This window comes from Bradyrhizobium sp. cf659 (assembly GCF_900113725.1).
Lineage (GTDB): Bacteria > Pseudomonadota > Alphaproteobacteria > Rhizobiales > Xanthobacteraceae > Bradyrhizobium.
In genome coordinates, this window is sequence record NZ_FOQJ01000010.1 from 225195 (window position 1) to 272958 (window position 47764).

At 61.0% G+C, this 47764-nt stretch carries 54 protein-coding genes, 1 tRNA gene and 1 pseudogene (1 of these 56 running past the window's edge); 27 read left to right on the forward strand and 29 right to left on the reverse strand.

Features of this window, described 5'->3' with window-relative positions:
• From BM118_RS31495 to BM118_RS31525, 8 genes are all read left to right on the forward strand, one after another.
• A protein-coding gene (locus tag BM118_RS31495) for a hypothetical protein (protein ID WP_027542110.1) crosses the window boundary here: on the forward strand, positions 1 to 75 show its end. It extends 135 nt beyond the left edge of the window; the window shows 75 of its 210 coding nt (coding positions 136–210); its start codon lies off the left edge, out of view; the stop codon is at positions 73 to 75.
• A gap of 227 nt (positions 76 to 302) precedes the next feature.
• Positions 303 to 1571 carry a tyrosine-type recombinase/integrase gene (locus tag BM118_RS31500; RefSeq protein WP_092190590.1) on the forward strand — a complete coding sequence of 423 codons (1269 nt, stop codon included), beginning with the start codon at positions 303 to 305 and terminating at the stop codon, positions 1569 to 1571.
• 343 nt (positions 1572 to 1914) lie between these two features.
• Positions 1915 to 2613 (forward strand): hypothetical protein, encoded by a 699-nt coding sequence (locus BM118_RS31505; protein ID WP_092190592.1) that lies wholly within the window; start codon positions 1915 to 1917, stop codon positions 2611 to 2613.
• Between the two features lie 140 nt (positions 2614 to 2753).
• A complete protein-coding gene (locus BM118_RS31510) occupies positions 2754 to 3005 on the forward strand; it encodes a hypothetical protein (RefSeq protein ID WP_092190594.1) in 252 nt (83 codons plus the stop codon).
• Positions 3006 to 3097: 92 nt separating this feature from the next.
• The gene (locus BM118_RS40830; RefSeq protein WP_143099546.1) at positions 3098 to 3289 is read left to right on the forward strand and encodes a hypothetical protein; all 192 of its coding nucleotides are present in this window, start codon (positions 3098 to 3100) and stop codon (positions 3287 to 3289) included.
• Positions 3286 to 3558 (forward strand): winged helix domain-containing protein, encoded by a 273-nt coding sequence (locus BM118_RS31515; RefSeq protein ID WP_092190596.1) that lies wholly within the window; start codon positions 3286 to 3288, stop codon positions 3556 to 3558. The genes BM118_RS40830 and BM118_RS31515 overlap by 4 nt, the downstream gene beginning before the upstream one ends.
• Positions 3558 to 5174, forward strand: a complete 1617-nt coding sequence (locus BM118_RS31520; RefSeq protein WP_092190598.1) for an AAA family ATPase — start codon at positions 3558 to 3560, stop codon at positions 5172 to 5174. Before BM118_RS31515 ends, BM118_RS31520 begins: the two co-directional genes overlap by 1 nt.
• On the forward strand, positions 5171 to 5479 hold the full coding sequence (locus tag BM118_RS31525) for a TSCPD domain-containing protein (protein WP_210189070.1): 309 nt from the start codon (positions 5171 to 5173) through the stop codon (positions 5477 to 5479). The genes BM118_RS31520 and BM118_RS31525 overlap by 4 nt, the downstream gene beginning before the upstream one ends.
• A 396-nt stretch (positions 5480 to 5875) precedes the next feature.
• Here BM118_RS31525 and BM118_RS31535 read toward each other — a convergent pair whose 3' ends face one another.
• The gene (locus BM118_RS31535; protein ID WP_092190600.1) at positions 5876 to 6379 is read right to left on the reverse strand and encodes a pilus assembly protein N-terminal domain-containing protein; all 504 of its coding nucleotides are present in this window, start codon (positions 6377 to 6379) and stop codon (positions 5876 to 5878) included.
• 220 nt (positions 6380 to 6599) lie between these two features.
• Here BM118_RS31535 and BM118_RS31540 point away from each other — a divergent pair, with 220 nt between their 5' ends.
• The 7 genes from BM118_RS31540 (at position 6600) to BM118_RS40840 (ending at position 9752) form a co-directional block, all read left to right on the forward strand.
• Complete coding sequence (locus BM118_RS31540; RefSeq protein ID WP_244550280.1) at positions 6600 to 6824, forward strand: hypothetical protein; 225 nt, start codon at positions 6600 to 6602, stop codon at positions 6822 to 6824.
• 275 nt (positions 6825 to 7099) lie between these two features.
• Complete coding sequence (locus BM118_RS31545) at positions 7100 to 7282, forward strand: hypothetical protein (RefSeq protein WP_092190603.1); 183 nt, start codon at positions 7100 to 7102, stop codon at positions 7280 to 7282.
• Complete coding sequence (locus BM118_RS41845) at positions 7283 to 8314, forward strand: hypothetical protein (RefSeq protein ID WP_092190605.1); 1032 nt, start codon at positions 7283 to 7285, stop codon at positions 8312 to 8314.
• A gap of 6 nt (positions 8315 to 8320) precedes the next feature.
• Positions 8321 to 8524 carry a hypothetical protein gene (locus BM118_RS31555; protein WP_092190607.1) on the forward strand — a complete coding sequence of 68 codons (204 nt, stop codon included), beginning with the start codon at positions 8321 to 8323 and terminating at the stop codon, positions 8522 to 8524.
• Entirely contained in the window at positions 8511 to 8957 is a 447-nt protein-coding gene (locus BM118_RS31560; RefSeq protein WP_092190609.1) for a DUF5681 domain-containing protein, read from the forward strand. Before BM118_RS31555 ends, BM118_RS31560 begins: the two co-directional genes overlap by 14 nt.
• 235 nt (positions 8958 to 9192) lie before the next feature.
• Positions 9193 to 9564, forward strand: a complete 372-nt coding sequence (locus tag BM118_RS31565) for a hypothetical protein (RefSeq protein WP_143099547.1) — start codon at positions 9193 to 9195, stop codon at positions 9562 to 9564.
• Positions 9561 to 9752, forward strand: a complete 192-nt coding sequence (locus BM118_RS40840; protein WP_143099548.1) for a hypothetical protein — start codon at positions 9561 to 9563, stop codon at positions 9750 to 9752. Before BM118_RS31565 ends, BM118_RS40840 begins: the two co-directional genes overlap by 4 nt.
• A 6-nt stretch (positions 9753 to 9758) precedes the next feature.
• Here the strand turns inward: BM118_RS40840 and BM118_RS31570 are convergent, their stop codons facing one another.
• Positions 9759 to 9941 carry a hypothetical protein gene (locus tag BM118_RS31570; protein WP_092190613.1) on the reverse strand — a complete coding sequence of 61 codons (183 nt, stop codon included), beginning with the start codon at positions 9939 to 9941 and terminating at the stop codon, positions 9759 to 9761.
• An 88-nt stretch (positions 9942 to 10029) separates the two neighbouring features.
• On the opposite strand from BM118_RS31570, the gene BM118_RS31575 reads away from it, so the two are divergent.
• Together BM118_RS31575 and BM118_RS31580 are read left to right on the forward strand one after the other, a co-directional pair.
• Positions 10030 to 10596 carry a hypothetical protein gene (locus BM118_RS31575; protein WP_092190614.1) on the forward strand — a complete coding sequence of 189 codons (567 nt, stop codon included), beginning with the start codon at positions 10030 to 10032 and terminating at the stop codon, positions 10594 to 10596.
• A gap of 95 nt (positions 10597 to 10691) precedes the next feature.
• A complete protein-coding gene (locus tag BM118_RS31580; RefSeq protein WP_092190616.1) occupies positions 10692 to 11585 on the forward strand; it encodes a DUF4238 domain-containing protein in 894 nt (297 codons plus the stop codon).
• Between the two features lie 85 nt (positions 11586 to 11670).
• Here the strand turns inward: BM118_RS31580 and BM118_RS31585 are convergent, their stop codons facing one another.
• The gene (locus BM118_RS31585) at positions 11671 to 12330 is read right to left on the reverse strand and encodes a hypothetical protein (RefSeq protein ID WP_092190618.1); all 660 of its coding nucleotides are present in this window, start codon (positions 12328 to 12330) and stop codon (positions 11671 to 11673) included.
• A gap of 394 nt (positions 12331 to 12724) precedes the next feature.
• Here BM118_RS31585 and BM118_RS31590 point away from each other — a divergent pair, with 394 nt between their 5' ends.
• Together BM118_RS31590 and BM118_RS40845 are read left to right on the forward strand one after the other, a co-directional pair.
• Positions 12725 to 13288, forward strand: a complete 564-nt coding sequence (locus BM118_RS31590) for a hypothetical protein (protein ID WP_092190620.1) — start codon at positions 12725 to 12727, stop codon at positions 13286 to 13288.
• 129 nt (positions 13289 to 13417) lie between these two features.
• The gene (locus BM118_RS40845; RefSeq protein WP_143099549.1) at positions 13418 to 14119 is read left to right on the forward strand and encodes a hypothetical protein; all 702 of its coding nucleotides are present in this window, start codon (positions 13418 to 13420) and stop codon (positions 14117 to 14119) included.
• Between the two features lie 234 nt (positions 14120 to 14353).
• On the opposite strand, the gene BM118_RS31595 is transcribed toward BM118_RS40845, so the two are convergent.
• Positions 14354 to 14599 (reverse strand): helix-turn-helix domain-containing protein, encoded by a 246-nt coding sequence (locus BM118_RS31595; protein ID WP_092190622.1) that lies wholly within the window; start codon positions 14597 to 14599, stop codon positions 14354 to 14356.
• Between the two features lie 78 nt (positions 14600 to 14677).
• Between BM118_RS31595 and BM118_RS31600 the strand changes: the two genes are divergently transcribed.
• The 4 genes from BM118_RS31600 to BM118_RS31615 all read left to right on the forward strand — a co-directional run bounded on the left by BM118_RS31600 (position 14678) and on the right by BM118_RS31615 (position 16685).
• On the forward strand, positions 14678 to 15031 hold the full coding sequence (locus BM118_RS31600) for a hypothetical protein (RefSeq protein WP_143099550.1): 354 nt from the start codon (positions 14678 to 14680) through the stop codon (positions 15029 to 15031).
• 12 nt (positions 15032 to 15043) lie between these two features.
• Positions 15044 to 15649, forward strand: coding sequence for a hypothetical protein (locus tag BM118_RS31605; protein WP_092190625.1), 606 nt, complete (start codon positions 15044 to 15046; stop codon positions 15647 to 15649).
• 244 nt (positions 15650 to 15893) lie between these two features.
• On the forward strand, positions 15894 to 16361 hold the full coding sequence (locus BM118_RS31610; protein WP_092190627.1) for a hypothetical protein: 468 nt from the start codon (positions 15894 to 15896) through the stop codon (positions 16359 to 16361).
• Between the two features lie 15 nt (positions 16362 to 16376).
• Positions 16377 to 16685, forward strand: a complete 309-nt coding sequence (locus BM118_RS31615; protein ID WP_092190629.1) for a hypothetical protein — start codon at positions 16377 to 16379, stop codon at positions 16683 to 16685.
• Between the two features lie 316 nt (positions 16686 to 17001).
• Here BM118_RS31615 and BM118_RS31620 read toward each other — a convergent pair whose 3' ends face one another.
• The 3 genes from BM118_RS31620 to BM118_RS42610 all read right to left on the reverse strand — a co-directional run bounded on the left by BM118_RS31620 (position 17002) and on the right by BM118_RS42610 (position 18253).
• The gene (locus BM118_RS31620) at positions 17002 to 17214 is read right to left on the reverse strand and encodes a hypothetical protein (RefSeq protein ID WP_092190631.1); all 213 of its coding nucleotides are present in this window, start codon (positions 17212 to 17214) and stop codon (positions 17002 to 17004) included.
• Positions 17215 to 17608: 394 nt separating this feature from the next.
• The gene (locus tag BM118_RS31625) at positions 17609 to 17803 is read right to left on the reverse strand and encodes a hypothetical protein (RefSeq protein ID WP_092190632.1); all 195 of its coding nucleotides are present in this window, start codon (positions 17801 to 17803) and stop codon (positions 17609 to 17611) included.
• A gap of 324 nt (positions 17804 to 18127) precedes the next feature.
• The gene (locus BM118_RS42610) at positions 18128 to 18253 is read right to left on the reverse strand and encodes a hypothetical protein (protein ID WP_283806385.1); all 126 of its coding nucleotides are present in this window, start codon (positions 18251 to 18253) and stop codon (positions 18128 to 18130) included.
• Positions 18254 to 18446: 193 nt separating this feature from the next.
• Here BM118_RS42610 and BM118_RS31635 point away from each other — a divergent pair, with 193 nt between their 5' ends.
• The gene (locus tag BM118_RS31635) at positions 18447 to 18650 is read left to right on the forward strand and encodes a cold-shock protein (protein WP_092190636.1); all 204 of its coding nucleotides are present in this window, start codon (positions 18447 to 18449) and stop codon (positions 18648 to 18650) included.
• A 510-nt stretch (positions 18651 to 19160) separates the two neighbouring features.
• Here the strand turns inward: BM118_RS31635 and BM118_RS40850 are convergent.
• From BM118_RS40850 to BM118_RS31665, 5 genes are all read right to left on the reverse strand, one after another.
• On the reverse strand, positions 19161 to 19970 hold the full coding sequence (locus tag BM118_RS40850) for a hypothetical protein (protein ID WP_143099551.1): 810 nt from the start codon (positions 19968 to 19970) through the stop codon (positions 19161 to 19163).
• 99 nt (positions 19971 to 20069) lie between these two features.
• Positions 20070 to 20573, reverse strand: a complete 504-nt coding sequence (locus BM118_RS31650; RefSeq protein WP_143099552.1) for a hypothetical protein — start codon at positions 20571 to 20573, stop codon at positions 20070 to 20072.
• 102 nt (positions 20574 to 20675) lie between these two features.
• A complete protein-coding gene (locus BM118_RS31655) occupies positions 20676 to 21152 on the reverse strand; it encodes a hypothetical protein (RefSeq protein ID WP_092190642.1) in 477 nt (158 codons plus the stop codon).
• Positions 21153 to 21193: 41 nt separating this feature from the next.
• Positions 21194 to 21868 carry a hypothetical protein gene (locus tag BM118_RS31660; protein WP_092190644.1) on the reverse strand — a complete coding sequence of 225 codons (675 nt, stop codon included), beginning with the start codon at positions 21866 to 21868 and terminating at the stop codon, positions 21194 to 21196.
• 61 nt (positions 21869 to 21929) lie between these two features.
• Positions 21930 to 22355, reverse strand: coding sequence for a hypothetical protein (locus tag BM118_RS31665; protein WP_092190646.1), 426 nt, complete (start codon positions 22353 to 22355; stop codon positions 21930 to 21932).
• Between the two features lie 518 nt (positions 22356 to 22873).
• Here BM118_RS31665 and BM118_RS31670 point away from each other — a divergent pair.
• A complete protein-coding gene (locus BM118_RS31670) occupies positions 22874 to 23155 on the forward strand; it encodes a hypothetical protein (RefSeq protein ID WP_092190648.1) in 282 nt (93 codons plus the stop codon).
• Positions 23103 to 24527, forward strand: coding sequence for a hypothetical protein (locus BM118_RS31675; protein ID WP_143099553.1), 1425 nt, complete (start codon positions 23103 to 23105; stop codon positions 24525 to 24527). The genes BM118_RS31670 and BM118_RS31675 overlap by 53 nt, the downstream gene beginning before the upstream one ends.
• Before the next feature lie 16 nt (positions 24528 to 24543).
• Here BM118_RS31675 and BM118_RS31680 read toward each other — a convergent pair whose 3' ends face one another.
• The 14 genes from BM118_RS31680 to BM118_RS31745 all read right to left on the reverse strand — a co-directional run bounded on the left by BM118_RS31680 (position 24544) and on the right by BM118_RS31745 (position 42681).
• The gene (locus BM118_RS31680; RefSeq protein ID WP_349529557.1) at positions 24544 to 24822 is read right to left on the reverse strand and encodes a DUF5334 family protein; all 279 of its coding nucleotides are present in this window, start codon (positions 24820 to 24822) and stop codon (positions 24544 to 24546) included.
• An 81-nt stretch (positions 24823 to 24903) separates the two neighbouring features.
• Positions 24904 to 24980, reverse strand: a tRNA-Arg gene (locus tag BM118_RS31685).
• A 58-nt stretch (positions 24981 to 25038) separates the two neighbouring features.
• Entirely contained in the window at positions 25039 to 26088 is a 1050-nt protein-coding gene (locus tag BM118_RS31690; protein WP_092190652.1) for a sensor domain-containing diguanylate cyclase, read from the reverse strand.
• Between the two features lies 1 nt (position 26089).
• Positions 26090 to 29200 carry a bifunctional diguanylate cyclase/phosphodiesterase gene (locus BM118_RS31695; RefSeq protein WP_177234872.1) on the reverse strand — a complete coding sequence of 1037 codons (3111 nt, stop codon included), beginning with the start codon at positions 29198 to 29200 and terminating at the stop codon, positions 26090 to 26092.
• A gap of 124 nt (positions 29201 to 29324) precedes the next feature.
• Positions 29325 to 30410 (reverse strand): branched-chain amino acid ABC transporter permease, encoded by a 1086-nt coding sequence (locus tag BM118_RS31700; protein WP_177234873.1) that lies wholly within the window; start codon positions 30408 to 30410, stop codon positions 29325 to 29327.
• The gene (locus BM118_RS31705) at positions 30407 to 31417 is read right to left on the reverse strand and encodes a branched-chain amino acid ABC transporter permease (protein WP_092190656.1); all 1011 of its coding nucleotides are present in this window, start codon (positions 31415 to 31417) and stop codon (positions 30407 to 30409) included. Before BM118_RS31705 ends, BM118_RS31700 begins: the two co-directional genes overlap by 4 nt.
• A complete protein-coding gene (locus BM118_RS31710; RefSeq protein ID WP_092190658.1) occupies positions 31414 to 32136 on the reverse strand; it encodes a branched-chain amino acid ABC transporter ATP-binding protein in 723 nt (240 codons plus the stop codon). The genes BM118_RS31705 and BM118_RS31710 overlap by 4 nt, the downstream gene beginning before the upstream one ends.
• Positions 32133 to 32897 carry an ABC transporter ATP-binding protein gene (locus BM118_RS31715; protein ID WP_092190660.1) on the reverse strand — a complete coding sequence of 255 codons (765 nt, stop codon included), beginning with the start codon at positions 32895 to 32897 and terminating at the stop codon, positions 32133 to 32135. The genes BM118_RS31710 and BM118_RS31715 overlap by 4 nt, the downstream gene beginning before the upstream one ends.
• A gap of 208 nt (positions 32898 to 33105) precedes the next feature.
• Complete coding sequence (locus tag BM118_RS31720; protein ID WP_177234874.1) at positions 33106 to 34290, reverse strand: substrate-binding domain-containing protein; 1185 nt, start codon at positions 34288 to 34290, stop codon at positions 33106 to 33108.
• Between the two features lie 105 nt (positions 34291 to 34395).
• Positions 34396 to 36450 (reverse strand): acyl CoA:acetate/3-ketoacid CoA transferase, encoded by a 2055-nt coding sequence (locus tag BM118_RS31725; protein ID WP_092190664.1) that lies wholly within the window; start codon positions 36448 to 36450, stop codon positions 34396 to 34398.
• 110 nt (positions 36451 to 36560) lie between these two features.
• Entirely contained in the window at positions 36561 to 37871 is a 1311-nt protein-coding gene (locus BM118_RS31730) for an MFS transporter (protein ID WP_244550281.1), read from the reverse strand.
• Positions 37872 to 38066: 195 nt separating this feature from the next.
• The gene (locus tag BM118_RS31735; protein WP_092190668.1) at positions 38067 to 39509 is read right to left on the reverse strand and encodes a sigma-54 interaction domain-containing protein; all 1443 of its coding nucleotides are present in this window, start codon (positions 39507 to 39509) and stop codon (positions 38067 to 38069) included.
• A 259-nt stretch (positions 39510 to 39768) separates the two neighbouring features.
• The gene (locus tag BM118_RS31740; protein WP_177234875.1) at positions 39769 to 41505 is read right to left on the reverse strand and encodes a putative bifunctional diguanylate cyclase/phosphodiesterase; all 1737 of its coding nucleotides are present in this window, start codon (positions 41503 to 41505) and stop codon (positions 39769 to 39771) included.
• A 210-nt stretch (positions 41506 to 41715) separates the two neighbouring features.
• Positions 41716 to 42681: a sensor histidine kinase gene (locus BM118_RS31745; protein ID WP_092190672.1), complete on the reverse strand. Its 966-nt coding sequence runs from the start codon at positions 42679 to 42681 to the stop codon at positions 41716 to 41718.
• A 179-nt stretch (positions 42682 to 42860) separates the two neighbouring features.
• Here BM118_RS31745 and BM118_RS31750 point away from each other — a divergent pair.
• Positions 42861 to 43701 (forward strand): annotated as a pseudogene (locus tag BM118_RS31750) (SDR family NAD(P)-dependent oxidoreductase).
• A 343-nt stretch (positions 43702 to 44044) separates the two neighbouring features.
• On the opposite strand, the gene BM118_RS31755 reads toward BM118_RS31750, so the two are convergent.
• The 3 genes from BM118_RS31755 to BM118_RS31770 all read right to left on the reverse strand — a co-directional run.
• Positions 44045 to 45421, reverse strand: a complete 1377-nt coding sequence (locus tag BM118_RS31755) for a cytochrome P450 (RefSeq protein ID WP_092190707.1) — start codon at positions 45419 to 45421, stop codon at positions 44045 to 44047.
• Between the two features lie 226 nt (positions 45422 to 45647).
• Positions 45648 to 46883, reverse strand: a complete 1236-nt coding sequence (locus BM118_RS31760) for an LLM class flavin-dependent oxidoreductase (protein ID WP_092190674.1) — start codon at positions 46881 to 46883, stop codon at positions 45648 to 45650.
• Positions 46884 to 47449: 566 nt separating this feature from the next.
• Positions 47450 to 47764: transposase (locus BM118_RS31770; protein WP_143099554.1), on the reverse strand; the 315-nt coding region annotated here is incomplete at its 5' end.

Consider the following 47764-nt stretch of genomic DNA (forward strand, 5'->3'; position numbering starts at 1 on the left):
GGCCAGACGTCCTACGACGGGCTCGTCACGTCCGCCTCCGACCAGATCCAGACGATGATCTCGATGCTCAGCTAGGCGCGTAAAGACGGCTACAAGGCTGGCGCACCCGACACGATTCGAACGTGTGACCTTTGCCTTCGGAGGGCAAAGGTGGGGAAATTACCCCTGCTTACCCGAAATCACTTGGAATTGATGGCCCCCAGATATAGGCTAAAACCAGCCTGATTTGGGGGCTACGGTCGTTGCTCCGAATTTCCCTCGTTTTCCGGCGCCTGCTTACCCGGTGCTTACCTGAGGGAAAATTGCCGAAACTCACTAAACGCACGGTCGATAGCGCCGAAACCACCGGAGCCGACGTCTTTGTATGGGACGACGAGCTGCCTGGCTTTGGCCTGCGGGTAAAGAAGAGCGGCGCGAAGTCCTTCATCGTCCAGTACCGGAATGCCAATGGTCGGAGCCGCCGGCTCACGCTAGGTCGGTATGGCGTTCTGACGCCAGAAGAGGCCCGCAAGGACGCTAAACTCGCCCTGGCGGATGTCGTGAGGGGCTCAGATCCCGTCGAGAGCAAGAAGCTCGCCCGAGGCGCAATGACCGTTGCGGAACTATGCAGGGAGTACTTGGACAAGGCCGAGCGCGGCCTGATCCTGACGCGCCGGGGCGAAACTAAGAGCCAGACGACCCTGTACAGCGACAAAGGGCGTATCGAGCGGCACATCATCAAGCTTGTTGGCAAGAAGACTGTGAAAGGATTCACCTCCACTGATGCCAAGGGCCTTCAGCGCGACATCATCGCCGGCAAGTCCGCCGCTGACGTGAAGACTAGGAAGCGGGGCCGCGCGATTGTGACGGGCGGGAAGGGGACCGCGTCCCGTACAATGGGTCTCCTGGGTGGGATTTTTAGCTACGCTGTCGATGAAGGCTACCGGCCAGACAACCCCATAAGCGGTATCAGACGGCCAAAGGACCAAACGCTCGAGTGGCGCCTGGACGATGCGGGCTATCGTCGCCTAGGCAAATGCCTCGCCAGCGCAGAGGCGAACGGCGAGCATTGGCAGCCTATCCTTGCGAGCAGGACCGCTGCGATGACGGGCTGCCGTCTGGATGAGGTTGAAGGCCTGCTCAAGACCGAAGTCGACCCTATCGGAATGGCGCTCCGGCTCGGCGACAGCAAGACCGGCAAAAGCATCCGGCCTGTGGGGCCGGCCGTTATTGCCGTTCTGAAGACGGCAATGGCCAAGTCGAAATCCAAGTTCGTCTTCCCCGCCGTCACGACCGACGCGAAGCACCACACCGGCCTGACCCGCTGGCTGAAGAAGGTCTCTGCCAAAGATGTGCCGGGGATTACCTGCCACGGGCTGCGGCACTCGTTCAGCTCGACGGCCGAGGATATCGGCTATTCGATCCCGACCATCAAGGCGCTGATTGGGCATTCCAGGGCAAGCGTCACTGAAGGATATATTCACAAGATCGATTCGGCGCTCCTCGCAGCGGCCGATCGGATCGCTAGACATATCGACGATGCCATGACTGGAAAGAAACAAAGCAAGGTCGTCCAACTTCGGAAGGCCTGATCAATCGGCGCGGCTAGGGTAGCTCCCGAAAAGCTGGTCCGCACCAGCCTGCCGCGTCGTCACATTGCGGATGCTCCATGCGGAGGGGCTTTTGGCAAAGAAACCGACCGGAAATCTTCCGGAGAGTTGGGCGCGATCCGAATCTCTCCGACGCCTGCTCCGATCATCAAAAACCGCCCGTGAGGCGGCGCCAAGTCGTGAGGTTGGGAAAACGCGTTCAAAGAAGAAGGGGAGACCATCGTTAGCCAAGTTTGATCATCGACGCAGCCAGAGCGAACACGCGGAGAGCGGGAGCATTACATTTTACGAGACGCGGGGTGTTCGCGATTCAAGCGAGACGTTCTTGTTTTCGGATTTCGAAGAGACACTTTCTTTAGCAAACCATACTGGGTATGCCGAAGCTGAAACCTACGCATCTCTCTTTGAAGTCGCCAATCAATGGCTAAGGGAGACCGGGGAGAAAGACTTTTTCGGCGTGGCTGATGATGCTGACGAAGCAACGGCCTCGGCGAAAACGTGGAAGCAAAAGCATAAGATCGACCGGCTTACCTTCCAGCGTTGGTGGTTCGAAACTGGAATGAAGAACGGTTTTCTCTCGCCACCGGCTGCTGCGGCAAAGTTTCTTGCTGCTTCAGACTTCGTCCACCGGCTCACTAAGGGAAACCAGCAACTCCAACGTGCGATCTACCAATTCGCAGATGCTTGGCATTGGATGCGGTTTGAAGGGTCGGACGAGCACGAGTTGGCGGCCGTTGGCCTGAAAAGCATTCAAGGGCGAGCGCAAGGGCCAGCCGTCAAGCAGGAACGAGCTGAGCTGAAAAAGAAACTGCTCAACGAACTCTACGATGGATTTGCCTCCGATGAGAGAAACGGCGCCGCCAGGAAGAGCGCGAAAGGGGCCGCAGGTGCAATGTTCTCTCAAGTGAACAAGAAGCTCAAAGAGCTTGGCCTTAATGCTTTTGCCGAGAAGACGCTCGCTGACGAGTTGCGGCCTTTGGTCAAAGCTCGCTTCCCCAGGCCCAAAAAGCAGCGAGCAACTTAGTCCGAACTGGCCAGTTCGGGAAATTTGCCGTTCCGAATTGGCCAGTTCAGGAATTTCATAAGTATCGGATTTCCTGCGTTTTTTGCAATTTGCATCCAGTTGCAGCGGGTGGATTGGCCACCTTCTCAAGTGGAGCGCAAATGACAGAACCTGAGGAAAGCAAATCGGAACGCCTCCTGCGGCGCGCGCAGGCGGCGAAGTACGTGGTCGATACGTACAACGTGCCCTGCTCACCCAAAACTTTGGCGAAGCTGGCCTGCGTCAGCTCGGAGGGACCGCCGTTTCACGCCGGCAGATTTCCCCTCTATCCGGTCTCAGGACTGGATGCCTGGGCAAAGAAAAAGATCGGGCCGCTGGTCAGATCGACGTCTGAAGTCGACCGCGCTGCCTAATCAATCGTCCCCCTCAAAACGAAGACCCGGCTGCACGATCCTCATCTTGGCGGATCAGATCGTGCGCACCGGGCTCTCTAGGAGTCTCGAACTTGAAAACCTGTATCAAACGACATCCCAAAGCACAATCGGTTTCCGATCTCCCCCTCTTCAGCTGGCGCATGGTCGTTGTTTGCCCGAACACCCGGGCCGGCAGCTACGTCGCGCGGCGGTACCGCGTCCACCCCGCCGTGGCAGATCTGATCGCAAACCTCGCCGGCATCGGATCGGGGGTGGAGCAATGAGCAGCATCACCATCCGTATGCCGAGCGGGTCCCGCCTGACCTTCGCGGGACGCGAGGCCTGGACGTTGCAGCGGCTGATCGATGCCGGGCCGCGAGGCGTGACCACGATCGATCATCCGGCGCCGCGCTGGTCGCACTACATCTTCAAGCTCCGCCGCGCCGGGCTGACCATCACCACCGAGTATGAGCCGCACCGCGGTTCATTTCCGGGGACGCATGGCCGCTACCGGCTCGAAACCCCCGTCATCGTTGTTGCAGAGGCCGCGTAATGAACTTTCATCAATCACGCGCGCCCCTGACCGCAGACGAGTTGAAGCGCCGCGCTGAAGCTCTGTCCGCGAACGCCCAGGCCTTTGACCACCCGCAGAGCGGTCCCGGAGACGAAGCAGCCGACACGGCCCACAGTGATGAGCGGCAATACGGACCCACGGCCGCAAAGATATTGCGCGAGGTAAAGCGCAGCGTGGCATTGGCGTCTCAGGACGCCAAGCTCGCTGTTTTCACGGAAGCCGCAGCGACGCTCGCGGATGCCGTGGCGAGCCAGTGGGTGCCCAAAAATGTGATGGTCGATCGCCTGTTTGAAATCGCCATGGCTCACGGGTGCTTCGGCCGCGATCGAAAAGACATCGAGGATTTGATCGGAAAGCATGCGGAGAGGGCTGCCGACCAAAAGCAAAAGCCGGAACAGGCGTCGTCAGGCTCGAAACCCCTGAAGCGACGGTTGATCGCGCATCGCGCCAGCGACCTCGAGCCCGAGAAGTTGGTGTGGGTCTGGCCGGGCCGCCTCCCCGAGGGCAAGCTCGTTTTGCTCGGCGGACCGCCCGGGCTCGGCAAGAGTCAGCTCACCGCGTTCATGTCGGCCACCGTCTCGAACGGTGGTCACTGGCCGTGCGGTGAAGGCTCAACGCTCCCGGGAGACGTCATCTTCATGTCCGCGGAGGATGGCGTGCAAGACACCATCATCCCGCGCCTCATGGCGGCGGGAGCTGACCGCGAGCGCGTTCACATCGTGTCGTCCGCCACCAAGCCGGACGGGACCGGCCGAAAGACGTTCAGCCTGAAGACGGATGTCGATCTGCTCGAAGACATGGCGAGGAAAATCGGCACGGTGAAGCTGATCATCGTCGATCCGATCTCGGCGTACATGGGCGGTAGCGATGGCAACGGGAACGTGGAGACCCGAGAGGTCCTGGAGCCGCTGGCTGACATGGCCAACCGCCTCCGGATCGCCGTGGTGGCCGTAACCCACCTCAACAAGGGAGGAGGGGGCGGCAACCAGAGCGCACTCAACCGGTTTGCCGGCTCGATCGCATTCGTGGCTGCGGCTCGCGCCGCGTTCGCCGTGATCGAGGACCCGGAAGACGACGAGCGGCGGTTCCTGCTCCAGGCCAAGAACAACCTCGGCAAGAAGTGCAAGGGGCTGGCTTTCCGGCTCGAGCAGCGCTTGGTCGGGGACGACGTGATGTCATCGAACGTCATGTTCGAGGGCGACCATGTCAGTGAGTCGATCGATGAAGCGCTGAGCGCCTCTGAGAACCGCGGGACCAAGAAGGGCCAGTCTGGTGGCGGCAAGGAAGATGTCATCCAGTTCCTGAAGGACATCTTGTCGGGTGGACCGGTGGACGTTTTGGAGGTCGAGCGCCAGGCCCGGGCGGCGGCGCTGCTGGAGGAAGACAAGCGGCTGAGCAAGAGCAAGGCCTTCCGTGATGCTCGAACCGAGCTCGGGATCAGGTCGATCCGAGAGGGCTTCGGCCCCGGTTCCCGCTACGTGCTGGAGTTGTCGGACGCATCATGGGCGCCCGAAAAGCCCATGGGCGCCCCCTTCCAAACAGGGGCGCCTATGGATGATTTGGGCGCCCATGGAGAGGTAGGAGGTCGGCAATGACGGGCCTCCGAACCCGCCTGAAGGACCGGCGAGCCCATTGGCTCTTCCGGTTCGAATGTGATGGTCAGTCCTATACCGGCGGCATCGGCCGGTTCGAGGATGGCCGGATTGCCGAGGTCTTCATCAACGGGACGAAGGTAGGCACGGCAGCCGAAACCAACGCTCAGGACGCGGCAATCGTCGCGTCCTTGGCTCTCCAGCATGGCTGCCCGGTGGAGACCATTCAGCATGCTTTAGCCAGATCGGGTGGGTCGGCGGGACCGTTGGCAACGCTACTCAGGACGGTCGAGCGTGAAAGTGCCTGAGGCTGCTCATCTGAAGGTGCTCACGCCATATGACCCTCGGGAAGGGATCAGTCTAGCTGCGGCAGCTAAGAGGGCTGGGAAGTCGGAGACAACGATCCGGAACTGGTGCCCTCAGCATGGTCTCGGGCGTCGTGTCGGAGGCGGCGTTTGGGTTGTCAGCCAAGTCGCGCTTGCGATGTTCCTGGATGGCGATGTCACGGCTCTCGAGGCTTATCATGCAGGCGATTTGTTCAGTTCGCGCGTGCGGCAGTACTTTGAGCGCTTCGGTCTGCCCGGCCCAAGACAGTCCGCATGTCGAGGCGGACCGGACAAGCCCCGGCAGCGTCACGATGACCGCATGTGACCCATAGCTGACTTCGACGACTGGGATCAGGTGCCCTGTCCCCGAGGGAGCCGCTACCGCCCATATTGCTTGGTTGTCGACACCGTGCCGCCGTCCTGCGTGGGCCTTGTCACTGTGACAGATTCAGCAGATGGTTCATCCGGGTCGCGCCCGCCATTCGCCAGCTTCTTGTCGAGGTCCGCGCGCCCGCACCCGGTTTCACTGCAATACCAGCCGATGTAATCCTTGCCGCCCGTCCCGTAGAACTTGATGAGATGTCCGCTGGACGGCGTGACGTTGATGGCCGCCATATACGGCTCCTCGCCGGGCTGGTTGACAATCAACAGGGTGCGACCAGGGGCGAGTCCGGATACGGTAAGTTTCCGGTCGGTCTGCGGTATCAGTTCTGCCGTGCCATGGGTAACGACCGTGGGGTCTTTGAACGGCTTTTCAAATACCAGCGTTCTGGATTCCCCGACCGCCAGATCGATCGTGTCCTTTGGTTCAAGGATTTCTGGCGGCTGGGCCAGTGCGGGTCCGGCCATGAGCAGGCCAAAAGCGATAATCACCAGACGCATAATGATGCCCCCCTACCCGTGTAGAGGGCCGGAGGGTATGCTTTGCCAGGCGGTCAGCCAATGGCGCTAACGGGGTACTCCCGGCAACTCTTTAGCCGGGCTTTTTTGTTAGATCAGGGGCTCGGCAGGGATCATTCGGGAAGCGTATCCTTAACTTTAGGAAGCGTTCTAAACTCGGGCCGCGAGTCCACGGGGGTACTTAATGCAGATTAGGCTTCCTATGACCGATCTCAAGGCAGCACAAAGCATCGACAATGTTGCGCTCAAGGACGAAGACGGGAGAGATGTAGGCCAATACTTCTTCGGAAAGGGCCATGGACGAACCGTCTTTCTGATGGGGAAGTACAAGGGCACTTTCAAGACCCACGCGGAGTGCCAAGCGTTCGTTGATGGAGCACTTGCGGTGATCAATCGTCTTTCTGATGACTCCGCACCTCTATTGTAGGCCAGTGTGCGTTCGCGCCGACGCACAAGCTCGACTTTCGGCCCGCTACAGCGAACGTAGCCGACACCTAGCGATGATTGATCCAATTTCAGCTAGTGGCCCTTCGCGGACGTGCCGGCAGTCGCCGAGGTACGTCAGCTTTCCTAGTTAGCGGACCAATCGCGCTGCAAGATCCGCAACCTCCACCAAACTCGCAACACCCGCAGCGTTGGTATGGCAGGGCCTCACCCATCTCGCCTACTGACAATCCCATGCAGATTGCATGAGGAAAAGAGATGGACGTTTCCTTTAAGTTCGAGCAGTTGGTGCAGTTTCGTGCGCCAATCGGCTTGTCTGAAGCGATCGACGCCGCTGCCCGACGCAAGTGTCAATCGAAATCCGAATACCTTCGCCAGTCGGTAATCGTGCGACTGGAGGCGGACGGCATCGATCCGCGGCAATTCGCTGGAGCCGCCTAAATGGCGCGCTTCATTAAAGCAATCTCAACAGCACTGCTGGGCTTCTCGATTTTCACGGGTTCTACTTTTGCCGCCGGTACTATCCCCGGCATCAGCATGACGCAGCAGCTTGACGAATTTGCCAAGCCTCTCAGTGGCGGGAAGCTCTTCCTCATTCAGGCTGGCACCCCTTCGGCACCGCAGAACTGCTACCAAGATAGCGGACTGACCCTTCCGTGGCCGAATCCGATCACGTTGGATGCCGCCGGTCGCATACCGCAGCTCTTTTGCGCTGACGGCTCGATCAAAATCCGCCTCACCGATAAGAACGGCAATCAGAAGCTCGTTCAGGACAATCTACTGATCGTCGGTCCTTCGGGCGGCGGGGGCGGCGGTGGAACGGTCGACCCGACGACAATCTTCCAGACCGGCGCGTTCATGCAGTTTTACGGCACAGGTATATTGTCCGGCTGGGTTCGCTGCAACGGCAGAAGCATTGGCAATGCCACTTCTGGTGCTACAGAGCGGGCCAATTCCGACACCCAAGCGCTGTTTGCTTTTCTTTGGGGCGCTGATAGCAATCTAGCAGTCTCCGGCGGTCGGGGCCCCTCTGCGGCGGCCGACTTTTCCGCTAACAAGACGTTGGCTCTCCCAGATTGCCGAGGCCGCGTTGTCGCCAGTCTCGACGACATGGGCAACAGCGCAGCGGGACGGCTTACGTCATCTTATTTCGGTGCGTTGGGCACGACATTGGGCGCTACGGGCGGCAGCGAAAATGTGACGCTGATTGCGGCTCAATTGCCCTCTCTGAGCATTACAGGCTCGACCAGCGGGACTATGAGCGTCAGTGGCACTGGTTCGAATGGCTTCACTGGAGGCAACGTCGGCTCCGGTGTCGGTGGAGGCGGCGCTTTTGGTGGCAACACGACCGTTAGCGTGTCTGGCACTGCCTCCGGCACGCTGAGTGTCTCGGGCTCTGTTTCCGGGACGGGCGGCCAGGCACACAGAACTGTGCAGCCGACCATCCTCGCCACAACCTACATCAAAATGTGAGGCCACATGATCACCTTGACCATTACGTCGGGCAACGATGAGCACTTCGCCGTGCGCTTCCAAACCAAGGCGGGAAACAATGCTGACGGTTCGGTGATCTGGGCCGACAGTGAGGTAACCCATGAAGTTGGACAGTCTCAGCGCTACGGACTGGATGAGAACTTCCGCTTGATCGTTGAAGCTGCGCCGGCTCCCGATGCCCGAAGCTGATAAAACAGTTGAAAAACAGCGTGGGCGCCCGTTTCAGAAAGGGCAATCCGGAAACCCCAGTGGGCGCCCTAAGGGAGCTCGTAATGCCACAACGTTGGCGCTGGAAGTTCTCTTGGACGGGCAGGCCACCGCCTTGACACAAAAGGCGATCGACCTCGCCTTAGGCGGCGATATGACCGCACTGCGCCTCTGCCTGGATCGCATCCTGCCCCCTCGGAAGGATAGGCCGGTGACGTTCACCCTGCCCGAGATCAAGAGCGCCCAAGATGCCGCGGCCGTCGTATCCGCTGTTCTCGCTGCGGTCGCGTCGGGCGAACTCACCCCTTCCGACGCTGCAGAAATCGGCAAACTGATCGACAGCTATGTGAAGGCATTCGAGACGGCCGAACTTTCCGAGCGGTTGGAGAGGCTTGAAAGAATGACTAGCCAATGATGGGGCGAAATCTGAAATCTCGCGTGGCCAGATTGGAAGAGAGGCGGAGCGCAAAGGACAGGCCCCCATATGTCTATCATGTAAGTAAACCGCCCAAGCCAGACGAGCTGGCTGCGATTGAAGGAGCCAAGTCCGCCGGGCACTCCTTCATAGTCGCCCCCTGGCCATGTGCAACGGTTGAGGAGTGGCTGATGGTCCATGGTCGTCCTGCGGTGCTGCAATGATGGGACGCGGCTTGGAATCGCGCATCGTGAAGCTCGAGGTGCGCACGGCTAGACCTCACGAAATGCTGGTGGTGTGGCGTCGACCTGAGGCGGATGTTGCCGGGGCGCTGAGAGGCGCGACTTTTGCTCCTGGCGATAAGGTGGTCTGCGCCGAGTGGTTCGAGGATGGCCCCCTGCCGGGGCCGCGCTGGTACGGTGAACGGCTCAATCAAGCCATGCCGGCGGCGGAATATGAACAACTGTACCGCTCGATAGATAGCATTGCCGGACGCCCGGCGGGCAGAACGGCAAGCTTTCAACCCGTCCCAAGCCTCACCGGAGAGCGCATGAGGCAGATGAGCGATGCAGAGTTGATCCACGCGGTGCTTGGGGTGCAGACATGATGACAAGCCTCGCCCGTCGTCTGGAATTGCTGGAATCCCGCCAAGGCCGAACCGCGAGGCGGATGCATTTCATCACCGCTATCGACCAGGCCGACGCGGACCGGCAAATAGCTGGTCTTGTCGCAACGGGCGCGGTTCTCGATCGTGACGGGTTTCTTTGCCTCACCGGCAAGCCATCAGGAAGCTGAAATCCGTCAGAAGAATGAAATTATCTCGATTCCAGCGGTACGCGCCTCGTGGATAAACTCCTTGGCATCGGTAGTGGGTACGGCGAATTCGGGGCCTTCAAGGTATTCCTCACCTTTCGGAGTGTTCGCGCGAAAGATGACTTGGTCGCCCTCTACGGTGTAGTCGATATCGCCTTTTAGCTCTGCCATTTCTCTTCCCCAAGCATCCTACACAGGCATCTTGCCTCCCCCCGAGGCTGTGAGACAATAAGTTTCTACTACTTGGATTCGCGCAAACATGCCTGATCAACCGCAAGAGCCGCCCTTCGAGCAGGTCAAATGGGCTCATGAGCAGCAAATTGAGGAGCGGAAGTGGACCCATGAGCTGAAGCGGGATGACGCTAAACGAGCTCACGACGCCAATCAGGATTTCAGGACTGAGATAAACAAAGAGACCGTTTCGGCGTCGAACCTCACGCTCCGCACGCTCGTGCTCATAAACGGCGGTGCAGCGATTGGGGTGCTCACTTTTCTTGGCGGGGTAGCGTCAAAAACTTCCGTTGACTTCGCCCGGGTCGGCGATGTCGCTTCAACGATCAAGTGGTTTGCGTTCGGTGTCGCCTTGGCAGTTGCTGGGATGGCGCTTGCCTATCTGACGCACTATGCCAACGGTGAGAACGCTGGCTCAATGAAGCGCACCTGGGAGCATCCATACCTTATAGACACCCCGAAATCGAGAATCTGGCGCCGCGTGAATCTCATTTTTCACTCCGCTGCAATCTTGGCTGCAATCACTTCTTTGGTCCTGTTTCTTATTGGAATGTTCAGCACGAGTGATGCAGTAACTCATATGTTTCTAAGGTAAATGGATAAACCAACAGGGCCGGCTTTGGCGTCTGAAAGCGCAGGCGGGCCCAAGTCCAACTTCGTCGTTAATGGGAACGGCGGCAACATAGCAATATGGGACTGCCAAGAGACCATCATTTCATTCCTGTCTTCTACCTTCGGCAGTGGCACGACGAGGTGGGGCAGCTCTATGAACATAAGAAGGTTTACGGTGATCGAATAGTTCAAAAGCCGGTCAGCGCCATAGCGACTGGGTTTCAACGTGATCTTTATGCCTTTCCTGAGTTGGGGTCCGAGGGCTTCGATCAGCACTTAGAGAGCAAATTCTTTCAGATCGTCGACGATGAAGGGGCTAAGGCGCTTCATCGATTTCTGATGCGAGATCCCTCACCTTGGACCGCCGAGGCTCGAAGCGGATGGTCTCGTTTCATTCTTAGCTTGAGGGTTCGGCACCCGGACGCCATGGAAGAGCTTCGGCGCGCAATCCCGCGGCTATGGGGTCGGAGCTATGCTCCGTCACAGGCCGAATACGAGAAGCTGCGCAAGCCCGGTGATCCAGAGAAATTTGAAGCGTTTTTGGCGCGCCGCGATCCAAACATTGTGCATAAGATCACAGTCAACATGATCATGCGGGCCATTGAGGTCGTTGAGGTCGGCACGCATATCAATGGCATGAAGTGGAAGGTTTTCGACCTACCAAAAGCAAGGCACGAGTTTCTTACATCAGATCGCCCAGCTCACTATTGGAGAATCAAGGATCGTGACGGCTTCATTTCTCTTCCTATCGGCCCAAGAAAGCTCTTCATAGCTGCGAATAGCAATCATGTATTCCAGGGGCTGATGTCGACCGATCAGACGAGGGTCGTCGCGGAGGTAAACAAGAAGGTCGTTAGCCAGGCGAGGCGCTTCGCGTACACTAGATCCAGGTCGGAAAACCAGCCGTTGATCGAACGCTTTTTCGGGGCTGCGCAAGAGCCGCGCCCACTATTTCCTTTTGAGGATGTGTAGCGCAAGCCGACGGCAATGAGTGCCAGTGCCAGGGAGAGATGGACGGTCGGCGCCATATTCACTCGGGTTGCCGCCTCCTCGAAGATTAGATGATCCCTTTTCGCTGCAAATCATCGAATATCGCAGCGACAGAGCTGGACGCATTTGCTCCATCTCCTACAAAAAGGAGCCCTCCAGCATTTACTTGACCGTTTCCGACCCAAAGGTTTCGACCGCTAGAAACTTCGACCAGCCGAGCGGTGAAGTTCGTCTGACGTCGATACCTGTACGTTGGCGTGGAGGTGGCCGTCACTGTTCCCGAGGTCGTGCCGCTCATGGATACCGTAGAGAACGAACCGGCTGTGTTGATCGTGCCGCTCGTCGAAGATGAACCGAGGTATTGCCCAGAAAGAATGGTCCCTGCGTATTCTCGCTGCACTCCGGTGTCGCCAACATTTATGAACAGCACCGCGTCGATTCCTGTCTCAGCCAAGCCCTTCCTAACCTCGGCGTCGGTGTACTTGCGAGTTGGTGGAAAGATATTCAGAGCGTCCTCGGCATCTACCTGATGCTTGCGCGCTTCCTCTTGAATGTTGGACTGAATATTCGCGGTGAGAGGCCCCTGAGCAGCAACATACGCGATGACCCGCTTGACAGGCTTCGCTGGCAGGTCGCGGTCAGCGTATCCCTGCATGGAGGTTGTGACGCAGGCAGACAGGCTAATGGCAACACAAAACAGAATAAGGAACCGTACGATCCTGAGCATGCCCATTCCCCAGCCTTGGGCCCACTGAAACGGAGATAAGCTACTACAAATTCTAGTTGCAGAACAATGGCGACCAATTGATTATAGATCAGTGCGGTTGACAGCAGTCGAACCCTCTACCGTCTTGATTTTAATCAAACGAAATCAAGTCTGGAGAGCCGCCGGCCAGGGACGTCGATGCCAAGCGACAATGGTGATGACGACGAGGACGAAAAGCCTCCCAAGTTGAGGGTCGTTAGCGACAACCCCCACGCTCGTGCCGACCGGCAGATTGAATGGGCCAAGGACGAGGCGCAGCGCACACTATCCCAGTTTGCCGCAGCTTTGCTCCGGGCGATGGCGGGCGGGCAACGATACCGAAGCAACCTATCTAATCCGCCGGCTTTCCGCGCTCGTGGAGGCGATCAGCAAGTTCGAGAAACAGTCAGATCGGGGGTTGTCGGTCACAGAATTGCAGGAAGCGCTGCTCCTGCCACAAGCCGAAATGGATTATTCGTCCGACGACGAGTGGCGCCATCGCCGTTGGCTCCGCGAGGGCGGTTTCGATGATATTGTGAAAGGGGCGCTACGTCTGGCAGCCCATAAGGTTCTCGGCGAAGAGCCAGCCTTTGGCGGCATGCATTCTGAGAGAGTGATCGAGCGAGGAATTAAGAGCATCGAGGAATCGAAGCGGCCCCGATCGCCCGCCAAGCCACCAACTCGCCAACTGAAGAAGGGATTGGCGGCCAGTTGGGACGATGTGGTGGATCTCGGGCCACCGAAGGCCTCCCAACGCAGATTGGGCGAGCGGCTTGCGGCAGCGATCGAGGCTTCTCACCGCAGCGCGGCTACGCGGAGTACTGGATTTAGGCAGGCCGACCTGAAAGAGCTTCGGAAGGCGATCAAAGCGAAGGATGACAAGCGAATAGCCGAACTCACTGCGAAAATTGGTAAACGATCACCCGAGGATACCAAATAGCATCTACCAATTTGTAGCGCTCGGGGGGAGGGGCGCTCGCGAGTCCTGGCGGCTGATCGCAATTGGGGCAAAACAGGACGCATGTCATTAAGCGGTGACCAAATAGTCCCGATTTGAGAGGTCGATCACATGAGTTGGGTCAAGGATTACCAAACCATAATTGGGGCTCTTGTTGCCCTTTTGGCTGCAGCCCTGGCATTCTATGGCGCCCACAGAAGCGCAAAAATGAGCTACCGCTCGGCACAAGATGCCGCAAAGACGAATGTAGACTGGCAACAAAAGCAAGCGGCGCTTGCCCTGAGTAGTAGGCGGGTGGCATTCGTTAACTGGCTGTATCTTCGTACGGTCGATGCCCGACGTAGAGCTGAGGAAGCCTTACTCGCGGTAATCGATTTAGAGAAATCATACGAAATCTCCAACAAGCTGGGCGAGCAATCGCTAACGCGCTACGCGCCTTTCATCAGTCATTGCCGAAGCGTGTCTAGCATTGCCTCTATACTGGAAAAAAGCGATCTATCGAAGCTTGACTTAGAAACAGTCGCTGGAGTCGAACAGGGCGATCAAGAGCATTTCTTTTCGGTTACGAGCACTCTTAATTTGATAGATCTGGATCTAGAAAAAATACGACGAGCGGCGAGTCTGCTCTCGAACGAGTCAGAACTTGCCGAGAGCCGTAAAGCCGAAGCGATTGACTTCGCGCTGAAGCATTCCAAGCCCTCCGCCTTATTTTGGTTTGACTCGCTAAAAAAGCAGGAGGAAGCAATTTCAAAGCGATATTTGGAACTTCGGCCTCCAAAAGGTGGAGCGGGCGGCCCTCTATCGGAAACGTAGTGCGCTTGAACGAGTGAGGGAATGCGAGCCCCAAAATTCGAATTATTTCGATTTTCGAGATGATTTTTCGACCTATGAAAATAGGGGTATCGAGCATTTCCCGCTCAAAAATATTCGCTCTTTATGGGGTGTGTAAGTTCGTCCGATTTATCCAGCCCCAGGAAATGGCCTTTTAGGGCTCGCAAGTCGGAAGGCTGGGGCCCCAAAAGGGGTGGGGTACTTCTGAACTAAAAATCAGCGCTTCCGCTTCTTCATCCTCACGCCCGCGCCTCCCCCATTCTCGGGGATGAACTCGACGCCAGCCTTCTCCAGCGCACCGCGGACCGCGTCCCGAACATCTTCCGACACAGCAGAGCCATCGTCGCTCTCCCGCTCTAGACGCTTGATGGTCGGTAGCGAGCGCCCGGCAGCCTCTGCAAGGTCGGTCTGAGACCAACCCAACAAGCCGCGAGCCGCTCTGATTTGCTCGATTGAAATCATCCAAATTCCTGCTTGACACTTTTTGGATCATGGCTATGATCCATTTTGTATCAAGACAAAAGCCCAAAGGCAATACAGATGAGCAAAAGCACCCTCCCGGTGAGCGGCGGAGCTATGTCCGCACCTTTCCTCACCAATCAGCAGACCGGGCAGTTCAACCGCAACTCAGCCATGGTCCGCCGTGAGGCTTCCGTCAACACCAAGTCGCGCTCATCGGCCAACGCGCTCCGCTCCAAGCTCATGACCGAGGCCCATGCCCGAGCGAAGAAAGATTACGCTTTCGAGCTGACGCTGCGCGGCACCGCCCACCACGTCAACCGGTCGTACAGCTATTACCTCGCCCTCCAGATGCGCAGCGGCTTCGCTGCGGCTCGCGTCGCTCGCACTGGCATGGCGCCGGCTTTCGATCTGCCCACTCAGCGTTGGGCATAAGGAAATCGGACCATGCTCGCACCCTCCAACCAAAGCACCCTCATCAAGGTCCCCGCGCGCCACCTTTTGCGCGGTGATGTGACCGGCTCGGGGGAAGTCGTGCTCAGCGTCAGCGCTGGCGCCAAGACGCCTCGCGGCATGGTCGATGTTCTCTTGCAGAAAGGCGACCGCAAGCGCGCGGCCATCTGGAATGCGCGGACAATCATCGGCGTCCGACGCGGCGGCACAGCGCCCGGAGAAGTCGCAGTCCCCGAGGCAGAAATCCCCCTCTCGGATCGCTTGCCCACGTTTCACGAGCTCGCCGCGTTTGATGCGGGCAAGGCTTGGGATCGGCTTTCGCCCGAGCAGCAGCGCGAAATTGGTGTGCTGGCTCTCAGGTTTGGCACGATTGGCCAATGCGAGGGCTATTTTCACGAAACCCTGGACGGCGTCCGCAAGGGTTTTTCGTCGAGCCATTGGACGCCCCAGGTACAGGCCACAGCGGTGTGGCCGCGCCTGCAAATCGATCTGGTCGAGAGCGCGGCCCGCGCGGCATTTGAAACGCTGTGCGAACACTTCGATCCCCTTTGGCCCCAACTGTTCGGTTGGCAAGCCCGAAAGGAGGTGAAGCAACCATAAACTTTCCTGCATGGCGCAACCGGCTGAGCAGGGCGGACCACGCTCGGTCAATCATCACCACTCAAATTCGAGAAAGAACATGAACGCGGTAGCGAATGGCGCCACGGGCGCCCGGCAATTTTCGACATCTTCCCCCCATCGGGAAAGCGGGCACAACGCATGTCAGCCCGGACCAGCGCGGCGAGAACTAACCGCTGGCTCAAACATTGCTGAGCCCGGGGCACAGATCACTAGGAGGTCAGTCATGAATATGGTCGTCGGCGCCACCGCACTTTCCGTCTCAACATCGTTGGCGACGGAGGTGGATCCAATCTTTGCCGCACTGGATGCGCATAAACGTGCTGTTGCGGCCTATAACGCCCTCGTCCACCAGGAAGACAGCATCGAGAAGGCCATTCCGCCAGAGAAGCGTAGAACGCGGTCCGCGGAGGAGATCATCGAAAAAGATGATCCCCGCTGGATAAGCTACCATCGAAATCTTGACCGCTTGGCCGATGCTGAGATTGAGGCCGAATGCCAGCTTGCATCGGTCGTACCGACGAGCCTTAACGGGGTGATTGCACTGCTGGAGTACTCCGTGGAGATCGAAAAGGGGATCGGTTTCCGGCAGAGTTATTTCGACCTCGAGGACGAGAAGCAGAAGATCGGCCGAAGCTGGTACTACTTCGCCAACCGTAACCTGATCGAATCACTGAGAGAGCTCGCAGCATAGGAGCGGAGAGAAGCCATGAACATGATGCTGAAGAGCGCGGATTTGGCCAGCTCAACGCCGATAGCCGAGAATCGGCGCCAGCCGATCAGCCCACTTGATCTCGAGAGCGACCTCTCAGAACTTGTGCAAATGGCACGTATTGCGTCCCTAACGGTGTTCGAAGTTGTTGGGGATACAGAATTTACGCGCAGCGGCAGCGATGGCCAAGTGTTCGAGGTAGTAAGCCACGATCTGACGCCAGATGGCGTTGCGAGGGCCCTGTTCGCTGTTGGGCACGTCGAGGACATGATCCGAGCTTTCCAAAAGAAGCTCAATCTCGACTGATGAGAGCCCGCATCGGGAGCATAGAGAGCCCGCCGGTTCACGCTGGCGGGCCTAGCACTCCCGGCGCTCTAATCCGCAATTGGATCGGCAGCCGGGAGCATCGGGGGCTGGAAGAGCGAGCGGTGCCATGTTCGGCCGTTAATTACAACGGGTGAAACAGCGGACTCCGGTAGTTGTCCGGACTCCATTTTCGGAACGAGGCGTTCTACTGAAGGAACACCGGCGAGATTTAAGTATCAGCTAATTGCAAGTTGCCCGGGATATGGCCGCAGTGGGGCTGGAACCACGCTGCGGCTTTTCCCATTGGGCTTAGTTCCTAGCCGTCGCGGCACGGAATGCCGAAGTTGTCGCAGGTGAGAGCGAAGGCTTCTTTCGCTTTCGCATCTTCAAAGCAGAAGCGCGTGCCGACATCGGCGCGATCGATCCACCAATCAATTTTACTGTCCCTTGCAATGCGGGAGGCTTCTCCTCGCAGCAGATCCAACTTTCTTCCAGCAACGTGGACGATCAGGCAATTTTCCGTGGTCATGAATGGCGTCCTTATAATTGAAGCAACGACTCAATTTGATTCCGACAAAATGAAAATCGTGTGGCGCCTCCCCATCTCGCGGCATCGTGGGCGCCTATTTACCCTTCGCCTTTAGCCCGATGCCGACGCGAGCCCGGCTCGCAAACGTCCGCTCCCCTCGGAACTCCTGTTCGCCGTGCCCACTTCAGGGCTGTGGTCAGTATTGGTCCGGGCTTGCCGAACCGCGAGCAGTGCTTGACAACTGCGTTAGGTTGAAGCGGACCCGTGTCACCAAGAACGCGGCTTGCCCAGAAAAAGGGGGGATGGAAATGGTGGAGGCGTTGCAGATCAATTTCGCGCTGTGGGGCATGATCGTTTGTGCCGTAATCAAGATTAGCCAGCTAGCAGCGGCCGTTTAGCCCAAGAGCCAACCGGCGACTTTTAGTGCAGCGCGCAGGATGGTGTAGAGCCAACCAGCCGTGGCGATGACGACCGCTAATGCATAGACAGCTAGGAAGGCGCGGTCGCGAAACGTCGTCTTATCGACTACGTTCAGTTCTTCCGTGGTCACGTCAGCCTCCAGGCTTGCTTGGCCGATTGTATCAGACATGTCTCACCTCCGAGTGTGAAGTAGGACACGCAATTGTTGCGCCGGTCTGACAGCAACACGGCAAGCATCGGGCGATCACGCTGGTGGGTCTACTCTTGGGTGCGATAGCCCTGGACGGCGAGCAACTCTCTGATCCACGCCACCTTCTCTTTGGCGCTGCTCGGTCCCTCTATGGCCTTCCGGATGTCCTCGACCAAGCCCTCTAATCTCAGTCGATGCGCGCGGTCAGCTTCGCGGCGGCTGGCATCTGCAATCTCATCGAGAGCAACCATGCGGCGAGTATTGCCGATTTTTCCCGCTGCGTCAAAGCGCCGTTGGCAGACCCTAATCCTGATCGGCCAGCCGCGTAAAAAACTCTCGTTTCTTCGGGTCGGTCGCCAGGTCACGGATGAGGGCGCACTCGGCGGCATCTGTGCGGAGCTTTTCCAACTGAGCCTGCATGTCTTTCATTGCAGGTACCGTTCCCGCCAATGGAACTTATAGCCAATGTTCAAAAGCGAACAGAGCCGATTGCCGAATCTTTCTAGGCTCGGGATGCTTGGCGATCCCATTACCGCCAAGTCGCCTCCAACGGTCCCGGCATGTAGGGGTGTCGGGACCGTTTTTAGCGGATGCTCAGCATGGTCTCAAAGGGAGAAGTTAAGTGGCTATGGGGACGGTAAAGTGGTTCAACTCGACGAAGGGATACGGGTTCATTCAACCGGATTCGGGCGGCAAAGACGTCTTTGTTCATATCTCGGCAGTTGAGAAGGCTGGTTACACCTCGCTCATAGAGGGAGCTAAGGTTAGCTTCGACGTTGTTACAAATCGCGGCAAAGAGTCGGCGGAGAATTTACGAATCGGGTGAAGCACCCAGCATTCGATCCAGCGGGTTCACAGTGTTTTCATCGGCCAAGTCCAAGAACGCCGCGGTATGAAAGAGGCCATGCCGCGCAGCACAAATCGCAATCTATCGAGGTGGGGTGATCCTGCGGACGTCAAAGAAGGACTGGTGGGCGGCCGCCGAATTGTCGTTGCCGCCACGGCGGGCCCTCGGCTCGGTGGCAAGAAGGGTTTTGTTCTGGGGCCGGGCGCGACAGCAAACCAGGTTAGGGTTCTTTTGGACGGCTCGAAGGGCCCGATCACCTTACATATCCGCTATGTAGACCTGCTGAAAGGTCCACCCGCATAGACAAAAGGCGTGCCCGAAAGGGGATCGATTTCTTGACAGGCGCCAGAAGGCGCTCAAAACCATCGCCGTGGCCCGTGGTGCAGCTGCATCGGTCTTGAAGCCGATTTGACTGCCGAGAAGAGCAAGGCCCGCCGGTTCACTCTGGCGGGCCATGCCACAGCATGCGGGCCTGCGAATATCCGGCGCCTAACTGGCCTCCTCACTGTTCCACTCCAGATCGCATACCACGCGAGCCTCGACTGATGTCTCGGCGCTAAAGTGCTTTGCGTTCTCGGACAGGAGTTTTCTGGCAGCCTCCTCAGCCTCCTTCTTAGAATTGCATTTCTCATGCGCGATGCTGCTGGATTCACCTGACCGTTTGCTCGCATCCCAGCGGATAATCTCGACGGAGGCATACCAAGTGCCTTTTCCCGTGCGATGTCTCGCCAGGATCTCGCCGCGGCGATCGGCGGCCTCGGCTACTCCCAACCACAGCTGATTTGAATCATCCTTGGCGAGCCTGCGAGCTTCGAACGCCAAGCCTTTCAGCGATTGCTCACTTAACAATTCCAGCTTTCCCTCGACGGTGAAAAGCTTCGTCCGAATTTCATCGATTGCCGCTTTCGCCTCATAGGTCAAAGGAGGCGGTTTTGCAGCGACTCCCTTCGCAACCCTCAAAGGAGTCTTCGAAGCATCCTGTCGACCAAAGACATTGCTGCAGATAAGATCAAGGTCGCGTTGACTTGGGGTCCAGCGATTCTCTCTCTGCCATCTTTCGCGATTTAGCTTTGGCGTTAGATCGACAACCTTTGATGCTTTTGTGCGTTTAGACCTCTCCAGCGCATCGTGCGTATCCATCGCTTCTACAACGCCGCGCCACAGAGACTCCTGGATTTTGCCAGCACTGTCGAAATCCAGATAGGTCCCTTCAATATTGACTATCCGAGCGGGCTTACCGTTTTCGACCTCGATGATTGCGTTAACAACCTTCTGCTTCGTGCCAGCAAACTGAGGCATGGCGTCACGGCCCTGACAGAGGCCTTCCATAACCCGATGCGAAATACGTTGGAGTCCGTCAGACGCGAACAAGTAAAATCGAACTGATACAGGCACTGCCTATCTCTTCTTGGGGTTATGAATGCGGCGGCTCTTCTCTCGAGCTTCGTCCAATTTCCGGAGATGTTCATAGAAGTCGCTTTCGGCGACACTGTGCTGTGTCAACTGATCAACGAGCTCAGCTGCCACCATGCGCAATCCCGATCTGACGAGGCCAGCGATAGCTTCCTGGCGATCGAAGGTGCCATCAGCCTCCCAACGTTGCCTCTCGGCTTCGCTGATTTCCTTGATCCAAGGTCTGTATTCAAGCTTTGCCTCGTGACCATCAAGTATCTGATGGATCACCTTCGATGCTGGAAGGGCACCGTCATGGGCATCATGGTAGTCCCTAATGGACGCCGACAACTTTTCCAGCTGCGGTAAAAGCTCCAACGGCTTGCCTGAGCCGCTGGTCATTCGGAGGAAGTTCGCCGCAAATCTGCGAAGGTCACGGCTCAACTGGTCATGAACCCGTTGTTTCCTGATTTCCGCTTCGGACTGCTCGCTTACGACACGCAACACCATTGCCCGGCCCCCCCACAGCCTGCGCATGATTCCCCATCGCGGGCGCCGGAGCAACAGCAATGGGCGGCACCTTCTGAAGCCGCGAACGGTCGGTGGCGTATTTCACTTCTTCGCCCCTGACTTAGGAATTTCAATTGTCCGGTATGCCCCCGCCACCCTTGCCGATACGACCAGGGGGTGCTCTCCTCCAGCTTTTGCTATGGATTGCTGCGTCGTAGATGCATCCACGGCCGAAATCGTAAGTGCCTTACGAGCACTCAGCAGCTCACGATCGGCAAAGGTGACCCGAGCGAACTTGCTCAGGCCGGCATCTCTCATCCTCTTTCCCGCGGAAGCGGTGATCATGGCGAGAGCGAGATTGCGATTGTCTCCGACGATATTGAGATCTGAAAGACAGAGCAGGGAGCATTGCTGCCCATCAGCAGTTATCGCGCAACTCGCCTTGGTGAACCCGACGAGTGTCGCAAAATCGCTCGACACCTGCGATGCCACTCGCTTCCCGACAATTTCGTCGCAGTCGCCGAAAGCCGGCACTATCGAAAGAATGGTAGCTGCCACTGCAAAGCCGGTTCCCTTCATCTGTCCTGGTTCCCGTTAGATGGGCACTTCCGCCCCAGCAGTTACTCATGCTTCCATTTGGGATCGTGCACACCGAGCGAGTATACAACCTCCTGCTCGAGCAGGAAGAATACGCCTAGCCGTTGATATGACATCCGCTTGCTGGCGCCCGTGATTTTTGCAGCGTCAGGCTCTCCGAACTTCTTAACCACCTCAGCCTCGCTCGAACCATCAAGAATGCCTTCGATCGGAGGGCAGCGACTACGTTTGTCGGAGGAGTAACATTCGACAGCAACCACGCGGGATCTTGTTGCGGGATCGAACGCTACGTCGATCCTGCTGCCATTTTCTCCCCACGTCCAATCCTGGAAGTCTCTTACGGTTTTCCCCTTCTCGATCTTCTTTATCTCAATAACTTGTTGCCAGCCTGACCAATCGGGATCTCTGCTCATCTCGCCCATGACAGAGCTCGGCATTCCTTTGATGTAGATCACCTCATCAGGTGTGATGCCGATTTTGATGCGCGAATATTCGGTCTGCGGAGAGACGGGCCAAGAAATAAACTGCAGCGAGTAGATGCCGGCGCCAGCGAGAATGACAAAGGCGGCTAGGCTGCCCAAGGCTATCGAGGCTCGCTTGACGAATAGGCGCCAGCGCCAGCGGTCTTTCGTGGCCGCGTAGAGTCCAATGAGAGAAAGAAAAATCCCTGTTAGAAATATTGCGGTACCGACAGACATAGATCGATCCCCCCACAATCTATAGAGGTACAAGAAAAAGTTCTCGCTGTGGAGACCCCGGCTAACGGTCCTCGGTGGGATGAACCCATTTATAGGGTGTGATCTGCCTTGTCTCGGTTAGCTTGATCATGCTGGCAGGCGGTGCGTAGCGTGTGGTGCGGCACGCGCGGCACTTGAGGGAAGCTTCCAGCTTCCAGAGCGGCGTGTCCTTAGGCCGGCGGATGGCGTCGAGCGGCAGGCTCGCGCGGGTCTTGCGGCGGGCGCACTCGACCTCCAGCCAACCAAACCCGCCGTTGAGGCACTGTCCGATGGTCGGGGAGGGCTGGGCAGGGCCGCCGTATCCTTCCATGCGGACAGACCAGGCTTCAGCCTCCGCGCGGTCGGCTTCGCGAACCGCGCTTTCGGCATCTACGCGAGCCTGGTTGGCGCGCATTGCGGCGCCCATGATCTGACCGCCCCAGATTACTTCTCGCGACTTGGTGCTCATGACGGAGGATTCCTCCGGTAATGGCCCTTCGCAAGCCGCTAGGGCTTGGGCAGCCCCAAGGAGACTCCGCAATCTGTTCGTCAAGAACTACTTTGGGTCAGCTGATGAAGATGATTGGCAGGAGAGGAGCACCGGTACGGGCCCGATGCGGAGCCGAGCCAGTGGCCACTACGAAAGGTTAAGACCAGTTAAGATCCTGCTCGCAGAGCCGAGAACTGGGCAATTCCGGCGATGGTGCCAAAAATATTTTCTGCCACCAGGACGCTTAGAAATGGCCGCTGAGAGGCCTCGCGTCAGGATGTGCGTGGTCGAGTCACTCCCGTTTTAACGAACATGGGAGTCCGGGAACTGGCCTGGGAGGGCAAATATCGTGCTTGCGTCGGTGACGTGCTCGGTTGCTCAATCGGCCCGGCTGCTGCAGCGCGGCCATTTGACAGGAGCCCACGACTGGCACATTTTGATTCGTAGCTCGTTGTTCCGGTTGAATTTTCGGCACGTCAACCTCGGGAACGCTTCCCATGCTGGTTCTTAATTATCTCGGTTTGGCCGTTGGCCTTTCTTTGGCAGCGATGCTGCTCTCCGTTGCTTACAAGCTGTTTCGCCTGGATCGCTTTGAAGCGAAGAAGGGCTCCTCGCGCGTTAGGGGCGTGTCCGATGCCGTCATGGGTCGAGCTCGGACCCGTGACGATTGGCTGCCCGATGGTCGCATCAAGGGCGGCATGATTTATAATCGTAGAGAAAATCGACTTGAAGTCTGCGGAAGACTCTCCGACGAAGCCTTCGATCGCATCTTCCGCTGAAGGCTCTTCATCTAGCTTCGTTCATCGTCCATACGCCGGCTGGATTCCGACGGTCAATGGACGATTGTCGTTCCGGCACGTCGGAGATACGCGCCGTCCGACGGAGTCGATTTTCGCCAACATCGATACCGGCGAGGAGAGGATTATTGTCGCGTACCAGAGAAGGCCACTCAGCGACATTCTGTTTCCTCGTCTCATACATTGGGCGCGGGACATCAGTGGGGACTTCTGGTTTACGCTGACAGCGAAGTCGAACAATAGTCCGCTGTTGGCTGACCAGATCAGTGGCAAGATCCACGTTTTCAAGTGCCGAGAAGATTGGCGTGCTCGTGCTGATAAACAGCTACGCAAGCTTATTGGTGACCTCTGGCAACTTCGTTTTGAAAGCCAGATTGATGTTCCGGCTCAAGCGAACTTGGCATTTGATCGTGCCAGGCAGGTCGTGGAGGAGGGCGCCGATATTGAGATCGAGTTTGATCTCGAGCGGAATGGCGAGGTGTACTTCAGTCAACCAAGATTCAAAGAAGAGGCGTTGCAGCGAGCATCGGAGCAGTTCGCTGAGCATGATGGGCATAATATTCGGAAGTGGGTAGCAGATCAGTGCTATTTTTTCCTTCGCGATGCTGCGCACGCTCACCAGCATCATGAACCGTCTTCCGACACGATCCTTATCCTACAAGATCACAAAAGCGACGACGTTCAGTGGCGAAAGAACGTCATATATTCACTGCACTACGCAATCATACGGTTCAAGCGAGACCCCGACGCAAGATCCTCTCTAAGAGCAATGGGCATATTGGCCTACTGCAAGAGCTTTGCCGATTGCTGCAAAGCCAAACTCAAGGAGGACTATCGCGACTTCCCCGACTTCAATGAAGATGCCCTACTTCAAAGCCTTCAGGCAAAAGCCAATGAAATCGCGGTAGCCGAACAGATCGTCGCCAATCGCCAGAATGCTTCTATCAGCAAGGCGGTCGCATCAAGGACCGTCGTCTTGGCATTTGTTGCTATCGTGGTGGCGACTATTGCTATTCTGATTCAACCGCGCATTTCGAATGATGACAAAGAGAACTTTCCGCTGCTCTATCAGGTGAGCACCTTTGCAGCAGAAAATTTCTTCAACTTCATAGGAGCATCGGCACTAATCATCGTGCTCACTTGGTTCACAACGGCGTTCAACATGGCCATGGATAATCGCCGTCTCGGGCGCTCTCTCCTGGAGGCGACCTACGTCCGAAAAAGGAGTGCTATCGCTCTGCTCTCCTTGAGTGGCGTGCTCGTAATTGGGGGGACGATATGGCTCTTCAAGCCAGCAGTACTCAGTATGCTGGAACCTATCGCAGACTTTCTTAAGCTGTTCTCCGCCTCCTAACGAAAGCGGTCAGTTCTCACTCATCCTCCATTTCGAGCGTAGTGCTCTCGCCGGTCGAGGCGTCCGTCGCCTCGATCTCGACAGTTCTGCCGTACCGTCGGACGCTGTCGACATCATATTCCTTGTAGCCCTGATCGCTGTCGTACACTTCTATAGTCCGCCCGGATCGGACGAGCTGCCCTCGCTCGATCTCAACGCTTGTGCCGGTAGTCGTGTTGGTACCGTCCCATGCGAATGCCTGAGTGAGGGTGATGGACACGGTCAAAACCGTGAGCAACAGACTTCGGCATATCACGAAGGCAAATCTCCTGCTTACCCGGTGCTTACCTGAGGGATCGGCTCCGGGACGAAAAATTCAGTAACTATTTGATTTTGCTGGCGCACCCGACACGATTCGAACGTGTGACCTTTGCCTTCGGAGGGCAACGCTCTATCCAGCTGAGCTACGGGTGCAGTGGGGCCTCATTTAGCCGATTGGCGAGGGGCGGGCAACCGCTTCCACCGTGTTCGGCTAGGCTGATTTGCGGGCAATGCGGCCAGGAACCGGGTTGCGGCCGAGGCCGGTGAATTCGGCGAGCAGCCGTTCGCCACAGATGACGCGGTTGCGGCCGAGCCGTTTTGCCGCATAAAGCGCCTGGTCGGCCAGGCCCAGCAGCCGGTCGGGGCTGTCGTCGGCCTCGCCGGGAATGTGGCTGGCGACGCCGACGCTGAGGGTGACGTGATCGCCGGCGCCCGTGGCGCCATGGGCGATCCGCAAGGCCATGACGGCGATGCGGATCTCGTCGGCGATGGCGCAGGCGGAATCGCAATCCATGTCCGGCAGGATCAGGGCGAACTCCTCGCCGCCATAGCGGCTGGCGAGGTCGAGCGGGCGCACGGCATGGCGGCTGACGACGGCGGCGACCGCGCGCAGGCATTCGTCGCCGCTCTGATGGCCGTGCCGGTCGTTGAACAGCTTGAAATGATCGACATCGACGAACAGCAGCGCCATCGGCTTCTGCGTCCGCTGGGCGCGGGCCCATTCCGTCATCAGCATCTGGTCGAAGGAGCGGCGGTTCGACAGGCCGGTCAGCCCGTCCTTGGCGGCGAGCTCCTTCAGCGCCGTCTCGGCGCGCTTCTGGTCGGTGAGGTCGCGCAGCGTCTCCACCACCGCGATCAGATGACCGGCCTCGTCGTGGATCGGACCGGCGTCGATGGCGAGATAGAGCTGGCTGCCGAGCTTCGGCATCACGCACCAGTTCTCCGCGCTGAAGCCGAGCCCGTTATGGCCGCGCGCCGCATATTCCGGATAATATTCCGGCAGCTGCTCGGGGCGGTCGAGCGCGACCAGGTCGGCGAGGCACGGGCGCTTCGTTTCATAGAAGGCCTGCCAGTGCTTATTGGTGCCGATCACCTCGGAGGCGGCGACGCCGGTCAGCCGCTCGCAGGCCCTGTTCCAGATCACCACGCGGCGCTTCGGGTCGATCACGAAGGTCGGCACCACCAGATGCTGCATCAGCCGCACGGCATAGGAATCCGCAACGTCGACGGATTTGTCCGAAGTTTTCCCTGCCTTCGGCATCTCAGGCCACTGCCGCCACCGGCACGGCATCGCTCGGGCCGAACAGCTTTCGCACCTCGCTGGCCGGCTTCGGCGCGCTGAACAGATAGCCCTGCATCTCGGTGCAGCCGAGCGCGCGCAGCAGCTCGCGCTGGGCCTCGGTCTCGACGCCCTCGGCGACCGTAGTCATGTGGCTCGCGGCGGCGATGTTCACCACCGCCTGCACGATCACGGGCGCGCCGCTCGTCTCCGCGATGTCGGCGACGAAGCAGCGGTCGATCTTGATCTTGTCGAACGGGAAGCGCTTCAGATAGCTCAGCGAGGAGTAGCCCGTGCCGAAATCGTCGAGCGCGATCCGCACGCCGATCGCGCGAAGCTGGTGCAGGATCGAGAGCGCCGCCTCGTCGTCGCGGATCAGCACGGCCTCGGTGATCTCGAGCTCGAGCCGGCGCGGGTCGAGCCCGGAGGCGGCGAGCGCGCCGGCGATCCTGAGCGCCAGCGTGTCGCATTTGAGCTGCACCGGCGAGACGTTGACCGCGACCCGCACATGCGACGGCCAGGTCGCGGCTTCGTTGCAGGCCATGCGCAGCACCCAGTCGCCGAGCTCGTTGATCAGGCCGGTATCCTCGGCGATCGGAATGAACTCCGCCGGTGAGATCCCGCCGCGTTCGGGATGGCGCCAGCGCAGCAGCGCCTCGCAGCCAGAGACCTCGCCCGAGCGCAGATCGACCAGCGGCTGGTAGTGGATCTCGAAGCCGCCGTTCACCAGGGCCTGACGCAAATCCTGCTCCATGGTCAGGCGCGCCTTGGCGCACGCGTCCATTTCCGGCTCGAAGAAGCGGTGGGTGCGGCGTCCCTCGGCCTTGGCGCCGTACATCGCAAGGTCGGCGTTCTTGATCAGCTGGTCGAGATCGTTGCCGTCCTGCGGCGCCAGCGCAATGCCGATGCTGGCATCGGTGGAGAGCTGGTGGCCGAGGCAGTGATAGGGCTGCCGGATCGCCTCGTAGATCCGCGTCACGAAGGACAGCACGTCGGCACGGGACTGGATGGCGGTCTGGATCACCGCGAACTCGTCGCCGCCGAGCCGCGCGATCAGGTCACTCTTCTTGAGGCAGCCACGGAGGCGGGTGGCGATCGCCTTCAACAGCTCGTCGCCGACGTGATGGCCGAGCGAATCGTTGATGCCCTTGAATTCGTCGACGTCGATGTAGAGCAGCGCGAACTGCCCGCCGTCGGCGACCTTCGCCAGCTCGCGTTCGATCTGCTCGCGGAACAACGTACGGTTCGGCAGGTCGGTCAACGCATCGTAATGCGCCATATGCGCGATCTTCTCGTGGGCGCGCCGCCGCTCGGTGACGTCCTCGACGACATTGATGATGTAGCGCGGCTCGCCGGACTTGTCGCGAATGCCGATCCGGGTCGAGGTAATGTAGCGCCGTCCGGTGGCCGGCGTCGACCAGATGTGCTCATCCAGAAACAGTCCGTCCGAAGATTGCAGCAGCTTGTCGTCGTCCCGGGTGATGATCTCGGCGGCGTCCGTCGGGTAAAGGTCGAACGCGGTCTTGCCGACGATCGTCTCGGGGACGGCGACGAGTTCTTGCTCGGCCACGTGGTTGGCCAGGAGGTAGCGCCGCGTCCGGGCGTCCTTCACGGTGATGCGCGAGGGAATATGGTCGATGATCTCGCGCAGGAAGGTGTGGTTGCGATCGCGCTCCTGCTCCAGGTTGCGGCGCTCGGTGATGTCCTCGATCGTGGCGACCCATCCACCCTGCGCGAGCGGCGTGTTGATGACCTGAAAGGCGCGGCCGTTGGCCAACTGATGAATCCGCGTGGAGACCGTGCCTTCGGCGACGATCCTCATGACGTCGGCGCAAAATTCCTCGACATCGCCGTCAAACGCGTCACTTTCCTTGCGATGGTACATCGCCTCGCGGATGTGACAGCCGGGCTTGATGATGTCGTGGGAGAGGCCGAACATGTCGGCGTAGCGGCGGTTGCAGGTGACGATGTATCCGGCGGCATCGTACAGGATCAGCCCTTGTGACATGTTGTTCAAGGCCGTGTCGAGCCGCTGCCGCTCCGATTCGATCCGCTCATGGGCTTCGCGGTTCTGCCGGTTGATCTGGCGGATGATCAGAAAGAGGATCAGCGTGATCACGACGGCCGAAAGCGCGGCGGTCGTGACCATGAAGCCGGTCTGCTGCCGCCAGTCGGCAAGCGCCGCTGCCGTGGTGTTGGTGGCAACGATGACCAGCGGGAAATGCTTCAGCGACGCGGCTGAGCCAAGCCGCTCCTCGCCGTCGATCGGGCTCCTGACGCGAAGCGTTTGCTGGCCGCCCTTGGTCAGCACCTTGTGCATCAGTGGCGCAGTCTTGAAGCTCCTGCCGATCAGCTCCTCGACATGCGGATAGCGCGCCAGCATCTTGCCTTCGCGATCGAACAGCGAGATCGCCGTACCTTCGGCGAGCGCCACGGATGCGAAATAGTTCTGGTAGCTGTCGGGATCGATCCGCCGGACCATCGCGCCGACGAACGTGCCGTCCGGCAGGTTCAGCCGTCGTGCGACGACCGTGGTCCATTTGCCGATGATGAAGCTGCGGACGGATTCCAGCAGCACCGGTTCGGCCATCGGGTTCGATCTGAAGGTCTGGAAGTAGGCGCGCGAGGAGACGTTGATCTTGGGCAACGGCTGGGCCCGCGACCAGTTGATCAGTTCGCCGTCGACATCGTAGATCGCGATGTCGCCGAGATAGGAGACCGAGCTGATCTTGCTGCGCAGCATCTGGTTTGCGGCAGAGCCGGACAGGCGCTCGCGGAACATCGCGGGCGAGGTGATCTCCGGCAGGTTCATCTGCCCGATCAGATCGGCGGCGACGACGTCGGAATCCTCGAATTGCTGATCGAAATGCCGCGCGATCAGCTGCACCGTGTTTTCCAGCTCGCGCTCGCGGTTGGTGAGGGTTCGCTCGCGGAATTCGCCGACGGCCACGGCGGTCACGGCGAAGATCCCCGCGACCAGCAGCGCGCCGCACAGGGTCAGCCACAGGACAGGACCACGCCGCGCCAAGGCCGCCCAGCCGTTGTTCGCGGCTAAGGACATTCCGGCTGCCACCGTGGAAAAGACCTGGCGCATTCCCCCTCCCTGGAGGGACAGGAATACACCGCACAAATGGCCTAAACCTTAGGAAAGCCAGTTACCTAAGCATTAATCCAATTCCGCGGTCACGTCCGCGCTGCGCTGCATCATTAATGACAGCTTAATGCGAGGTGCCCACGCTCTTGTCACCACCGCGATTGCGCAGCCGTCCGACCACGCCGGTCGGGAAGAAGTAGACGCTGGCAATGAACAGCAGCCCGAGCCACAGCAGCCAGCGATCGGGATGCAGAAGTCCCGGCAGCAGCGGCAGCCCGGCTTCCGACGCCGCCTTGGAGGCGACGCCCATCAGCGATTGCAGGTAGTTCTGCGCGAGGATGAAGATGGTGGCGCCGATGATCGCGCCGTAGATCGTGCCCATGCCGCCGATCACCACCATCAGCAGGATGTCGAGCATGATCGAGAAGCTGAGCGAGGTGTCGGGGCCGGCATAGCGCAGCCATAGTGCGTTCAGGATGCCGGCGCTGGCGGCGACGAGAGCGGCGAGGCAGTTGGCGTAGGTCAGGTGAAACACGGTGCGGAAGCCGAGTGCCTCGGCGCGGAAACGGTTCTCGCGGATCGCCTGCAGCACACGGCCGAACGGCGAGTTCACCACGCGGAGCAGGGCGAGGATCATCACGGCCGATATCGCGAACACGAGGTAGTAGGTGAGGATGCGGCCGTTGACCTCGAAGCCGAACAGGTTCTTGGAGATCAGCACCGTGCCGGGGCGCAGCAGTTCGGGCAGCTGGAAGCTGCGGCCATCCTCGCCGCCGGTCAGCCAGGACAGCTGCGAGGCCAGCACCTGGAAGGCAGAGGCGACCGCCAGCGTGATCATGGCGAAGAAGATCGCCGCGACCCGCAGCGAAAACAGCCCGATCGCGAGCGCGAGCAGCGCGGCGAGCGGCAGGCCGACAACGATGCCGGTTGCGACCGCGGCCCAATTCGGACCCATCCCGTACAGCGCGATCGCGATCGCGTAGCTGCCGATGCCGTAGAACATGGTGTGGGCGAACGACACCGAGCCGGTATAGCCGAGCAGCAGGTCGTAGGAGGCGACCAGCGCGGCGAAGACGCAGATCTTGGCCGCGACGTTCAGCGCCTTGGCACCGGGAAACAGGAACGGTGTCGCCGCCAGCGCCAGGATGATGAGGACGAGGACGAGCGTGAGAACGCGGCTGCGCGGCGGATCGCCGGAGAGGATCATCATCGGCTGGTCACCGCATAGAGGCCGCGCGGCCGCCACATCAGAATGGCGACCATCAGCAGGATGTTGGACACGAGGGCGAGTTTCGGCACCAGGAAGCCGCCGTAATTGGCGACCATCGCCACCAGGATCGCGCCGATGAAGCAGCCGCCGATCGACCCGAGCCCGCCAATGATGACGACAATGAAGATCAAAACGGTGAGGTCGTCGCTCATGGAGGCGTGCACCTGTTCGCGGTAGAGCGCCCACATCACGCCGCCGAGGCCGGCGAGCGCGGAGCCCGTCATGAACACGCCGAGGAACAGGCGGCGAATGCGATAGCCGAGCGCCTCGACCATCTCGCGGTTCTCGACGCCGGCGCGGATCAGCAGGCCGAGCTTGGTGCGGTTGAGTACGAGCTGGATCGCGATGAAGACGGCAAGGCCGATCAGCGTCGCGAGCACGCGGTACTTCGCGATCGCGACGTCGCCGAAGATGAAGGAGCCGCGCAGCGAAGTGGGCAGCGGCATCGGGATGATCTGCGGCCCCCACAGCGCATAGAGCGCCTGCTCGGCAACGATCAGGCCGCCGGTCGTCATCAGGATCTGCTTCAGGTGCTGGCCGTAGACGGGCAGGATCAGCACGCGCTCGACGATCAGGCCGAGCGCGCCCGACACCGCCATCGACAGCAGCGCGGCCGGCGCCAGCACCGCGAGGTTCGTCCAGAGCGAATCGGCCTGAATGGAAGCCGCGAACGGTGCCAGCACCAGGGTTGCGACATAGGCGCCGACGGCGATGAAGGCGCCGTGGCCGAAATTGAGCACGTCCATCAGGCCGAACACCAGCGTCAGCCCGGAGGCCATGATGAAGATCATCATGCCCATGGCGAGGCTCGCGGCGGTCAGCGTCAGCCAGGTGCTGGGCGAGCCGACCAGCGGGATCACCAGGAGGGCGAGCGCGACCGGCAGCAGGATCGGCGCGATGTCGCGCTTCGGCTTCGGCAGCGGATCGTTTGCGGCAAGTTCTGTCACTGATGCGCCTCCAGGCTCAGGCCGAGCAGCCGCTCTTGCAGCGGCACGTCGGCGGCGAGCGCCGCCATCTCGCCGCGATGGACGATGGTGCCGTTGTCCATGACCAGCACGTTGTCGCCGAGCTCGCGCGCGGCAAAGAAATTCTGCTCGACCAAGAGGATGGTCGCGCCCTTGCGCTTGATCTCCTTCAGGCACTCGATCAGCGCCATGACGATGGCGGGCGCCAGCCCCTTGGTCGGCTCGTCGATCAAGAGCAGCTTGCGCGGCTCGATGATGGCGCGCGCGATCGACAGCATCTGCTTCTGCCCGCCGGAGAGGCTTCCCGCGCGCGACAGCCAGAACCGGCGCAGCGCCGGGAAGAAGCCGAAGATCCAGTCGAGCTGGGTGTCGTCGAGCGGCCCGTCGCGCGCCGCCAGCACGAGGTTCTCCTTCACCGTGAGGTCGGAGAACACCGCCATGCTTTCGGGCACGTAGCCGACGCCGAGCCGCGCGATGTCGGGCGTGGCGCGGCTCTCGATGCGTTCGCCGGCGAGGCTGATCTCGCCCTTCGAGGCCTGCCAGAGGCCCATGATGGTACGCAGCGTCGTGGTCTTGCCGGCGCCGTTGCGGCCGAGCAGCATCGTGGTCTGTCCCTGCGGGACCGTAAGATCGATGCCCTGGAGGATGTGGTAGCGGCCGATATGGGTGTGCACGCCGGAGAGTTTGAGCAGATCGGTCATGCTGCACTCTTCGGAGCGACGCCGAGATAGGCTTCCTGCACGATCGGCGAGGCGATCACCTCGGCCGGCGGTCCGTCGGCGACGAGCTGGCCGTTATGCAGCACGATGATGCGGTCGGCGAGCGAGCGCACCACGTCCATCTTGTGCTCGACGAGGAGAATGATCTTGCTCCTGTCCTGCTTGAGCTGTGCGATCAGGTTGAGCACGACAGGCACCTCGTCGATGCTCATGCCCGCGGTCGGCTCGTCGAACATGAACACCTTCGGCTCCAGCGCGATCATCAGCGCGACCTCGAGCTTGCGCTGGTCGCCATGCGACAGCGCGGTCGCGGCCACACCGCGGCGGCTGCCGAGCGCGACCTGGTCCAGTATGGCGTCGGCGCGCGCGATCAGGTCGCGGCGGACCATCCACGGCCGCAGCATGTCGTAATGGGTGCCGTTCGCGGCCTGCACTGCGAGGCGGACATTTTCCTCGACCGACAGATTTGGGAACAGATTGGTGAGCTGAAAGGCGCGCCCGAGGCCCGCGCGCGTGCGCAACGGCGCGGAATGCTGGGTGATGTCGATGCCGTCGAACAGGATGCTGCCGTGTGAAGCGCGCAGCTGGCCCGAGATCAGGTTGAAATAGGTGGTCTTGCCGGCGCCGTTCGGCCCGACGATGGCGGTGAGCTCGCCCGGGCGGAACGTGCAGGAGACGTTGTTGACCGCGACGTGGCCGCCAAAGCGGATGGTGAGGTCGCGCGTTTCGAGAGTCAGCGGCATTCTTGCAAACCGGGTTGGTCTATCGGTTCACCTCTCCCCGAAGGGGAGAGGTCGAGTTGCGCAGCAAATCGGGTGAGGGGGCTCAGGTCCCACGAGAGGGTGGTACCCCTCACCCGGCGCCGTAGCCGATGCAGCGCATCGGCGTTTACTACGAACGGCCGCCTGAGGCGGCCTATGCCGACCTCTCCCTGCGGGAGAGGTGCAGCACCTACCGCTTGTTGCGGACGGGGACGTCCATGTCCTCGATCTTCAGCTCGCGCACCGGCTCGAGCACGGCCCAGGCGACGTTCGGATCGACCTTGACCTTGAAGTGGTACATGCTCTGGAGCGCCTGATGGTCCTCTTTCCGGAACACCATCTTGCCCTTCGGCGTGTCGAACTCCAGGCCTTCCATCGCCGTGATCAGCTTCTCGGTGTCGGTCGACTTCGCCTTGGTGACGGCGGCGACGACGGACATCGCGGCGGCGAAACCGCCCGCGGTGAAGAAGTCCGGCGGCGCGTTGAAGCGCTTCTGGTGCTCGGCGACCAGCCAGTCGTTCACCGGGTTCTTCGGGATCTCGTAGAAGTAATAGGTCGCGCCTTCCATGCCGGGCAGGCCCTTATAGGCGGCGAGCGCGGGCAGGATGTTGCCGCCGGTGGAGAGCTCGATGCCATAGCGCTTCGGATCCATGTCCTGGAGCTTGGCCAGCGGATTGCCGGCGCCGGCCCAGATCACCCAGATCACCTTGCGGCCCGGCTTGTCCTTCAGCGCGTCGAACAGGCGCTGGCCGACCGCGGTGAAGTCGGTGGTCGAGGTCGGGGCGTATTCTTCGGCGGCGAGCGTCGCGCCGGTCTTGGCGAGCGCCTCCTTGAAGGCGGCGACGCCGTCGCGGCCGAAGGCGTAATCCTGCGCCAGCGTTGCAACGGTGACGCCCTGCTTGCCGATCGCGACCGCGTTCGAGATCGCGTCCTGCGAGGAGTTGCGCGCGGTGCGGAAGATGTAGCGATTCCACTTCTCGCCGGTAATCTGGTCCGCGACCGCCGGCTCGACGATCAGGATCTTCTTGTTCTCCTCGGCGACGGGGAGAATGGCGAGCGCTGCGGCCGACGAGGTCGTGCCGATCGCGATATCAGCCTTGTCGTCCTGATAGGCTTCCGCGAGCGCGGCCTTGGAAAGGTCGGGCTTACCCTGGTCGTCCTTGGTGATGACGACGATCTTGCGGCCGTCGAGCGTCATCGTGCCCTTGGTGGCGTATTCGAAGCCCATTTGCAGGCCGGTCTCGGTCTGCTTGGCGTAGGCCTCGAGCGGACCGGTCTTGCCGTAGATCAATGCGACCTTGAGGTCGTCGGCCTGTACGGAGGTGCCCGCGGCGAGGGCGAGGATGGTTGTTGTTATGATGAGTGATCGACGCACGATGGTCCCTCCTGATTCAAAGTTTCTCGGTAACAGCGATTTGCACAACGTTACGAACATTGCAATTCAACCTTCCGGCGGGCTGCGCCGGCATATCAGCATGCATCATTTTTGGGCCTGCCGTGTCACGCGCGTGTCGCCGGACGCGGCGGGGCTGCCGGCAGACTCGATCTGCCGCCAGTCCGACTGCGCTTCTTCCGCGCTTTCGAAGATGTGCGGCGCGACGCCGCGCTTCTCCAGGGCTTCGCCGAGCTTGATGCGCAGGAAACCCGACGTGGTGTAGCGCGACACGCCGGAATAGAAGCGGTCGACGAGGCTGCGCACCATGGCCGAATAGTCGTCCATCAGCTCCGGCAGGATCGAGAAGTTGTCGTAATTGACGATGGTGTAGACCCGGCGGCCGAGCGGGGCGAGTTTCGCCTCGACGATGGCCGCGATCGCGTCGATCTCGGCCTTGCTGCGCAGCGGATAGCGTTCGAGGTTGACGAAGAACAGGTTCTGCTGCTCGTCCAGCGTGAAGCGCTGGTCGAGCGGAATGGTCAGCAGCCGCTCGCGCAGGTCCATGGCGCCGTCGCGGAAGATGCGGGCGTCCATCAGGACGGGGTCGCGTGGGATCAATGGCTTGAAATCCATCAGGCGCAGGATGTCGCGCTCGATGTCGATGCCGGGCGCTATTTCCATGAGTTCGAGCCCGTCGGGCCGCAACGCCAAGACGCAGCGCTCGGTGACATAGAGCACGCGCTGCCCCCGCGCCGCCGCGAAGGGACCGCTGAAGGTGACGTGCTCGACGCTGTCGACGAATTTGCGCGACCTCGCCTCGTCGAGGATGGCGAGCTTACCGTCGTTCACCGCGATGCGCTGCTTGCCGGCGCCGAACGTGCCGACGAAGACGACCTCCTTGGCGTTCTGGCTGATGTTGATGAAGCCGCCGGCACCCGCAAGCTTCGGTCCGAACTTGCTGACATTGAGGTTGCCGGCGCGATCGACCTGGGCGAGCCCGAGGAAGGCGGCATCTAAGCCGCCGCCGTCGTAGAAGTCGAATTGATACGGCTGGTCGATCACCGCCTGGGTGTTGATTGCCGCGCCGAAATCGATCCCGCTCGCCGGGATGCCGCCGATCACGCCAGGCTCCGCCGTCAGCGTGATGAGATCGATGATCCGCTCTTCGTTCGCGACCGAGGCGATCCCTTCCGGCATGCCGATGCCGAGATTGACCACGCTGTTGGCCTTCAGCTCCAGCGCGGCGCGCCGGGCGATGATCTTGCGCTCGCTGACCGGCATCACCGGCAGGGACGCGGCGCGGACGCGGATCTCGCTCGAGAAGGCCGCGTTGTATTGCGTGCCGAAAGTCTGCCAATGGTTCTCCGGCTTCGCCACGACGACACAATCGACGAGGATGCCGGGAATCTTGACCTGGCGCGGATTGAGACTGCCGCTCTCGGCGACGCGCTCGACCTGGGCGATGACGATCCCGCCCGAATTATGCGCCGCCATGGCGATTGCCAGCGCTTCCAGCGTCAGCGCCTCCTTCTCCATGGTGAGGTTGCCGTCGGGATCGCCTGTCGTGGCGCGGATGATTCCGACATCAATCGGAAACGTCCTGTAGAGCAGGCATTCCTCGCCGCCGATCTTGATCAGCTCCACCACGTCCTCGGTGGTGCGCGCATTCAGCTTGCCGCCGCCATTGCGGGGGTCGACGAAGGTGCCCATGCCGACGCGGGTGATGTGCCCGGGCCGGTGCGCCGCGATGTCGCGGAACAGATGCGTAATGACGCCCTGCGGCAGGTTATAGGCCTCGATCTGATTGGCGATCGCAAGCTGCTGGAGCTTCGGGGCAAGGCCCCAATGCCCGCCGATCACGCGCCGGACGAGGCCCTCATGCGCCAAATGATTGAGGCCGCGCTGCTTGCCGTCGCCCTGGCCGGCCGCATAGACGAGCGTCAGATTGCGCGGCTTGCCCTGGGTATAGGGCGCATCGCCCTCGTGCGAGAGATAGAGCTCCTCCAGCGCGATCGCGATCTCCTCGGCAAAGCCGATGCCGACGAAGCCGCCGGTCGCGACGGTGTCGCCGTCGCGGATCAGCATGACCGCTTCGGCCGCCGTGACGACCTTGCCTTTCTCGGAATTGCGCAGGTAGGGCAGAGCTGGATGATGGCTCACGGCGTTCCTCCCGATCCCTGGACCGTATGCCGTTGCTGTGCGTCGATCTTAGCGCGAGGAGCAGGCCCGGAACAGGTTGCTCCCCGCGACAAGAGGCATCATTGGGACATTCAGGATTGCACTATCTTGCGTGTTTCGGTGGCGAAATAGACCGACACCACGGTGATGAGCGCCAGCGCGATCATGTAGAGCGAGATCGGCCAGGTCGCCGGCGCGTACGCCGTCATCAATCCGGTCGCGATCAGCGGCGACAGCGCGCCGGCGAAGATCGAGGCGAGGTTGTAGCCGAGCGAGACGCCGCTATAGCGCACCTTGGTGCCGAACAGCTCCGACAGGAAGCTCGCCTGCGGGCCGTACATCGCGGCGTGGCCGACGGCGAGGCCGAGCACGATCGCGATCCAGGCATATTGCGGGTTCTTGGTCGACAGCAGCATGAACAGCGGGAACGACATCAGCGCCGAGAACACCGCGCCGAAGATGTAGATCGGCCGCCGCCCGAGCCGATCGGAGAGCGCGCCGAAGGCGGGAATGGTGAAGGTCTCGATCGCCGCGCCGATCAGCACACCGTTGAGCATGTCCTGCTTGTTCATGCCGAGCGATTGCGTCGCATAGGCCAGCACGAAGGTCGCGTAGATGTAGAAGAAGCCGTTTTCGGCAAAGCGCGCGCCCATCGCGAGCAGGATGTTCTTGGGATACATGCGGATCGCCTCGACGATCGGCATCTTCACGTCCTGCTTGGTGTCCTTGACCTTCTGGAATTCCGGCGATTCCGCGATGGTGAAGCGGATCCACAGGCCCACCAGCACCAGCGCGATCGAGAACAGGAACGGGATGCGCCAGCCCCAGGCATAGAGCTGCGCGTCGGTCAGCATCGACGACACCACCGAGAACACCAGCGTGCCGAGCACGAGGCCGAGCGGCGCTCCCAGTTGCGGCCAGCTGCCGTAAAAGCCTTTCTTGTCCGCAGGCGCATGCTCGACCGCCATCAGCACCGCGCCGCCCCATTCGCCGCCGAGGCCAAAACCCTGGATCAGCCGGCAGGTCACCAGCAGAACGGCGGCCCAGATGCCGGCGGTCTCGTAGGTCGGCAGGAAGCCGATCGCCGCGGTCGCGGCGCCCATGATCAGCAGGGTCAGATAGAGCATGGTCTTGCGGCCGATCTTGTCGCCGTAGTGGCCGAACACGACGCCGCCGAGCGGACGCGCGATGAAGCCGAGCGCGTAGGTCGCGAACGCCAGCAGCGTTCCCATCATGGGGTCGAAGTTCGGGAAGAACAGCTTGTTGAAGATCAGTGCCGCGGCGGTGCCGTAGAGGAAGAAGTCGTACCACTCGATGGCCGTGCCGATCAGGCTCGCGGTGGCGACCGTCACGTGCGAGGGCTGTCTCGCCTGAAGCTGATGGACCGAGATCGCTTCACTCATCTTGCGTCCTCCCTGGTTGCGAATGCGCATGTGCAGCATGCGTCATTGTGCAGAGCGAAGAGCAAGCTCCGCGCCAGATGCCACAGGTTTGCGCAAAATGGCTGAAAACCCAGCAGTTTCAGCGCGAGCTTCGGGAAAAAGCGGCCAGGCCGCGTGTCAGGAATCCGAGACTCCGGACACGCGATGTCTCGCAACTCAGACGGATGCGGCTCCCGAGGCGAGGCCGAACTTGGCGAGCTTCTTGTAGAAGGTCGCGCGCGAGATCTGGAGCATCTTGGCCGCTTCCGAGATCTGGCCGTTGCTGGCGGCGAGCGCCTGTTCCAGCGTGTGCTTCTCGAACTCGGCCTCGGCTTCCGCATAGGGCAGGACGAGGCCGGCCGGCCGCGATGGTGCCGTGGGCACCGTCTCCGCGCCAACGGGGAGAATGCGATCGAAGTCGTCGCTGGTGAGGCGTCCCGAATCGCTCAGGATCAGCGCGCGTTCCAGGATGTTGCGCAGTTCGCGGACATTGCCGGGCCAGCCATAGCGCGCAAGCGCAGCCAGGCCGCTCGGCGTGATCCTGGCATTGAGGTAGTCGCCGGAGGCGCTGATGTCGTCGAGCAGCCGTCCGCAGATCTCGGGCAGGTCGGCCAGGCAGTGGCGCAGGGGCGGCAGCACGATCGAGAGCACGTTGAGCCGGTAGTAGAGATCCGCCCGGAATGTCCCCTCGCTGACCCGCTTGTGCAGGTCGACATTGGTGGCCGCAATCACGCGCACGTCGACCTTGGTGACCTTGTCGGAGCCGAGTGGCTCGATCTCGCGCTCCTGCAGCACGCGCAGCAGCTTGGCCTGCAATTGCAGCGGCATCTCGCCGATCTCGTCGAGAAACAGCGTGCCGCCGTCGGCGATCCGGAATTTTCCGTCGCGACCCTTGCGGTCCGCGCCGGTATAGGCGCCCGGCGCGGCGCCGAAGAACTCCGATTCGATCAGCGTATCCGGGATCGCCGCGACGTTGACGCTGACGAACGGCTTTTCGGCGCGGGCGGAGGCGTTGTGGATGGCCTGCGCCAGCATTTCCTTGCCGGTGCCGGTCTCTCCGGTGAGCAGAACAGTGACGCTCTGGCGCGCGGCGCGCGCGGCAAGCTCCTTCGCCTGTGCGATGCCGGCGGTTGCCCCGACATAGTCGTCGAAGGTGAACCGGGCGGCGCGCGCATGCGACAATTGCCGCCGCGCCAGCCGCAAATCGTTTTCGAGCTGGGCGACGCGACCGAGCAGTGGCTTCAAGCCCTCGAGGCGGTCGTAGAGCACGAAGCCGATCGCGCCGATGATGTTCCCCTTCTCGTCCTCGATCGGCATGCGGGTCACGACGAGTTGCTCGCCGCCGAGCTCCATGATGTCGAGGATGATCGGTTCCCCCGTTTCCACGACCCTTCGCATCAGGCTGTTGGGGATGACCTCCTCGATCGGGCGGCCGAGCGCCTCGGATGCATGCGAGAGGCCGATCGCGGTGACGTATTTTTCGTTGACATACACCACGCGTCCGCTGCGATCGATGGCGATGGCGCCTTCGCACAGGTGCTCCAGCCGCTCGAACAGCGTCTCCATGGCGCGTGCGCGGATATAGGCGGGATCGCTGACGACGGAAGAGGGACCGGACATGGCGTGCCTCGCGGGAAGCCCGCCTGTTTATTACCAAAAGGGCAGTAATTTCAAAGGGCGAAAACGGTGCAGGCTCCGAACTTGTCGTCGTCCCGGCGAAGGCCGGGACCCATACCGCGTGATCTCTCTATGAACCACGGTGACCGTACCGGGGATTGGGTCCCCTAACTGCCAGTCTTCAATCAAACCGCTCCCTGTGGTTATGGGTCCCGGCCTTCGCCGGGACGACACAGAGATTGTGGAGCTGCTGTCTCGCCCCCTACCGCCGATACCCGTTCGCCCGCGAATAGCCCTGCCGGTTCTGCTGCAGCGGGCGGCTGACCACGCTGGCGCGGGACTCGCTGGAGACGGGTGTTGCGAGCTTCAGCTCCTCCAGGAAGATCGGCCGCGAGAAATAATAGCCCTGCGCGTAGCGGATCTTGGTCGCGGCCTGGAGGTAGGCGAGCTCCTCGTAGGATTCGAGGCCCTCGGCGATCACGGTCATGCCGAGCGCTTCGCTCAAGGATTCGATCGCGCGCAGGATGCCCTGGCTGCGCGGCCGCTTATGGATGTCGGTGATGAAGGAGCGGTCGATCTTGATCTCGTCGGCGGTGATATCGGCGAGCGCCGAGAGCGAGGAATAACCGGTGCCGAAATCGTCGATCGAGATGCCGACGCCGAGCTTGCGGAACATCGGCAGGATCTCGGCCTGGAAATGATTCTTGGCGACGAAGGCGTCTTCCGTCACCTCGATCATGAAGCGCTGGGGAAAGCCGGTGTCGTCCAGCGCCTGCGCGAAGCTGCGCATGAACTCGAGATTGCCGGCCTGCCTGGCGGCGACGTTGATGCTGATGGAGGCTTCCGCGCCGAACGTCTCGTTGATCAGGTCGATCGACTTGACGATCTCGGCGAGCACGAGATGGGTCAGCTCGTCGATCAGTCCGAGCTCGCCGGCAAGGTTGATGAACGAGCCCGGCGCCTGGATCACGCCTTCGTCGTCGCGAAGCCGCACCAGGGCCTCGATGCCCTTCACGGCCTGCGTGCGGATGTCGACCTTGGACTGGAACGCGCAGCAGAAGCGCTTCTCCAGGATCGCGAGCCGCAGCGACTGCTCGATCTTGGTCCGCGCCAGCGCCTCGCGCTCCATGCTGGCGTCGAAGAAGGCGGCCGATCCCTTGCCGCCGTTCTTGATGCGGTACATCGCGATGTCGGCGTTCTGCCGCAGCGTCTCGAAGCTGCTTCCGTGGTCGGGATAGAGGCTGATGCCGACCGAGGTGGAGGCGAACACCTCCGAATGGTCGATGAAGAACGGCGCGGTCAGCCGCTCCAGCGTCGCCTGCAGGAATTCGGCGACTTCCTCCTGGCTCTGGATCGGAGACAGCAGCAGCAGGAATTCGTCGCCGGAGATGCGCGACAGCATGTCGGAATCGCGCAGGTCGCGCCCGAGCCGCTTCGCCAGCTCGGCCAACAGCGCGTCGCCGACGGCGTGGCCGTAATAGTCGTTGATGTGCTTGAAATTGTCGACGTCGAGAAAGGCGAGTGCGAAGCGCTCGCCGTCATGCTCGCGCGCGAGCAGGTTGTTGGCGCGGTGTTCGATCACGCGCCGCGAGGGCAATCCGGTCAGCTCGTCGAAATAGGCCGAGCGGAATAGCTGGTCCTCGAAATTCTTCTGCTCGGTGATGTCGGAGGAGGCGGAGATCAGGAGCTCGCGTCCGGCGAGGCGAACCGGACGATGGGTCGTGAGCAGCACCTGGCGCGCCGCGCCGTCGTGCAGGGCTTCCTCGGTGACGACCGCCTGGCCGGCGGTCAGCGCCTGGCGGCAGGCTTCCCGGCGCGGCGTCAGATCGGGCGAGGGACGGCTGCCGTCCATCCCAAGCTGTGCCGCTGCGGCATCGTTAACGAGCAGAAGCTCGCCATGGGCGTCCTGCACGGTCAGGCCGGCCGGCAGCATTCTAACGATTTCCTTGAGAAATCCGAGTTCGGCTTCGCTCGCGCCGGAATATCTGTTGTCGTTCATAGAAGTCATGAATCTTGTTGTTTCAGCGCGCCTTTGCAATGGACGCGATCTTGCGTGGTTCCCTCTTAAGTTTGGTTAAGGGGTCCGGAGAAATACGGGGGTGTCTTGCGACGATGCGACGCGCGCCGCCGATCGTTATTAACAGAGGGTCAATGCGCCCAGCGAAACCGCGAGCGGCGCGCGCGAGTCTGCTTTCGCTTTGCCGAGCGGCTATTCGCTTCGCGGGATGCGGCATTGCATGATGCAATGCAGCCCGGTCCTCAGATACGAGATCTCCGTCCTGCCATCGAACGCCGAAAGTGCCGATTTCAGCAGCTGGGTACCGAAGCCAGGCTCGGACACCTTGTCCACGGTCGGCCCCTCGGTCTCGTCCCAGGTGATGGTCAGGCGATCGTCGGCGACGGTCCACGACACTTGCAGCAGACCGCGCGGCGCGGAGAATGCACCGTATTTGCCCGCATTGGTGGCGAGCTCGTGAAACATCAATGACAGCGTGACCGCAAGCTTCGGCGGCAGGAACAGCCGGTCGCCGTTGAGGATGAAGCGGACATGGCCGTAGGGGCCGAGCTCCGAGATCAGGAGATCGCGGATGTCGCAGCCGGCCTTGTCGATCCGCGAGATCAGGTCGTCGGTTGCCGCCAGCGATCGCAGCCGCGGATCGACCCGGGCCCAGACCTGCGGCTGGTCATGCAGCACCTGGTGAATCACGGCGTGCACTGTCGAGAGCTTGTTCTTCAGCCGGTGCTGGAGCTCGTCGACCAGCAGCTTGCGATAGTCTTCTTCCTCGATCAGGCGCTTGGAGATCCGGCGCTGCTCCGCCAGCATGGTGCGATAGTGCTCGACCCCCCAGATGGTCAGCGCGCTCACGGCCCAGTAGAGCGCCAGCAGGGCAAAACGCGCGTGATCGGCAATCGCATCGCCGAAATTCACGACGACGCCGAGCACGCCGCCGACGATCGCCGTCACGACGCCGATCCGGAAACCACCGAACGCGGCGGCAAAGAACACGGCCGGAAAGTACGGGGTGAAGTAGACGTCGGGCCGCACCTGCGCGAGGCCCCAGCGTGCCAGCGTCGCAACCAGCAGGCAGGCCACCGCAAAGGCAATGCTCAAGCCGAGCGACGGCGGTGCCGCGCCCTGCCAGCCCTTGCGGAATTCGTCGATCAGCTTCTCCATGCGCTGCCCGGTTGCGATGTGCGTTCGTTGCGAATGTTACGCATCTCGCCAGCGCAAGCAAAGCTTGCCATGTCGGGAGCCGGCAGGAATAGTGACCGTCGCGGCGCTGACCGTCGCGGCGCCGTCGTCGATCGGTATCCGCCATTTGGCGTCAAGAGGTTCGAAAACAGGGACATTCCATGGGCAGGCTGGACGGAAAGGTCGCGGTGATCACGGGTGCGACGAGCGGGATCGGACTACGGACCGCTGAAGTCTTCGTTGCCGAAGGTGCCAAAATTGTGATCGCGGGGCGGCGCATAGCGGAAGGTGAGGCACTCGCGAAGCAGCTCGGGGCGACTTGCGTCTTCCGCCAGACCGATGTGACGGCGCGAAGCGCAGATGCAGGCGCTGATCGCGCTCGCGGTGGACAAATTCGGCCGCATCGACTGCCTGTTCAACAATGCCGGCGGGCCGGCGCAGACCGGCGGCATCGAAGGCCTCGAGGTCGAGCGCTTCGACGCGGCGATGGCGACGCTGGTGCGCAGCGTGATGCTCGGCATGAAGCACGCCGCGCCCTACATGAAGAAGCAGGGGTCCGGCAGCATCATCAACAATGGCAGCATCGCTGGCCGGCTCGCCGGCTTCTCCTCGTCGGTGGTTTATGGCGCGGCCAAGGCGGCGGTGATCCACCTCACCAAATGCGTGGCGATGGAGCTCGGCGAATCCAACGTCCGCGTCAACTCGATCTCACCCGGCGCGATCGCGACCGGCATTTTCGGCAAGGCGCTGGGGCTGCCGACCGATGCCGCGGAAAAGACGCCGGCGGTCATGCGCGAGGTCTACAAGACCGCGCAGCCGATTCCGCGTGCCGGCATCCCCGACGACATCGCCCAGGCCGCCGTGTTCCTGGCCAGCGACGAATCCAGCTTCATCAACGGCCACGACCTCGTCATCGACGGCGCCATCACCGGCGGCCGCAACTGGAGCCAGCAGCAGCAGGGCTACGTGGCGCTGCGCAAGGCGTTCGATCAGGGGGCGTAGGCGGCCGTTTTGTTACGCTCGTCATGCGCGGGCTTGACCCGCGCATCCATCAAGAAAAGTTTGTGAAGAGGATGGATTGCCGGGTCAAGCCCGGCAATGACGAGATTCGTAGGGTGGGCAAAGCGAAGCGTGCCCACCAATGCATCTTCCGCAAGACAGGGTGGGCACGGCGCTCCGCGCCTTTGCCCACCCTGCGATACCCAGTTTGGTTCTCGTGCCCCGGACGCAGCGCAGCGCTCCTTCAGCGGTGAGCTGCAGAGCCGGGGCCCATCTCTCGGAACTGAGCGCGCTTCAAGATTCCGGGTCCCGGCTCGCGCTTTGCGCGTCCGGGACACGAGAAATCTCACACCGCCTTCATTCGCACCCGCAAGCCGTCCCGCGGCTTCGGGATCGGCCACATCTGCCAGTCCGGCTTGTAGCCCGGCTCCAGCGACACCTCGATGTTCTGCAGGAAGTGCCGCGCGAAGCATTTGGCCTGCATGTAGGCGAAGTGCAGGCCGAGGCACATATGCGCGCCGCCGCCGAACGGCACAAAGGCGAAGCGGTGGCGGTTGCGCTGGGCCTCCTCGGTGAAGCGCAGCGGATCGAAGCGGTCCGGCTCCGGCCAGATGTCCTTCATGTGATGCGTATAGAGCGGATTGACGCCGACCGCGGTGCCGGCGGGAATCCTGAAGCCCTTGAAGGTGAAATCGCGCATCGCGCGGCGCGGCATCGACGGCACCGGCGGCTTGATCCGCAGCGCTTCCTTGAACGCCATTTCGGATAGCGGCATCTTCTCGAGATCGTCGAAGCTGCTTGGCGCGCCCGGGGCAAGACCGAGCGCGAGAACCTCCGCGCGCAGCCTGTCCTGCCAGTCCGGATTGGCGGCGAGCTCGCCGATGAAGGAGGTCAGCGACGAGGTCAGCGTGTCGTGCGCCGCCATCATCAAAAAGCTCATGTGGTCGATGATGTCCTGCTCGGACAGCAGGGCACCGTCCTCATGGGTGGCGCGGCAGAGCTGCGAGAACAGATCATCGCCGCCGTGATTGCCGCGGCGGAGCGGAATCTGCTGGCGGAAATAGGCGACGATGCGCTTGCGACCCGCGACACCGCGCGCCATCTGCGTGCCGGGCAGGGGACGGCGGATCGGAGCGACGGCGGCCGCGACCATGTCGACGAAGGCGCGGTTGATCTCGTCGACCTCCGGCCCGATGTCGGCGCCGAGGAAGGACGCGGCTGCGAGATCGAGCGTGAGCTGCTTCATCGCCGGATAAAGCTGCATCTCGCCGGGCTTGGCCTTCCACTGCGCGACGCGCGCGGAGATGCCGCGGTCGAGATCGCCGAGATAGGATTTCATCGGTCCGGACTTGAACGCGACCGAGAGGGCCTTGCGATGCAGCCGGTGCTCGTCGAAATCGAGCAGCATCAATCCGCGCGGAAACAACAGGCCGAGCACCTTGTTCCAGCCGTGCGTCGACGAGAACAGTTTTTGCTGGTCGAACATCACGAGCTCGTTCGCTTCGGGTCCGAGCAGCACGACATTGGTCTCGCCGAAAACATGGGTGCGGTAGACCGGGCCGTATTTGGCGCCGTTCGCCTCGATATGCCCCTTGGGGTCGGCCAGCACCTGGAAGGTCTTGCCGATGATCGGCCAGCCCTCGTCACCGGGGATGTGCGTCAGCTCGTTGCGCCTGGGCGCGGTGAACTGAAGCGCAGGGGCGGCCACATTCTGCATCGACATGACGATTGCTCCGGTTGGCTTGCTGCCAACATAGCACATCCGGACGCGATGACGCTGCGTCCGTCTTGCGCACAAAATCGTCACACACTCTCGATGTCGTCCCGGCGAAGGCCGGGACCCATAACCACCGAATTGTGTTTGGCGAAGACTCGCGATTTGTCAGCTCGCGACAAATTCCTCCCTGGGGCTATGGGTCCCGGCCTTCGCCGGGACGACGGAGATCGGCCTACCGCTTCGCCGCTTCCTTCTGCAAATCCGGCGCGTTGACGGCGGGAATGGCGACGCGGCCGGGGCCGGTGACCTTCAGCGCTTCGGCAGCCTTCTCGTTCGCCATGATCTTGGCCATCACGGCCTGGCCCGCACGCTCGAAGATCGCGCGATTCTCGATCACGAATTTTTGCGACCTGCGGAGGCCATCGATATAGCCGTTGATCTCCGGCACGACGTAGCGCGCGACCAGGTCCCAGCTCCGGCGCGTATTCTCCGGGTTGGCCCAGTCGTGCACGAAGCCGATCACGGCGCCGACGCCGCCGGAGACCTGCATCACGTTCTTGATCATTTTCACGAGGTCGTCGGGCGTGCCGATGACGGAGGCGGCGCCTTCGACGAAGGCGGTCTTGTCCACGACCTCGTCGGGCGAGGCGAACGCGGTGAGGCCCGGCCGCTGCAACGTGCCGACATTATACTCGTTGTGCCAGCGCATCAGCCCGGCGCCGGCCTCGCGGCGCGCCTGCTCGCGGGTCTCGGCGACATGCCAGGTCAGGAGCACGCGCCAATCGGCACGGTTGACCGTGGTGCCGTGCTTCTTCGCGGCATCCTCGGCGAACTGCCATTGTTGCTGCAGCGACATCAGGCCCTGTGTCGTCATCGAGCCCAGCGAGATGATGCCGATGCCGTATTTGCCGGCGAGCGTCATGCCGGAGGGCGAGATCTGCGAGGCGACTACGAACGGCATCTCCTCCTGCAAGGGCAGGAGCTGAAGCGCGGCGTCGTTCATGGTGAACCAGTCGCTCCTGGCGGTGACGCGTTCGCCGTTGAACAGGCGGCGGATCACGCCGATCGCCTCGTCCTGACGGTCGCGCTGCGTCATCGGGTCGATGCCGAGCGTGTGCGCGTCGGAGGCGAGCGCACCGGGACCGGAGCCGAAGATGGCGCGGCCGCCGGTCATGTGATCGAGCTGCACCATGCGCTGGGCGACGTTGAAGGGATGGTGATAGGGCAGCGACACCACGCCGGTGCCGAGTTTGATCCGCTTGGTGCGCTCGCCGGCTGCGGCCAAAAACATCTCCGGCGAGGCGATCATCTCCCAGCCGGAGGAATGATGCTCGCCGCACCAGAACTCGTCATAGCCGAGGTTATCCAGCTGCTCGACCAGGTCGAGATCGCGCCGGAACTGGAGCATCGGATGCTCCCCGATCGGGTGATGCGGGGCAAGAAAGGCTCCGAACTTCAGGCGCGCCATGGCGTTCTCTCCGGCTGAATTTTCTGTTTGTTGAGACGGTGAGGCTAGTTGCCTGACGGCACGAACGCAATCGCGCGATGTCCCGCGCGGCGGAATGCAGGCATGCGATGAAGTGAGGCGAGATGCCTCTTCTCCCTCTCCCCGCTTGCGGGGAGAGGGTAGGGTGAGGGGGAGTTTCCGCGGGGACGGAGGTCGTTGGGTTTTTCGAGATGGCCCCACGCCGTCATTGCGAGCGCAGCGAAGCAATCCAGAGTCGTTCCGCGGAGGGATTCTGGATTGCTTCGCGACGCTCGCAATGACGTATCGAGAGGGATCGTTCCAGTGGACAGACGACTCGCGGAGAGTCCCCCTCACCCGGAATTCAAACTGCGTTTGAATTCCGGCCTCTCCCCACACTTGCGTGCAGGCGCTTCGACGCCGTGATGGCCGGGCTTGTCCCGGCCATCCACGACCTTTGTCGCGGCACGAAGAACGTGGATGCCCGGGACAAGCCCGGGCATGACGAGAAGCGAGTTGAGGTGTCTCGTCTCCCTCTCCCCGTTCTTACGCAGGGCTGTCCGGGGAAGTTAGGCATAGGATAGCTCGATCTGGTCTGGGTGGCTGTGGGATCTGCGTTTGCTTGGGTTGATGGGTGGAGGCTTGTCGATCGCGGCGATGCCCCGGCGCGTGAATAGAAGCTGGCTGACGAGTTCAGCGAACCTGATCGGAAGCATGGCGAGGCAGTTGGCTTTGGCGGCGATACGCAGCAACAGGTAGGCGATCATTGCGGCAAACACCTGGAGCCGGACCGCATTGTCGTTGGCGCCGAGAAATTTGCGGATGTCGAGATGTTGCTTGATCCAACGGAACAACAGCTCGATTTGCCATCGGCTCTTGTAGAG

What these genes read in the sequence shown, in the direction of transcription:
- BM118_RS31510 (WP_092190594.1), top strand. Translation starts at nt 2,754, where the DNA reads ATGACAGAACCTGAGGAAAGCAAATCGGAACGCCTCCTGCGGCGCGCG.
- BM118_RS31515 (WP_092190596.1), top strand. Translation starts at nt 3,286, where the DNA reads ATGAGCAGCATCACCATCCGTATGCCGAGCGGGTCCCGCCTGACCTTC.
- BM118_RS31520 (WP_092190598.1), top strand. Translation starts at nt 3,558, where the DNA reads ATGAACTTTCATCAATCACGCGCGCCCCTGACCGCAGACGAGTTGAAG.
- BM118_RS31525 (WP_210189070.1), top strand. Translation starts at nt 5,171, where the DNA reads ATGACGGGCCTCCGAACCCGCCTGAAGGACCGGCGAGCCCATTGGCTC.
- BM118_RS31535 (WP_092190600.1), bottom strand. Translation starts at nt 6,379, where the DNA reads ATGCGTCTGGTGATTATCGCTTTTGGCCTGCTCATGGCCGGACCCGCA.
- BM118_RS31540 (WP_244550280.1), top strand. Translation starts at nt 6,600, where the DNA reads ATGACCGATCTCAAGGCAGCACAAAGCATCGACAATGTTGCGCTCAAG.
- BM118_RS31545 (WP_092190603.1), top strand. Translation starts at nt 7,100, where the DNA reads ATGGACGTTTCCTTTAAGTTCGAGCAGTTGGTGCAGTTTCGTGCGCCA.
- BM118_RS41845 (WP_092190605.1), top strand. Translation starts at nt 7,283, where the DNA reads ATGGCGCGCTTCATTAAAGCAATCTCAACAGCACTGCTGGGCTTCTCG.
- BM118_RS31555 (WP_092190607.1), top strand. Translation starts at nt 8,321, where the DNA reads ATGATCACCTTGACCATTACGTCGGGCAACGATGAGCACTTCGCCGTG.
- BM118_RS31560 (WP_092190609.1), top strand. Translation starts at nt 8,511, where the DNA reads ATGCCCGAAGCTGATAAAACAGTTGAAAAACAGCGTGGGCGCCCGTTT.
- BM118_RS40840 (WP_143099548.1), top strand. Translation starts at nt 9,561, where the DNA reads ATGATGACAAGCCTCGCCCGTCGTCTGGAATTGCTGGAATCCCGCCAA.
- BM118_RS31570 (WP_092190613.1), bottom strand. Translation starts at nt 9,941, where the DNA reads ATGGCAGAGCTAAAAGGCGATATCGACTACACCGTAGAGGGCGACCAA.
- BM118_RS31575 (WP_092190614.1), top strand. Translation starts at nt 10,030, where the DNA reads ATGCCTGATCAACCGCAAGAGCCGCCCTTCGAGCAGGTCAAATGGGCT.
- BM118_RS31580 (WP_092190616.1), top strand. Translation starts at nt 10,692, where the DNA reads ATGGGACTGCCAAGAGACCATCATTTCATTCCTGTCTTCTACCTTCGG.
- BM118_RS31585 (WP_092190618.1), bottom strand. Translation starts at nt 12,330, where the DNA reads ATGCTCAGGATCGTACGGTTCCTTATTCTGTTTTGTGTTGCCATTAGC.
- BM118_RS40845 (WP_143099549.1), top strand. Translation starts at nt 13,418, where the DNA reads ATGAGTTGGGTCAAGGATTACCAAACCATAATTGGGGCTCTTGTTGCC.
- BM118_RS31595 (WP_092190622.1), bottom strand. Translation starts at nt 14,599, where the DNA reads ATGATTTCAATCGAGCAAATCAGAGCGGCTCGCGGCTTGTTGGGTTGG.
- BM118_RS31600 (WP_143099550.1), top strand. Translation starts at nt 14,678, where the DNA reads ATGAGCAAAAGCACCCTCCCGGTGAGCGGCGGAGCTATGTCCGCACCT.
- BM118_RS31605 (WP_092190625.1), top strand. Translation starts at nt 15,044, where the DNA reads ATGCTCGCACCCTCCAACCAAAGCACCCTCATCAAGGTCCCCGCGCGC.
- BM118_RS31610 (WP_092190627.1), top strand. Translation starts at nt 15,894, where the DNA reads ATGAATATGGTCGTCGGCGCCACCGCACTTTCCGTCTCAACATCGTTG.
- BM118_RS31615 (WP_092190629.1), top strand. Translation starts at nt 16,377, where the DNA reads ATGAACATGATGCTGAAGAGCGCGGATTTGGCCAGCTCAACGCCGATA.
- BM118_RS31620 (WP_092190631.1), bottom strand. Translation starts at nt 17,214, where the DNA reads ATGACCACGGAAAATTGCCTGATCGTCCACGTTGCTGGAAGAAAGTTG.
- BM118_RS31625 (WP_092190632.1), bottom strand. Translation starts at nt 17,803, where the DNA reads ATGTCTGATACAATCGGCCAAGCAAGCCTGGAGGCTGACGTGACCACG.
- BM118_RS42610 (WP_283806385.1), bottom strand. Translation starts at nt 18,253, where the DNA reads ATGAAAGACATGCAGGCTCAGTTGGAAAAGCTCCGCACAGATGCCGCC.
- BM118_RS40850 (WP_143099551.1), bottom strand. Translation starts at nt 19,970, where the DNA reads ATGCCTCAGTTTGCTGGCACGAAGCAGAAGGTTGTTAACGCAATCATC.
- BM118_RS31650 (WP_143099552.1), bottom strand. Translation starts at nt 20,573, where the DNA reads ATGGTGTTGCGTGTCGTAAGCGAGCAGTCCGAAGCGGAAATCAGGAAA.
- BM118_RS31655 (WP_092190642.1), bottom strand. Translation starts at nt 21,152, where the DNA reads ATGAAGGGAACCGGCTTTGCAGTGGCAGCTACCATTCTTTCGATAGTG.
- BM118_RS31660 (WP_092190644.1), bottom strand. Translation starts at nt 21,868, where the DNA reads ATGTCTGTCGGTACCGCAATATTTCTAACAGGGATTTTTCTTTCTCTC.
- BM118_RS31665 (WP_092190646.1), bottom strand. Translation starts at nt 22,355, where the DNA reads ATGAGCACCAAGTCGCGAGAAGTAATCTGGGGCGGTCAGATCATGGGC.
- BM118_RS31670 (WP_092190648.1), top strand. Translation starts at nt 22,874, where the DNA reads ATGCTGGTTCTTAATTATCTCGGTTTGGCCGTTGGCCTTTCTTTGGCA.
- BM118_RS31690 (WP_092190652.1), bottom strand. Translation starts at nt 26,088, where the DNA reads ATGCCGAAGGCAGGGAAAACTTCGGACAAATCCGTCGACGTTGCGGAT.
- BM118_RS31695 (WP_177234872.1), bottom strand. Translation starts at nt 29,200, where the DNA reads ATGCGCCAGGTCTTTTCCACGGTGGCAGCCGGAATGTCCTTAGCCGCG.
- BM118_RS31700 (WP_177234873.1), bottom strand. Translation starts at nt 30,410, where the DNA reads ATGATGATCCTCTCCGGCGATCCGCCGCGCAGCCGCGTTCTCACGCTC.
- BM118_RS31710 (WP_092190658.1), bottom strand. Translation starts at nt 32,136, where the DNA reads ATGACCGATCTGCTCAAACTCTCCGGCGTGCACACCCATATCGGCCGC.
- BM118_RS31715 (WP_092190660.1), bottom strand. Translation starts at nt 32,897, where the DNA reads ATGCCGCTGACTCTCGAAACGCGCGACCTCACCATCCGCTTTGGCGGC.
- BM118_RS31730 (WP_244550281.1), bottom strand. Translation starts at nt 37,871, where the DNA reads ATGAGTGAAGCGATCTCGGTCCATCAGCTTCAGGCGAGACAGCCCTCG.
- BM118_RS31735 (WP_092190668.1), bottom strand. Translation starts at nt 39,509, where the DNA reads ATGTCCGGTCCCTCTTCCGTCGTCAGCGATCCCGCCTATATCCGCGCA.
- BM118_RS31740 (WP_177234875.1), bottom strand. Translation starts at nt 41,505, where the DNA reads ATGAACGACAACAGATATTCCGGCGCGAGCGAAGCCGAACTCGGATTT.
- BM118_RS31745 (WP_092190672.1), bottom strand. Translation starts at nt 42,681, where the DNA reads ATGGAGAAGCTGATCGACGAATTCCGCAAGGGCTGGCAGGGCGCGGCA.
- BM118_RS31755 (WP_092190707.1), bottom strand. Translation starts at nt 45,421, where the DNA reads ATGTCGATGCAGAATGTGGCCGCCCCTGCGCTTCAGTTCACCGCGCCC.
- BM118_RS31760 (WP_092190674.1), bottom strand. Translation starts at nt 46,883, where the DNA reads ATGGCGCGCCTGAAGTTCGGAGCCTTTCTTGCCCCGCATCACCCGATC.